The 57,671-nt window shown below is 55.1% G+C and carries 51 protein-coding genes (1 of these 51 running past the window's edge); 11 read left to right on the forward strand and 40 right to left on the reverse strand.

What is annotated here, in order from left to right:
• Positions 1 to 180: 180 nt before the first annotated feature.
• The 6 genes from G8770_RS21835 to G8770_RS21860 form a co-directional block, all read right to left on the reverse strand.
• On the reverse strand, positions 181 to 978 hold the full coding sequence (locus G8770_RS21835; protein ID WP_167191970.1) for a DODA-type extradiol aromatic ring-opening family dioxygenase: 798 nt from the start codon (positions 976 to 978) through the stop codon (positions 181 to 183).
• Positions 979 to 1,119: 141 nt separating this feature from the next.
• A complete protein-coding gene (phoR, locus tag G8770_RS21840) occupies positions 1,120 to 2,421 on the reverse strand; it encodes a phosphate regulon sensor histidine kinase PhoR (RefSeq protein ID WP_167191972.1) in 1,302 nt (433 codons plus the stop codon).
• A gap of 41 nt (positions 2,422 to 2,462) precedes the next feature.
• Entirely contained in the window at positions 2,463 to 2,672 is a 210-nt protein-coding gene (locus G8770_RS21845; protein WP_208022449.1) for a hypothetical protein, read from the reverse strand.
• Between the two features lie 362 nt (positions 2,673 to 3,034).
• Positions 3,035 to 3,742 carry a phosphate regulon transcriptional regulator PhoB gene (gene phoB / locus G8770_RS21850; protein ID WP_167191974.1) on the reverse strand — a complete coding sequence of 236 codons (708 nt, stop codon included), beginning with the start codon at positions 3,740 to 3,742 and terminating at the stop codon, positions 3,035 to 3,037.
• A 235-nt stretch (positions 3,743 to 3,977) separates the two neighbouring features.
• Positions 3,978 to 4,871, reverse strand: a complete 894-nt coding sequence (gene ubiA / locus G8770_RS21855; protein WP_243760632.1) for a 4-hydroxybenzoate octaprenyltransferase — start codon at positions 4,869 to 4,871, stop codon at positions 3,978 to 3,980.
• 210 nt (positions 4,872 to 5,081) lie between these two features.
• Positions 5,082 to 5,612: a chorismate--pyruvate lyase family protein gene (locus G8770_RS21860; protein WP_208022450.1), complete on the reverse strand. Its 531-nt coding sequence runs from the start codon at positions 5,610 to 5,612 to the stop codon at positions 5,082 to 5,084.
• Between the two features lie 169 nt (positions 5,613 to 5,781).
• Here G8770_RS21860 and G8770_RS21865 point away from each other — a divergent pair, with 169 nt between their 5' ends.
• Both G8770_RS21865 and G8770_RS21870 read left to right on the forward strand, forming a co-directional pair.
• Positions 5,782 to 6,054 (forward strand): HU family DNA-binding protein, encoded by a 273-nt coding sequence (locus G8770_RS21865; protein WP_167191976.1) that lies wholly within the window; start codon positions 5,782 to 5,784, stop codon positions 6,052 to 6,054.
• A gap of 180 nt (positions 6,055 to 6,234) precedes the next feature.
• Entirely contained in the window at positions 6,235 to 7,518 is a 1,284-nt protein-coding gene (locus G8770_RS21870) for a dicarboxylate/amino acid:cation symporter (RefSeq protein ID WP_167191978.1), read from the forward strand.
• Positions 7,519 to 7,540: 22 nt separating this feature from the next.
• On the opposite strand, the gene recG is transcribed toward G8770_RS21870, so the two are convergent.
• Positions 7,541 to 9,652, reverse strand: coding sequence for an ATP-dependent DNA helicase RecG (gene recG / locus G8770_RS21875; RefSeq protein ID WP_341771189.1), 2,112 nt, complete (start codon positions 9,650 to 9,652; stop codon positions 7,541 to 7,543).
• A 46-nt stretch (positions 9,653 to 9,698) separates the two neighbouring features.
• Positions 9,699 to 10,628, reverse strand: coding sequence for a hydrogen peroxide-inducible genes activator (locus tag G8770_RS21880; protein ID WP_167191980.1), 930 nt, complete (start codon positions 10,626 to 10,628; stop codon positions 9,699 to 9,701).
• Positions 10,629 to 10,897: 269 nt separating this feature from the next.
• Here G8770_RS21880 and G8770_RS21885 point away from each other — a divergent pair, with 269 nt between their 5' ends.
• Positions 10,898 to 11,824 carry an SDR family oxidoreductase gene (locus G8770_RS21885; protein WP_167191982.1) on the forward strand — a complete coding sequence of 309 codons (927 nt, stop codon included), beginning with the start codon at positions 10,898 to 10,900 and terminating at the stop codon, positions 11,822 to 11,824.
• 197 nt (positions 11,825 to 12,021) lie between these two features.
• Here G8770_RS21885 and G8770_RS21890 read toward each other — a convergent pair whose 3' ends face one another.
• A complete protein-coding gene (locus G8770_RS21890; RefSeq protein WP_167191984.1) occupies positions 12,022 to 13,089 on the reverse strand; it encodes a DUF937 domain-containing protein in 1,068 nt (355 codons plus the stop codon).
• Positions 13,090 to 13,306: 217 nt separating this feature from the next.
• On the opposite strand from G8770_RS21890, the gene G8770_RS21895 reads away from it, so the two are divergent.
• Positions 13,307 to 14,518, forward strand: a complete 1,212-nt coding sequence (locus G8770_RS21895) for a GNAT family N-acetyltransferase (protein ID WP_167191986.1) — start codon at positions 13,307 to 13,309, stop codon at positions 14,516 to 14,518.
• A gap of 109 nt (positions 14,519 to 14,627) precedes the next feature.
• Here G8770_RS21895 and G8770_RS21900 read toward each other — a convergent pair whose 3' ends face one another.
• The 3 genes from G8770_RS21900 to G8770_RS21910 all read right to left on the reverse strand — a co-directional run bounded on the left by G8770_RS21900 (position 14,628) and on the right by G8770_RS21910 (position 16,617).
• Positions 14,628 to 15,224 (reverse strand): DUF938 domain-containing protein, encoded by a 597-nt coding sequence (locus tag G8770_RS21900; RefSeq protein WP_167191988.1) that lies wholly within the window; start codon positions 15,222 to 15,224, stop codon positions 14,628 to 14,630.
• Positions 15,225 to 15,290: 66 nt separating this feature from the next.
• Positions 15,291 to 16,067: a peroxide stress protein YaaA gene (yaaA, locus tag G8770_RS21905; RefSeq protein ID WP_167191990.1), complete on the reverse strand. Its 777-nt coding sequence runs from the start codon at positions 16,065 to 16,067 to the stop codon at positions 15,291 to 15,293.
• A gap of 70 nt (positions 16,068 to 16,137) precedes the next feature.
• Positions 16,138 to 16,617, reverse strand: coding sequence for a DUF4265 domain-containing protein (locus G8770_RS21910; RefSeq protein ID WP_167191992.1), 480 nt, complete (start codon positions 16,615 to 16,617; stop codon positions 16,138 to 16,140).
• Between the two features lie 42 nt (positions 16,618 to 16,659).
• On the opposite strand from G8770_RS21910, the gene G8770_RS21915 reads away from it, so the two are divergent.
• Positions 16,660 to 17,976 carry a M48 family metalloprotease gene (locus G8770_RS21915; protein WP_341771190.1) on the forward strand — a complete coding sequence of 439 codons (1,317 nt, stop codon included), beginning with the start codon at positions 16,660 to 16,662 and terminating at the stop codon, positions 17,974 to 17,976.
• 156 nt (positions 17,977 to 18,132) lie between these two features.
• Here G8770_RS21915 and phoU read toward each other — a convergent pair whose 3' ends face one another.
• The 5 genes from phoU to G8770_RS21940 form a co-directional block, all read right to left on the reverse strand.
• Complete coding sequence (gene phoU, locus G8770_RS21920) at positions 18,133 to 18,849, reverse strand: phosphate signaling complex protein PhoU (RefSeq protein ID WP_208022451.1); 717 nt, start codon at positions 18,847 to 18,849, stop codon at positions 18,133 to 18,135.
• Positions 18,850 to 18,899: 50 nt separating this feature from the next.
• Positions 18,900 to 19,745: a phosphate ABC transporter ATP-binding protein PstB gene (pstB, locus tag G8770_RS21925; RefSeq protein WP_167191994.1), complete on the reverse strand. Its 846-nt coding sequence runs from the start codon at positions 19,743 to 19,745 to the stop codon at positions 18,900 to 18,902.
• Between the two features lie 67 nt (positions 19,746 to 19,812).
• Positions 19,813 to 21,105 (reverse strand): phosphate ABC transporter permease PstA, encoded by a 1,293-nt coding sequence (pstA, locus tag G8770_RS21930; RefSeq protein WP_167191996.1) that lies wholly within the window; start codon positions 21,103 to 21,105, stop codon positions 19,813 to 19,815.
• 85 nt (positions 21,106 to 21,190) lie between these two features.
• Complete coding sequence (gene pstC, locus G8770_RS21935) at positions 21,191 to 22,600, reverse strand: phosphate ABC transporter permease subunit PstC (protein ID WP_167191998.1); 1,410 nt, start codon at positions 22,598 to 22,600, stop codon at positions 21,191 to 21,193.
• A gap of 477 nt (positions 22,601 to 23,077) precedes the next feature.
• Positions 23,078 to 24,118, reverse strand: coding sequence for a substrate-binding domain-containing protein (locus tag G8770_RS21940; RefSeq protein ID WP_167192000.1), 1,041 nt, complete (start codon positions 24,116 to 24,118; stop codon positions 23,078 to 23,080).
• Between the two features lie 256 nt (positions 24,119 to 24,374).
• Here G8770_RS21940 and G8770_RS21945 point away from each other — a divergent pair, with 256 nt between their 5' ends.
• Genes G8770_RS21945 through G8770_RS21955 form a run of 3 tightly spaced genes read left to right on the forward strand, consistent with a single transcriptional unit; the run spans position 24,375 to position 26,774 of the window.
• The gene (locus tag G8770_RS21945; RefSeq protein ID WP_167192002.1) at positions 24,375 to 24,971 is read left to right on the forward strand and encodes a TRAP transporter small permease subunit; all 597 of its coding nucleotides are present in this window, start codon (positions 24,375 to 24,377) and stop codon (positions 24,969 to 24,971) included.
• Positions 24,961 to 26,334 carry a TRAP transporter large permease gene (locus G8770_RS21950; protein ID WP_167192004.1) on the forward strand — a complete coding sequence of 458 codons (1,374 nt, stop codon included), beginning with the start codon at positions 24,961 to 24,963 and terminating at the stop codon, positions 26,332 to 26,334. Before G8770_RS21945 ends, G8770_RS21950 begins: the two co-directional genes overlap by 11 nt.
• A gap of 23 nt (positions 26,335 to 26,357) precedes the next feature.
• Positions 26,358 to 26,774: an acyl-CoA thioesterase gene (locus G8770_RS21955; protein WP_167192006.1), complete on the forward strand. Its 417-nt coding sequence runs from the start codon at positions 26,358 to 26,360 to the stop codon at positions 26,772 to 26,774.
• A 271-nt stretch (positions 26,775 to 27,045) separates the two neighbouring features.
• Here G8770_RS21955 and G8770_RS21960 read toward each other — a convergent pair whose 3' ends face one another.
• The 3 genes from G8770_RS21960 to uvrD form a co-directional block, all read right to left on the reverse strand.
• Complete coding sequence (locus tag G8770_RS21960; protein WP_167192008.1) at positions 27,046 to 27,549, reverse strand: SixA phosphatase family protein; 504 nt, start codon at positions 27,547 to 27,549, stop codon at positions 27,046 to 27,048.
• A gap of 120 nt (positions 27,550 to 27,669) precedes the next feature.
• Positions 27,670 to 28,827: a TRAP transporter substrate-binding protein gene (locus G8770_RS21965; RefSeq protein WP_167192010.1), complete on the reverse strand. Its 1,158-nt coding sequence runs from the start codon at positions 28,825 to 28,827 to the stop codon at positions 27,670 to 27,672.
• A gap of 98 nt (positions 28,828 to 28,925) precedes the next feature.
• Positions 28,926 to 31,097 carry a DNA helicase II gene (gene uvrD / locus G8770_RS21970; protein ID WP_167192012.1) on the reverse strand — a complete coding sequence of 724 codons (2,172 nt, stop codon included), beginning with the start codon at positions 31,095 to 31,097 and terminating at the stop codon, positions 28,926 to 28,928.
• Positions 31,098 to 31,304: 207 nt separating this feature from the next.
• Here uvrD and hexR point away from each other — a divergent pair, with 207 nt between their 5' ends.
• On the forward strand, positions 31,305 to 32,168 hold the full coding sequence (hexR, locus tag G8770_RS21975) for a transcriptional regulator HexR (RefSeq protein WP_167192014.1): 864 nt from the start codon (positions 31,305 to 31,307) through the stop codon (positions 32,166 to 32,168).
• A gap of 568 nt (positions 32,169 to 32,736) precedes the next feature.
• Positions 32,737 to 33,177 (forward strand): DUF4870 domain-containing protein, encoded by a 441-nt coding sequence (locus G8770_RS21980; protein WP_167192016.1) that lies wholly within the window; start codon positions 32,737 to 32,739, stop codon positions 33,175 to 33,177.
• A 29-nt stretch (positions 33,178 to 33,206) separates the two neighbouring features.
• Here the strand turns inward: G8770_RS21980 and G8770_RS21985 are convergent, their stop codons facing one another.
• Positions 33,207 to 34,052 carry a DNA ligase gene (locus tag G8770_RS21985; protein WP_167192018.1) on the reverse strand — a complete coding sequence of 282 codons (846 nt, stop codon included), beginning with the start codon at positions 34,050 to 34,052 and terminating at the stop codon, positions 33,207 to 33,209.
• Between the two features lie 526 nt (positions 34,053 to 34,578).
• Between G8770_RS21985 and G8770_RS21990 the strand changes: the two genes are divergently transcribed.
• The gene (locus G8770_RS21990; protein ID WP_167192020.1) at positions 34,579 to 35,268 is read left to right on the forward strand and encodes a DUF3313 family protein; all 690 of its coding nucleotides are present in this window, start codon (positions 34,579 to 34,581) and stop codon (positions 35,266 to 35,268) included.
• 154 nt (positions 35,269 to 35,422) lie between these two features.
• On the opposite strand, the gene G8770_RS21995 is transcribed toward G8770_RS21990, so the two are convergent.
• The 19 genes from G8770_RS21995 to yidC all read right to left on the reverse strand — a co-directional run.
• Positions 35,423 to 36,658 (reverse strand): OmpP1/FadL family transporter, encoded by a 1,236-nt coding sequence (locus tag G8770_RS21995; RefSeq protein WP_167192022.1) that lies wholly within the window; start codon positions 36,656 to 36,658, stop codon positions 35,423 to 35,425.
• Between the two features lie 154 nt (positions 36,659 to 36,812).
• Positions 36,813 to 37,772 carry a tyrosine-protein phosphatase gene (locus G8770_RS22000; protein ID WP_167192024.1) on the reverse strand — a complete coding sequence of 320 codons (960 nt, stop codon included), beginning with the start codon at positions 37,770 to 37,772 and terminating at the stop codon, positions 36,813 to 36,815.
• A gap of 331 nt (positions 37,773 to 38,103) precedes the next feature.
• Positions 38,104 to 39,930, reverse strand: a complete 1,827-nt coding sequence (gene glmS, locus G8770_RS22005; protein ID WP_167192026.1) for a glutamine--fructose-6-phosphate transaminase (isomerizing) — start codon at positions 39,928 to 39,930, stop codon at positions 38,104 to 38,106.
• Between the two features lie 85 nt (positions 39,931 to 40,015).
• Entirely contained in the window at positions 40,016 to 41,377 is a 1,362-nt protein-coding gene (glmU, locus tag G8770_RS22010) for a bifunctional UDP-N-acetylglucosamine diphosphorylase/glucosamine-1-phosphate N-acetyltransferase GlmU (RefSeq protein ID WP_167192028.1), read from the reverse strand.
• Between the two features lie 341 nt (positions 41,378 to 41,718).
• Entirely contained in the window at positions 41,719 to 42,141 is a 423-nt protein-coding gene (locus G8770_RS22015) for a F0F1 ATP synthase subunit epsilon (RefSeq protein ID WP_167192030.1), read from the reverse strand.
• A gap of 87 nt (positions 42,142 to 42,228) precedes the next feature.
• Positions 42,229 to 43,605: a F0F1 ATP synthase subunit beta gene (gene atpD / locus G8770_RS22020; RefSeq protein WP_167192032.1), complete on the reverse strand. Its 1,377-nt coding sequence runs from the start codon at positions 43,603 to 43,605 to the stop codon at positions 42,229 to 42,231.
• A gap of 53 nt (positions 43,606 to 43,658) precedes the next feature.
• Positions 43,659 to 44,519, reverse strand: coding sequence for a F0F1 ATP synthase subunit gamma (gene atpG / locus G8770_RS22025; protein ID WP_167192034.1), 861 nt, complete (start codon positions 44,517 to 44,519; stop codon positions 43,659 to 43,661).
• A gap of 101 nt (positions 44,520 to 44,620) precedes the next feature.
• On the reverse strand, positions 44,621 to 46,165 hold the full coding sequence (atpA, locus tag G8770_RS22030; protein ID WP_167192036.1) for a F0F1 ATP synthase subunit alpha: 1,545 nt from the start codon (positions 46,163 to 46,165) through the stop codon (positions 44,621 to 44,623).
• A gap of 36 nt (positions 46,166 to 46,201) precedes the next feature.
• On the reverse strand, positions 46,202 to 46,738 hold the full coding sequence (locus G8770_RS22035) for a F0F1 ATP synthase subunit delta (protein ID WP_167192038.1): 537 nt from the start codon (positions 46,736 to 46,738) through the stop codon (positions 46,202 to 46,204).
• Positions 46,739 to 46,750: 12 nt separating this feature from the next.
• Positions 46,751 to 47,221 carry a F0F1 ATP synthase subunit B gene (locus tag G8770_RS22040; RefSeq protein WP_167192040.1) on the reverse strand — a complete coding sequence of 157 codons (471 nt, stop codon included), beginning with the start codon at positions 47,219 to 47,221 and terminating at the stop codon, positions 46,751 to 46,753.
• A gap of 49 nt (positions 47,222 to 47,270) precedes the next feature.
• The gene (gene atpE, locus G8770_RS22045; RefSeq protein ID WP_167192042.1) at positions 47,271 to 47,519 is read right to left on the reverse strand and encodes a F0F1 ATP synthase subunit C; all 249 of its coding nucleotides are present in this window, start codon (positions 47,517 to 47,519) and stop codon (positions 47,271 to 47,273) included.
• A 116-nt stretch (positions 47,520 to 47,635) separates the two neighbouring features.
• A complete protein-coding gene (gene atpB, locus G8770_RS22050; RefSeq protein WP_208022452.1) occupies positions 47,636 to 48,538 on the reverse strand; it encodes a F0F1 ATP synthase subunit A in 903 nt (300 codons plus the stop codon).
• A 164-nt stretch (positions 48,539 to 48,702) separates the two neighbouring features.
• Entirely contained in the window at positions 48,703 to 49,077 is a 375-nt protein-coding gene (locus G8770_RS22055) for an ATP synthase subunit I (RefSeq protein WP_167192044.1), read from the reverse strand.
• A gap of 267 nt (positions 49,078 to 49,344) precedes the next feature.
• Complete coding sequence (locus G8770_RS22060; protein ID WP_167192046.1) at positions 49,345 to 50,277, reverse strand: ParB/RepB/Spo0J family partition protein; 933 nt, start codon at positions 50,275 to 50,277, stop codon at positions 49,345 to 49,347.
• Between the two features lie 171 nt (positions 50,278 to 50,448).
• Complete coding sequence (locus G8770_RS22065) at positions 50,449 to 51,240, reverse strand: ParA family protein (RefSeq protein ID WP_167192048.1); 792 nt, start codon at positions 51,238 to 51,240, stop codon at positions 50,449 to 50,451.
• Between the two features lie 139 nt (positions 51,241 to 51,379).
• Complete coding sequence (rsmG, locus tag G8770_RS22070) at positions 51,380 to 52,027, reverse strand: 16S rRNA (guanine(527)-N(7))-methyltransferase RsmG (RefSeq protein WP_167192050.1); 648 nt, start codon at positions 52,025 to 52,027, stop codon at positions 51,380 to 51,382.
• Entirely contained in the window at positions 52,024 to 53,913 is a 1,890-nt protein-coding gene (gene mnmG / locus G8770_RS22075) for a tRNA uridine-5-carboxymethylaminomethyl(34) synthesis enzyme MnmG (protein WP_167192052.1), read from the reverse strand. Before mnmG ends, rsmG begins: the two co-directional genes overlap by 4 nt.
• A 986-nt stretch (positions 53,914 to 54,899) precedes the next feature.
• Positions 54,900 to 56,303, reverse strand: a complete 1,404-nt coding sequence (gene mnmE, locus G8770_RS22080) for a tRNA uridine-5-carboxymethylaminomethyl(34) synthesis GTPase MnmE (protein ID WP_167192054.1) — start codon at positions 56,301 to 56,303, stop codon at positions 54,900 to 54,902.
• Between the two features lie 226 nt (positions 56,304 to 56,529).
• Positions 56,530 to 57,671 carry the 3' portion of a membrane protein insertase YidC gene (gene yidC / locus G8770_RS22085; RefSeq protein ID WP_167192056.1) on the reverse strand. 577 nt of this gene lie beyond the right edge of the window, so the window shows 1,142 of its 1,719 coding nt (coding positions 578-1,719); its start codon lies beyond the right edge, outside the window — the gene reads right to left on this strand; it ends in the stop codon at positions 56,530 to 56,532.

Below are 57,671 nucleotides of genomic sequence, written 5' to 3' on the forward strand. Positions count from 1 at the left end.
GTTGTGCCCTGAAAAAGGAAATCGTTCAAATAGTAAACTGAATCAGGGCTTGAAGCTCAAACTGGCCGCTGGCGCGGCCTTGATTGCGACGAAGCTGGGTATTGGTGAAACATCCGGGCTAGACGCTATGCCCAGACATTCTGTGCATAGCGATCCGGTACACAGACAACACACCTTTAATCACCACAAATACATGCTCGATTTTTTATTGAGAATCTCCAGCTCAAATGACTCGGTACACGACGAGCCTGCCACCCCATAACAAACGTGCAAGGGCAACAAGTGCTCTTCTCGGGGGTGACAAAAGCGGGCGCCCGGTGCTTGCGCCCAGTGGATCAGCCTTTCGGTTCTTTCGTCTTCAGAAAGCTCCGGACTGCAACAGGTTTCCAGTAGCCAGTCTTCAAACGACTCATTCAGGGTTTTCATTTCAGAGCTTTGCGCACCAAAAAACGCTTTCATGTTATGAAACGAAAAGCCCGAGCCGATGATCAGAATATTATCATCCCTCAAGCCTTGTAACGCCTGCCCAATTTTAACATGCGTCGCAGGATCAAGGTTATTCTGCAGAGAGATTTGAATACAGGGAATGTCAGCAGCGGGGTACATAATCTTCAGCGGTACAAACAAGCCGTGATCATACCCGCGCTCTGCATCCAGCCGCGAGGCAATACCGGCGTTGTCCAGCAACGCGTGAATTTGGCTGGCCAGTTTCGGCTCGCCAGGGCAAGGGTATTGAATGGAATAGGACTCTTCCGGAAAACCGTAGTAATCGTAAATTAGCGATGGGGTGGGTGCGGCCGTGATGGTCGGAATTTTTTCTTCCCAGTGAGCACTGACCACAACAATGGCGGAAGGTTTTTCGATTTTTGCCACTACGGTCTGTAAACACGCCACCATTTCCTGATGACCTTCATCGCCCAGCAGAGGCCTGGGGCCGCCTCCGTGCGACAAAAACAATATACGGGGCCTGGCTTTCATTCAGGATACCTCTACTGCAGAAATAGCATTTGCCTGGTGTTCTGGTAAAACAGGCTTACGAGTCTGGCAGGTGGAGCCAGGGCTGTTGATACTCTACACGTTAACGATGCTTCTTACCTTAACAACGACACGTCAAGATCATCAGGCCGATAGCGCACTCGCTGCCACACTTTGAATGGGGAAATTACAGGTAAAGGTACTGCCCAATCCCAGCTTACTTTGGATTTCAAGATTGCCGCCGTGACGAATCAGCACATGTTTAACAATCGCCAACCCGAGACCCGTGCCACCGGTATCCGACTTGCGACTGCTATCGACGCGATAGAATCGCTCGGTTAAGCGTGGCAAGTGAACTTCTTCGATACCTTCCCCCTGATCGGTTACCGACACCTGCAGGCCCAGGGTATTTTGGGTTACGTTAATGGTGACGTCTTTTTTCGCTGGCGAGTATTTCACCGCGTTAAAGACCAGATTCGAAAAGGCACTTTGCAATTCCAGCTCGCTGCCAAGCAACGCTGAACCTTCAGGGCAATGCAGCACAATATTGTGTTGTTTGTCTGCCGAGAAAGCCCTGGCATCATTGCAGACTCTTTCCAGTAACGGCTTCAGATCCACCGGTTTATCCACCAGTTGCCGATCAGCGGTTTCGAGCTTCGACAACGCCAACAAATCGTTGATCAGGCTGGTCATGCGCAGCCCCTGTTGTTCCATCTGTTGCAAAGCCCGCTGCCAGGAATCAGGCAAATCCGGACTCATACTGAGGGTTTCCACGTAGCCGCGAATCACGGTCAGCGGTGTCCGCAACTCGTGGGACACATTAGCCACAAAATCTTTTCGCATCTGTTCCAGGTTATGAAGCCGGGTAACGTCGCGCACCAGCAACAGACTTTCCCCTTTACCAAAATGGGTGATTTCGTATTGCAGGCGGACGTATTCGCTTTGCGGGGAGGGCAGATCCAGTGGCTCCTGGAAATCCCCTTCTTCCAAATACTTAATAAAGCGGGGATGACGCACGTAGTTGACCAGCGGATTGCCCTGATCTTCCTGTCGGAGCTTCAACAACTGGCCGGCGGCGGTGTTAAACCAATCAATATTGCCTTTGTTATCCAGCAGAATGATACCGTCGCGCAGGGCCGCCGTGGTTTCCTGACCGCGTTTCACCACAGCCTGCAAGCGCAGTTTTTCGCGCTTCTGGCGTTTTTGCAAACGGGTGATGTTGTCAAAAATATCCCCCCAGATACCACCGGCGTCAGGGGGTTGCAGGCGGCGGGAATTTTTCAGCCAGGCATCCAGACGGTACATTTGCCACATCATCCAGGCCATATACAAGGCCCCTCCGACGATCAACGTCACCGCAAGGTAACCGTTCATCAAGCCCAACAGCACGCACACTACCGTGCACGCAATGACTCGCTCGACCTCTGCGGAAAAACCTCTATTCAAAATAGCGTCCTGTTAGGCTGCGACGACAGACACAAACCCGATTAACGGCTGCGCAGATCCGTCACCGCTTCGTCGACGGCTTTGTCGACGGCTTTGTCGACTGATTTCGCAACGTCACGGGTGGCATGACCGATGTCACGGGTAACATCGCGGGTGGTATGGCCGATCTCGGTGCCCACTTTTTTGGCCGTGGTACAGCCGCTGGCGGCGATACCCACAACCATGAACAAACTGATGATGACTGTTTTCATAACCCCTCCTGAAAGGGGCATTTTAAATTCACAGCCCGCATTGTCTAGCAACATTTGATTAATTTTGTGCGCTGTCACGCGGCTTGGTACTTAGTCTCTGCCACAAACGGGTACTTAGTCTCTGCCACAAACGGGTACTTAGTCTCTGCCACAAACACGGCAACATTTCCCTATAACAGCCTGTGAGCGCGATCAAGAACCAGCCCAAAACGGTAAATGCCCAGGCAATACAGCGAAAATCAGCGCACCACTGCTCGAGTCAACGCGTCACATCAACAGAAATCACAGGGAATCCGACAGGGGTCAGCGGCACCTGAAAGCTCATGGGCAGCTGACATCAACAACACCGATGACACCGGCGTTCAGGTTTCTTTAGCGGCTACTTTGGTGGAAAAGCGATAGCCTGCACCACGTACCGTTTGCACATAACGATCGTGCTCATCGAGCTGCAGAGCTTTGCGCAAACGGCGGATGTGGACATCAACCGTGCGCTCTTCCACATAGACGTTACCGCCCCAAACGTGGTCAAGCAGCTGACTGCGGGTGTAAACACGCTCCTGGTGAGTCAGGAAAAACTCCAGCAAACGGTATTCGGTGGGGCCCATTTGCACGGGCTCATCGTGAATACTGACCCGGTGACTGACCGGATCGAGCACCAAGCCGTCGACCGAAATCGGCCCACTGTCGGCCAGTGTGTCGGTGCGGCGCAATACCGCCTTCAGTCGAGCGACCAGTTCACGCGGGGAGAAGGGTTTGGTGATGTAGTCATCGGCGCCCACTTCCAGTCCCTGAATTTTATTATCCTCTTCGCCTTTGGCGGTGAGCATGATAATGGGTACCTGGGAAGTCACTTCATCGCGCTTCAAGCGTCTGGCCAGCTCAATACCGCTGGTGCCCGGCAGCATCCAGTCAAGCAGCACCAGATCGGGTTTGCGATCCACGATCAGACTGTGAGCCTGTTGGGCGTCTTCCGCTTCCATGCAGTGATAGTCAGCCATTTCCAAAGCCACCCGGAGCATATCGCGAATCGGGGCTTCATCATCAACAATCAATATAGTTTTCTGGGGCATCATCTCTGCCTATGCTGTGATCCATATGACAGCATTAAATAACGTTTTCATGAATGTTTTGTGACAACTCATGGTTTGTTACAACTATAGTTCATTGACTCACCTTTCTACAGTTTACCCCCATTGGCCGTAGTTCATCGCCATTGGCTGTAGTTAACCGCCACTGGCCGTAGTTTATCCCCATTAGATGAAGTTCATCCCCACTGGCCATATGAATTCATCCCCACGGGATCGCTCAGCGCAAGGCATAATCGGCAACAATGCCCACAAAAATCACACAGCCAACCCAATTGTTATTGAGAAACGCCTTAAAGCAGGCATCGCGGTCCCGATTGCGAATCAGGTATTGCTGATACATAAACAGTGCCGCTGCCCCCATCAGACTCAGGTAATACAGCTGTCCCAGCTCGAAACGCTGGCCCACCAGAATCAAGGTCACAATGGTGATCACCTGCAAGCTGGCGGTAATGACACGGTCCTGATCACCAAACAGGATGGCCGTGGATTTTACGCCGATGCGCAGGTCATCATCGCGATCCACCATGGCGTAAAAGGTATCGTAAACCACGGTCCAGATCACCACGGCGGTGTACACCAGCCATGCCTCCGGGCGCACCGCACCGGTTTGTGCCGCAAACGCCATGGGAATACCCCAGGAAAAAGCGGCGCCCAACACCACCTGCGGCAAGTGCGTGTAACGCTTCATGAAAGGGTAACAACTCGCCAGCGCCAAACCGCCCACCGACAGCATGATGGTGAGCTTGTTGGTAAACAGCACCAGAATAAAAGACGCCGTACACAGCAGGGCAAACAGCGTCTTGGCTTCCCGGACCTGGAGCTTGCCGGTGGCCAGCGGTCGCTGGGCAGTGCGCTTAACGTGCCCGTCTACCTTGCGGTCGGCGAAATCGTTGATCACGCAACCCGCAGCCCGCATGAACACCACCCCCAACACAAAAATCACCAACAACCCCAGGTGGGGGACACCTTCGGCGGCCAACCACAGGCCCCAGAGGGTAGGCCACAGCAGCAACAGGCTGCCGATCGGACGGTTGAGCCGCATCAGCTGCAGGTACTGCGGGAGGTTTTCTTTTACCAGCCAGGGGGAATGCATTGCTTGGGCTTTTTTCATCGATTCAAATACCAAATTAATCTGACGTTATCTTCATTTGTTGTGGATCAACGGTCGGCAGTGTAACGGCTGGCGAATGCCAACCCCAGTGCCGCGTGCAAGAGTTTCCAGCAAGTCGGCATTCTGGCCCCTGACGCTGAGCACCTAATTGCGATCAACTAGCGACTAAATTGAACTGCGAACAACCGGCTACTGACCAATAACTGCGCGCTATTCCAGGGTCTGTAAAAAGGCGGGCAGAAAGACCTCTCCCACCAGCAAAGGCTTGCCGTGGACGTAAAACACCGACCGCCGTCCCCACAAAGCCTGATCATTGACCAGCGCCGCGGGCAAGCGGTCGTCTGCCACCGCATAACAAGTGACCTCCAGCGGATCTCGCTGCAGACCCGGCTGCTTGAACAACCAACCGCCCAGCGGACGGTTGTCCAGTTTGCGCAAACAGCGCAAGGATCCGGTGAGCGAGGCCTGCGGCAGAATACTGCGCGCCCACACCCAGGGCTGGCCATGGCCTTGCAGGATCACCTCACGGATCAATACCCGTGCCCGTGGGTGAATCCCCAGCGCCGCCGCCTCTGAAGGCTCAGCCCGGCCCCAGTGCTGGGTCAGCACCTGCACTGAAAATGTCCCCTGGCTGTGGCGCTGCAGACGGGTGGTCAGGGAGCCCGGGTCCTGCAGCCAACTCAGCAACGGCGTATGGCGCTTGAGGGTCAACGCGGTCGGCGGCAGCCAGGAACGGGTCATGTGGCGATTTTTTGAAGGTGAGCAATTTTTGATCAAAACAGGGGGATTAACTCAGCTAATTGTCCGGAAAACCAGCTCTCAGGGGCAAGAAGTACTTTACCGTCGCCGAGCCAGTTGGTTTAATGCTGAACGATAATAACAAAAACTGCGTTTCTATAAGGAATTTCCAATGCATAAGAGCGATCTGGTCGAATCTGTAGCAAACATTGCCGACCTCCCAAAAGACAAAGCCAACGATGTGGTTTCGGCCATCTTCGAAGAGATTACCAACGCCCTGAGCCGCGATGACAGTGTCAGCCTGGTCGGTTTCGGTTCGTTTACCCAGCGCCACCGCGCCGCCCGCACGGGTCGCAGTCCGAAGACCGGTGAGACCATTCAGATCCCGGCCAGTACCTCGGTGGGCTTCAAGCCCGGCAAAGCGCTGAAGGATGCCGTCAACTGATTGCAGTTGCCCGCGGTGTCGAAGTACCCTGAAACGGAAGTACCCTGAAACGAAAGCTCCGGCTTTCGTTTTTTCGTTATAAGGAGAGCAAACGCCCCGTGAGCTGTTGGCCTCATGGCTTATGAGCCCTTAACACTGAAACACCCGCAATCCGCCAGAACACCAAAAGGACTTCACCCTATGAGTTTGACCTCACGAATTTTAATAGCCATGGCCGCCGGTCTTGGAGTTGGCATATTAATCAACCTGGTGAACGCCACTGGCTGGCTCTGGCCCGCCATGGATTACGGGCTGAATGAAATCGTCGTGGTGGGTGTGTTTGATGCGGTTGGCCGCATCTTTGTGGCCTCTTTGAAGTTGCTGGTCGTGCCGTTGGTCTTTGTCTCTCTGGTGTGTGGTGCCAGCGGCCTGGGCGAGAGCTCCCGCATGGGTGCCATGGCCGCCAAAACCCTGCTGTTGTACCTGATTACCACCGCCATAGCCATCAGCCTGGCGCTGTTACTTGGCACTATCATTCGCCCCGGTGATGGCATCGGCATGGGAGAAGCCAGCACCTTTGCCTCTCAAAGCGCGCCGTCACTGAAAGATGTGATCGTCAACATCTTCCCCAGCAACCCCGTCAAGGCCATGGCCGATGGCAACATGTTGCAGGTCATCGTGTTTTCCATCCTCATGGGCATTGCCATTTCCCGCAGCGGCAACCACGGCCAGCAAATACGTGCCTGGTTTGAGAATATGAACGAGATCATCATGAAGATGGTGGGCATTCTGATGGAACTGGCGCCCTACGGCGTCTTTTGCCTGCTGGCCAAACTGTTTGCGGAACTGGGTGCCGGCGCCATTCTGGAGCTGGGCCTGTACTTCTCCACGGTGCTGCTGGCCCTGTTGCTGCATGGCTTTGGGGTTTACGGCCTGCTGCTCAAGCTACTGACCCGCGTCAACCCGCTGACCTTCTTCAAACACCTGCGCCCGGTGATGATGTTTGCCTTTTCCACCGCCTCCAGCAGCGCCACACTGCCCGTGACCCTGCGCACCGCAGAGGAAAAGCTGGGGGTCGACAACCGCGTGGCCTCCTTCACGATTCCCCTGGGAGCCACCATCAACATGGACGGCACCGCCATCATGCAAGGGGTGGCCACCGCCTTCATCGCCCAGGCCTATCAGATTGATATTGGCCTGACGGGCTACCTCACCGTCATTCTCACCGCCACCCTGGCCTCTATCGGCACCGCCGGCGTCCCCGGAGTCGGTTTGATTACCCTGGCCATGGTGTTGCAGCAGGTCGGACTGCCGGTCGAGGGGATTGCGCTGATCATCGGCGTGGACCGCTTGCTGGACATGATTCGCACCGCGGTGAACGTCACCGGTGACTCCATGGTGACCATGACGGTGGCCAAGAGCGAGGGCGCCTGGGATCAACAGGTGTTTGAAACCGAAGCCAAAGCCGAGACGCAAAAAGCCTGAACACCGGGCCTGTGGTCCGGCTTCAGACGCTGGCGTAATTCTCGCTACTGCCCAGCCAGCGGCCGATGAGGGCATCCACCACCTCGGGGTGGACACTGAGAATGTGCGTCGCCACCTCTTTGATGCGCGGCAACAGAAAACCGTCCCGTTGCAGATCCGCCAGCCGGAAGTTCACCTCACCGGTCTGGCGGGTACCCAGCACTTCACCGGGACCGCGCAACTCAAGGTCTTTCTCGGCGATGACAAAACCGTCGTTGGTTTCCCGCATGGCTTTCAGGCGTTCGCGGCTGTACTGCGACAGGGGCGAGCCATAGAGCAGCACACAGTGGCTCGCGGCCGTACCGCGCCCCACCCGGCCACGCAACTGATGTAACTGCGCCAGGCCCAGACGTTCGGGGTTTTCAATGATCATCAAGCTGGCATTGGGCACATCCACCCCCACTTCAATCACCGTGGTCGCCACCAGCAACTGCAGATCGCCGGCTTTGAAGCGTTGCATCTGCTCTTCTTTCTCTGCCGGCTTCAGGCGCCCGTGCACCAGCCCCACCCGAATGTCCGGCAGGGATTCCCCCAGCGATTGCGCAATGGCTTCTGCCGCCTGCGCCTCCAGCATTTCCGATTCTTCAATGAGGGTGCAGACCCAATAGGCCTGGCGACCTTCCAGGCAGGCCGCGCGCACCCGCTCCACCACCTGGGAACGGCGTTCATTGCTGATAGCCACGGTGGCCACAGGCGTGCGGCCCGGTGGCAGCTCGTCGATGATGGAACAGTCCAGATCGGCGTAGACACTCATGGCCAGGGTGCGGGGAATGGGGGTTGCGGTCATGATCAGCTGATGTGAGCGACCGCCATGGTCCTCATCACCGGGGCCCCGGGCTTTTTCCCGCAAGGCGAGGCGCTGATGCACACCGAAGCGATGCTGCTCATCAATGATGGTGAGCCCCAGATCGGCAAACTCCACCCCGTCCTGGAACAGCGCGTGGGTGCCCACGATGACCTGGGTTTCGCCACTGGCCATGGCCGCCAACTGCTGGCGGCGCTCTGCGACCTTTTGTCGACCACTGAGCCAGCCGACCTTGATGCCCAGGGGCTCCAGCCACTGGCTGAAACTCTGGCGATGCTGCTCGGCCAGAATCTCCGTCGGAGCCATAATCGCGGCCTGTAAGCCGTTACCCACCGCCTGCAGAGCCGCCAGCGCCGCCACCACGGTCTTGCCGGAACCTACGTCCCCCTGCACCAGCCGCAGCATGGGGTAGGGCTGGGACAAGTCCGCGGCAATCTCGTCGGCCACCCGCTGTTGCGCGCCGGTCAGGGTAAAACCCAGCTGCTGGCGAAACGCCTCTAGCAATTTGGTCGGGGTCGGCAGAGGGCGGGCACCGTCGGCCTGTATTCTCTGCCGCACCCGCAGCATGCTCAGGTGGTGTGCCAATAACTCCTCAAACGCCAGCCGCTGTTGATAGGCGTGGGTGCCACTGAGCAGCTCATCAATCGGGGCTTCTTTGGGCGGGTGATGCAGAAAGGCCAGCGCCTCGCTGAGCGGGTAGGGCTCGCGCTTCCAGGCATCGTCCGGTATCAACTCTTCCAGACTGTGGCTGCTCATAAGCGCCAGCGCCTGCTCGGTCAGACTGCGCAAACGCTGCTGGGTAATGCCCTCGGTGGCCGGGTACACCGGGGTCAGGGTCGACTCCAGCGGCAACGGGGTTTTTGCGTCGATAAAATCGTATTCCGGGTGATAGAGCTCTAATCCGGAAGCGCCGCGGCGGGCCTCGCCAAAACAGCGCAGGCGCGCTCCCGGCACCAGCCTTTTTTTCTGGGCGGCGGAGAAATGAAAAAACCGCAGCGTGATCAACCCGGTGCCATCCTGTAACCGGCACACCAGGCTGCGGCGGCGACCAAAAACCACATCACAGGCTTTCACTTCGCCTTCAATCACCACACTGGCCAGCGGCTGCACGGCGCCAATGGGGGACACCCGGGTGCGATCCATATAACGCAGTGGCAAATGAAACAGCAGGTCCTGAATGGAGTGAATGTGAATTTTCGCCAGCTTGTCAGCCAGCTGGGCACCCACCCCCTTGAGCGCGGTAACCTCCACCTTAGCCAGTGAGGGTGCGTTATTCACAGATGCATTCACGGTTAGCCAGTCCTTACTTACTCAGGTTCTGGTGACGACTTCCAGATCAAACAGCTGGCTTCGCGGAAGCCGGTTGAACTGCACATTGATTGATCGCCTGACGCAGGCGGTCGATGGCTTTATGCCGTGGAAAGCTCGCCCGCCAGGCCAGGGCCACGGTGCGCTGTGGCACCGGATCGGCAAAGGGACGGGTCACCAGCACATCGGTTGAATAATTTGAACCGGCGGCCGACAGTGGCAAGATTGTAATCCCCAGGCCCGACGCCACCATATGGCGCAAAGTATCCAGCGAACTGCCTTCCGAAGCAAAGCGGGTGGCGGCGTGATTTTCCAGGCTGGGCTGCAGGTTGGGGCAGGCCTCCAACACCTGATCCCTGAAACAATGCCCCTCACCCAACAGCAGCACCGGGTGTCCATCGAAGTCCGACGGCACAATTTCCTGTTTCGCGGCCAGGGGGTGATCGTGACTCATCAACACCACGAACGGCTCGTCGTAGAGGGTCTGTGTCACCACATCCGGTTCCGTGAACGGCAGGGCCACAATAATGGCATCCAAATCTCCTTTCCGCAGCCGATGGCGCAAGGTCGCGGTGTAGCCTTCTTCCACGTAAAGAGGCATATCCGGGGCGATCTTCTGCAACTGGGGGATAAAATGCGGGAACAGGAAAGGGCCAATGGTAAAAATCGCTCCCACATTCAGCGGGCTGCTGAGCTGGTCTTTGCCAGCGCTGGCCATCTCTTTAATGAGCGCGGTTTCTTCCAGCACCCGCTGCGCCTGGGCAATGATCTTGTCCCCCAGCGGGGTCGACTGTACCCGGCTCTTGGAGCGTTCAAAAAGCGCCACCCCCAGCTCGTCCTCGAGCTTTTTCACCGCGATGCTCAACGTGGGCTGTGACACAAAACAGCGTTCGGCGGCGCGGCCAAAATGCTGCTCCTGGGCGAGGGTTACAATGTAGCGAAGTTCTGTCAGCGTCATGGTACTGGCCTGTCTGCCCCGGTTGCTCGGTTCAAGCCGCGTCTGGCTTTACACTCATCGCGATACACGTGACACTTTTGTTGATCCACGTGGTGTTCACAACCAAGAATAATTTTGTTGAAGAATGGCTATATTTTGGCACAGAGTTTATATAGACGAGAACTATTAATCTATTTAACCTTGATAAATTTCTAAATTGATTTTGGTCGATCCACACGCCCTGAATACTGCCCCTCGATCACCATAACCCGACCTGGAGTGAGCTTGAGATGACAACCCCACACAGCGTGACCCTGCTTGGTTGCGGCGACATCGGTGAGCGACTGGCCGCTCAACTGCCCGCGAATTATACGGTGGTGGGCTTGCGACGCTCCCCCTGCCAAAGCTCTCGCATCGACTACCGCCAGGCCGACAGTAGCGATCTGGACAGCCTGCAACAGGCTCTGCCCGAACACTCTGAGATAATAGTCATCACCCTGACGCCAAGCGCATACAGTGATGAAGGCTACCGCCAGGCCTACGTCTGTGCTGTGGACAACCTGATCCGCGCGCTGGACAACAAAACCCCGCCACGACTGATTCTGTTTGTTTCCAGCACCAGCGTCTACGGACAATCCAGCGGCGAATGGGTGGACGAACATTCCGCCACTCACCCCCAGGGCTACGCGGGCGCTCGCCTGCTGGAAGCCGAGCAGCGCTTGCAGGACAGCCCCTATAACACCTGTGTGGTGCGCTTTTCGGGTATTTACGGTCCGGGCCGCCACCGACTCATCCAGCAGGTCCGCGATGGCAAGGGGGCACCGGCAGTCACGGGCGAAACCCCCTGCGACGCTACCGCCGGCGAAGGCGATGCGAGCGGCCGGCCGCTGTTCAGCAACCGCATCCATGTGGACGACTGCGCCGGGGTACTGGCCCATCTGATTCAACTGCCTGGCACCGCCCCATTGTACCTGGCCAGTGACTGCGAGCCCTCGGCGCTGGGGGAGGTCAAACAATGGCTGGCCACGCAGATGGGGTATGGGCCGTCTCATTTGCAGCCCGGACCGGAAGCCAGCAGCCGCGCCAGCAAACGTTGTCGCAACCAGCGCTTGCTCGACAGTGGCTATCGGTTTCGTTACCCCACCTACCAAGAGGGTTACCGACAGGTGCTGGAGCTGTTGGCTGACAAGACGTCTGATTCACACCGCTCTGCTTGAGCGGCGCGAGTTGAGGAAGCTTGAATTAAGAAAGTTTGGATTAACGACAGCTTGAATTAAGAAAACCGGGATTAAAAAAATCTGGGTGAACAATCGTTTGATTCAAAAGACTTTACTTCAGGCTCCCCCAAAAAACCCACGGGCCGGCAGGCCGGTGGGTTCAAAGGCAGAGGCTCTGGGGCGGCAACGGGCTCCGATCAACCGCTGGCCAGCACCGAAAGGCGGTAGAGGATATCGTCGATCAGCGGTCTGACCACCGGCGCGACAGTGGTATCGCCCAGCACGACATCGGCGCTGCTGCGAAGGGCGGGCAGGGAGGTGTTGACCATTCTCGCCAATGCTCTCTGGCCTTCGGGGGACAGGGCCCCCACCGAACTCTCGATCATCGTCAACCGATCCTGCACACTTTGCAGCGTGGGCAGACTGGCTCGGGCGGATTCCGGATCCGAAATCGACGCCAGCGCCGACCCCAGATCGCCAAAGACGCCCTGCAGAGAGTCGGCCAGATTGACCCCGGCGACGGTCAGGTCAGCTGATGATCCCACCACCGATCCGGGGATTTCCCGACCGTTCTTCTCCCCCACCATACCGGGCAGGTAGAGAAACAAACCCGCCAAAACTGCAGCCGCGATCAACCAGGGCAGCCAGGATTTGCGTTGCGGCTCATTCTTCAGCGCCTTATCGGTGCGCGGGATGTCGGCATCCGCAAAGCTCAACTTGTCTGAAATAGAATCGAGCATGCCGGTACCCTGCAAGGACTTGGCGAAATCATTTGGAATGGCTCTCGCCACTTCATCCTTCTGTGACAGCAAGAGCTTCAACAGTCCCCCGACGTCCAGATCCCGGCTGTGCACTTCCTTGCCCAGCGTCGCCATCACCAGCGAGCCAACCACCCCCAACAAGCTGCCCGACGACCCTTTGGGCAAACCGGCATACTCCATCAGTTTGGTGGCCAATACCCCGAGGGTTCCGCCCCCCAGAATCGACGACAACAGCCCGTGTCCCGAGTCGGCCAGACCTTGAGGATCCTTGCCGATATTGCCGGCGAGCTGATCAAACAACCCCGGCGGTTGCTGGTGTAACGCCTTGGATAAAGCGTCCAGGGCCGCTGGGTTTTTGCCGGCGCTCATCAGTGCCGACAACACACCGGGCACAGCGCCCCCCATCGCTTTTTCGACAGAGCCCTGAGAAGCGCCCAACATGGAACTGATCTGAGCCAATGAAGATGGCGTAATGAATTGCGATATGGTCTGGATAATACTCATTTCTTACCCTCCGCTTGTTCTAACTTCTCCTGGACCTTGGCTGGACGCCGGTCAGGGTGGGGTAACTATAGTTCAAGCAATGAAAAGCCAAGGGGGCTTAAGCGACGAAGTGAGGACAAACTTACTGCAAGTTGTGAGCTGGTTTGAAAAGAGGCTTTTGACCCGCCAGCCAGTCAGTGTATCTTGTGACATATGGACAAACTGAAGCGTCATCACTATGCCCGAACTCACACTGATTCACTCCATCCATGAGATAGACGCCAACGCCTGGGATGCACTTTGGCTGAGCCAAAACCAGCACCGCTACCCCTTCATACGCCACGGGTTTTTAGCGGCACTGGAAGACTCGGGCTGCACCGACACCGAATCGGGATGGACCCCGCGACACCTGCTGATTCATCAGCAAGGCACACTGATCGGCGCCATGCCGCTTTACCTCAAGCATCACTCCTACGGTGAATACGTGTTTGACTGGGCCTGGGCAGACGCTTATCGCCGCAACGGGTTGGAGTATTACCCCAAATTACTCTGTGCCATCCCCTTTACACCCGCCACCGGCCCTCGTCTGGCATTGGACCAGGCGGCGCTGACAGCCTTCAACCTCACTCCCGGCGACCTCTACCAACAGGTCACGGAGTTCCTCTCCCTGAGTTGCCAGCAGCAACAGTGGAGCGGCTGGCATTGTCTCTTTCACCCCGGCGACGAAAACCCTTTGTGGCAACAGGCCAGTGCCCCGGGCAGCGGACCGCTGCAGCGCACCGGCTGTCAGTTTCACTGGTTCAACCGCGGTCAGGAAGGGGGGCAATATCAGGACTTTGACGATTTTCTGTCGATGTTTAATTCGCGCAAACGCAAATCCGTGCGCAAGGAGCGGCGCCAGGTCAAAGACCGTGGTGTCACCCTGACCCGTTTGGTGGGCGATCAAATCAGCGCCGAGGACTGGGATAAATTTTATTACTTCTACCACACCACCTACCTCAAGCGCAGCGGCAACACCGGTTACCTCAACCGGGAATTTTTTGACGCCATCGCCCGCGACATGGGGGATCAGATACTGATGGTGAAAGCCGAGCTGCAACAGGCCGATGGCCAACACAACATCGCCAGCGCGCTCTGCTTCTTTGACGACACCCACCTCTACGGTCGCTACTGGGGCTGCCGCGAAGACATACCCGGCCTGCACTTTGAGGCCTGTTACTACCAGGGCATTGAGTTTGCCATCGAGCGCGGCCTGCAGGTCTTCGACCCCGGCGCACAGGGCGAACATAAAATTCAGCGCGGCTTTGAGCCAACGCTGACCTACTCGCAACACTGGCTGACAGACCCGCGCTTTCACGCCGCCGTCGACGACTTTTTGCAACGGGAAACGCCGGGGGTGGAAGCCTACCGGGACGATTGTGACACGTATTTGCCGTTTAAGAGGGGCTGAGGGCGAGTATCATTTTTCCTGCCTACTCGCTACTGTCTACTCGACCCTGCCCTTTCCTAGCCACTGGAAACTAGTAACTAACTTCTAGTCACTGCTTCCTAACTTCTAGTCACTGCTTCGTGAACACCAGACAGCGGTTGTTGGCGGGCATTTCACAGTCTTCCGTAAAGCTCAAACCCTGCGCGGCGGCGGCGTCGCAGACGGCTTCAAAATCGCGGATGGCGCGGTGCGGGGCCTGTTCGATCAACCACTCATTGAAGCGCGCGTTGCTGGCGCTGGTAAACTGTCCGCCGTAATTAAACGGTCCGTAGATCACCAGTTTGCCGCCCGATTTTAAGACTTTTGCCACCCCGGCGAGCATCGACAGAACTTCTTCCCAGGCCATAATGTGGGCAGTATTGGCGGTGAACACACCGTCATATTCGCCGAAATCCCAGCTGTTGCTGGCCACGTTGAGGGGGATGGGTGGCAGCAGATTTTCGCCCGGGTACTCCGACATCCACTGGGTGATGCCGGCGTGGTTTTCCTGCAGATCGCTGGTCTGCCATTGCACAAAGGGCAGGTTGCGGGCAAAAAAGACCGCGTGCTGACCGGTACCACTGCCAATTTCCAACACCTTGCCAGGCTCGGTAAACTGCGCCGACAACACGCTTAAAATCGGCGCCTTGTTGTTCTCGCAGGCCTGTGAAAACGGTTTCTGACTCATGATCCGGTGCCCTTTAAAGTCTGTGGTGACGCGGACCTGACCGGCCCGACGTTTCGATGACGGCGATTACGCTTCTTGCTGGCGGGTAAAGACCCACTCATGGGCCGACGACATGCCTTCATTATAGGCATAGCCTTCACTGTCAAAGCCTTTTAACGCTTCCACGTCGGTGATGCGGTTGTGAATGGCGTAAGCACACATCAACCCCCGGGCTTTTTTCGCGTAAAAGCTGATGATTTTGTATTTGTCGCCTTTCCAGTCTTTAAACACCGGCGTGATGATCTCGGCATTGAGCGCTTTCGGTTTCACCGACTTGAAGTATTCGTTGGACGCCAGGTTCACCAGCACCTCGGCTTTGAGGGTTTTCAACTGCTGGTTGAGCGCATCGGTAATGGTCTCGCCCCAGAACTCGTACAAATTGCTGCCGCGCTGATTGGCAAACTTGGTGCCCATCTCCAGGCGGTAGGGTTGCATCAGATCGAGCGGGCGCAGCAGGCCGTATAAGCCCGACAGGATACGCAGGTGTTGCTGGGCAAACTTAAAGTCATCGGCCTTAAAGCTGTCGGCACCCAGACCGCTGTACACATCGCCGTTAAACGCCAGCACCGCTTGCTTGGCATTGTCGGCCGTGAAAGGTTGGGACCACTGCTGAAAACGGTCGAAATTCAACACGCCCAGTTTATCGCTGATGTGCATTAACTGAGAGACATCCTGCGGTGCCAGTTGTTTCAACTCATCAATCAGCAGTTGTGACTCCGCCAGAAAATCCGGTTGTGTGCTTTGTTTGGTCTTGGCGGGGGTTTCGTAGTCCAGATTTTTCGCTGGCGATATTACGAGTAACATGTCGGTCTCACTTTGCGGGTATTCGGTGTGAAGCTTCCTGTGTGAAGCGCGTGATTTCAACGAATGTGGCTTATTCAGGCTTGAGGATGTCCTGCCACCAGTTCAACGGCGTGACCCCGTCTTTGGGGTCGTAGACATTGCCGTACACCCAGGCCACATCGTCACTGATCACGCTGTTGAGAATATTTTCAATCTGTTGGAAGCCACAGCTGACGTGAATGCTGTACACCAGCATACGCGGCGTTTCGATGTCCAGTTCGCCGCCCAGCTTTTCCAGCGTTGGGGTGAGTTCATCCACCAGTTCACTGCTGTCATCTCGACAAAAAACGCGAATGGACAGATTGCCACTGCGTTTGAGCAGGGTAAATTCCTGCGTACCCGATTCCAGTTTGATCACATCACCACTGGCGATGCCCTTGACGAAGGCCGGTGATTTAACCAGTTGGCAGCTGTTGTCTTCGTGAATAATCACTTGCAGTCGTTCTGCCACGGGTTGGCCGTCTGCACCGATTCCGGCAAACAACTCTATCACTTGCAACGCATTCGTCATGGTCGTATTCATTCCCAGTTAATATAATGTCGGTCATTATACGTGAATGTAACCAATATGGAGATTGCTATGGGCTATCGCGCTTATATTGCCAGCACATTACTGGCATTGCTGATGGTATCGGGGTGTACCACCAATCCGGTCACGGGGGCCTCACAGTTCTCCCTCATCTCGCCCGAACAGGAAGTGAGCATAGGCGCGAAGCAATTCGGGCCCACCCAGCAAACCCAGGGCGGCCAGTATATGGTGGACCCCGATTTAACCGTCTACGTCAATCAGGTCGGGCAGAAGCTGGCCGCCAAGAGTGACCGCCCCAATTTGCCCTACGACTTTGTGGTCCTCAACAACGACGTTCCCAACGCCTGGGCGCTGCCAGGTGGCAAAATCGCCATCAATCGTGGCTTGCTGGTGCAGCTGGAGGATGAGGCGCAACTGGCCGCCGTGCTGGCCCACGAGATTGTGCACGCCGCCGCCCGCCACAGTGCCCAGCAAATGACCCAGGGCATGCTGCTGGGCGTCGGTGGCCAGATCATTGGTATGGCCGGCAGCCAAACCGCTTACGGCGAATTGATTGGCATGGGCACACAGATGGGTTCTGCTTTGATCCAGGCGCGCTACGGTCGCGATCAGGAGCTGGAGTCGGATTACTACGGCATGACATACATGGCCCGCGCTGGCTACGAGCCGGAAGCGGCGGTGGAACTGCAACAAACCTTCGTCAAATTATCCGAAGGTCATCAGGGCAGCTGGATGGATGGATTGCTGGCCAGCCACCCGCCGTCTATCGAGCGTGTTCAGGCCAACAAGGCCCACGCGGCCAAACTGACCCCGGGGGTGCGCAACAAGCAAGCCTACCAAAATGCCATTCGCCAGGCCAAAAAAGATCAGGCGGCATACGACCAACACCAGAAGGCCCTCAAGGCCGCCAGTGACAAAAACCTGGATCAGGCCATTGCCCTGACGAAAAAATCCATCAGCGCGCAACCCAAAGAACCGTTGTTCTACACCACCCTGGGGCAGCTGCAGCTGGAACAAAAAGACTACAAGAGCGCGTTAAACAGCTTCACCCAGGCCCATAAACTCTATCCGGAATACTTTTTGCCATTGCTGGGCAGTGGGTTATCCGCCAAAGCTCTCAAGGCCTATACCCGCGCCGAACAGGATTTAATCTCCAGTGCCAAGCTGCTGCCCACGCAAAGTGCGGTGTTTTATCTGGGAGAGGTGAAGTTAGCGCAGGGGCAGAAAGATCAGGCCATCGCGTATTTTCAACAGGCGGCGCAGGGCAGAGGCGCACTGGCGGAAAAATCGAAGGCGTATTTGCAGGAGCTGGCGCCAGCGGCTCAGCCCCCGGCGCAGTAGCCGCGAGTCAGCCCAGGCTGCCCTCTCTGGCTTGCGCCATTCAACCTTGGGCGAGTAGCGAGTAGCGAGTAGCGAGTAGCGAGTAGCGAGTAGCGAAAACAGTATGATCAGAAGTAATACCCCACCACCCTCAGAGGGCAGTGGTGGGGCTGTGACTTACTGCTCTTTGACCTGGCGCTCCATTTCCTGAAGGCTCTGGTGGCGCACATCGAGGCCCTTCACCAGGTAGATCACGTGCTCGGCGATGTTGGCCGCGTGATCACCGATGCGCTCCAGCGCGCGCAGTGCCCAGATGATGTTCAGCACCCGCGAGATAGAGCGGGGGTCTTCCATCATGTAGGTCGCCAGTTCGCGCATCGCGGACTTGTATTCCTGATCCACCTTCTTGTCTTCCTGGGCCACACTGATGGCCAGGTCCACGTCAAAACGGGCAAACGCATCCAGCGCGGAAATCACCATCTGGTGCACAATGGTGCCGATGTGGCGCAATTCCACATAACCGCGAGGGGCTTCACCGTGTTCATTCAGGTGAATGGCCATCTTTGCCACCTTGTGTGCCTCATCGCCCATGCGCTCAAGGTCGCGGGTGATTCTTGCCACGGACAAGACCATGCGCAAATCCGAGGCGGCTGGCTGACGGCGCGCCAGCACCAGAGTGCAGTTTTCGTCGAGTTTCAGTTCCCGCGCGTCAACCTCTTCCTCGGTCACCAGCACCCGCTCGGCGAGGTCCGAATCGGGGGTGGTAATGGCTTTCACGGCATTGATGGTTTGCTGTTCAACCAGCCCGCCCATTTCCAGTAACTGAGTTTTTAGCTCTTCCAGGTCAGCATTGAACTGCCGGGAAATGTGTTGATCCAGATTTAACTTATCCATGCATTACTCCAGGGCTCAAGCCTATTCTTTAGTCACCAAATCGACCGCGATTAACCAAAACGACCGGTAATGTAAGCCTCGGTTAGCTTGTGATCAGGGTTGGTAAATACTTTTTCAGTTTCGTTCACTTCAACCAGTTTGCCCAAATGGAAATAGGCAGTGCGGTGCGAAACCCGTGCCGCCTGCTGCATTGAGTGGGTCACAATGGCAATGGTGAAATTTTCGCTCAACTCGGCGATCAGTTCTTCAATCTTGGCGGTGGCGATCGGATCCAGGGCGGAGCAGGGTTCATCCATCAGGATCACTTCCGGGCTCACGGCAATGGTGCGGGCAATGCACAACCGCTGCTGCTGACCACCGGACAAACCGGTGCCCGGCGAGTGCAGGCGATCTCTCACTTCTTTCCACAGACCGGCTTTTTGCAAACTGGTTTCCACAATTTCATCAAGATCGGTGCGGCGATTGACCAGTCCGTGAATGCGCGGACCGTAAGCAACATTATCATAGATGGACTTGGGAAACGGGTTGGGCTTCTGGAACACCATGCCCACACGAGCGCGCAATGGCACCACGTCCAGTTTAGGGTCGTAGATGTCCTGACCTTCCAGTTTCAATGAGCCCTGGACACTGCAGATATCAATGGTGTCATTCATGCGGTTCAAACAGCGCAGAAAGGTCGACTTACCACAACCGGAAGGGCCAATCATCGCCAGTACTTCGTTCTGGCCGATGTCCAGACTGACGTCAAAGATTGCTTGCTTGTCAGCGTAAAAAACATTCACATCACGCATCGACATTTTGGCGGTGTCGGTAAACGGGATACCCACGGTTTCCAGCCCAGACAAATCATGGGCTTCCGGGTTTTCTTTGGATAGTTCAGTGTTCACTTTATTCATAGGATCTACTTTAGCTGTCTGGTCGACGATGGCTTCCACGTTATTACCCTCCACCTGAATTCTTCGATTACCAACGACGTTCCAGTCGCTTGCGCAACCAGACAGCCAAGGCATTCATTACCACAAGAAACCCAAGCAATACCATAATAGCCGCTGAGGTTCGTTCTACAAAAGCGCGTTCCGGACTGTCAGCCCAGAGGAAAATCTGTACCGGCAATACGGTCGATGGGTCCGTGATGCCACTGGGGACATCCACAATAAAGGCCACCATCCCGATCATCAGCAATGGCGCGGTCTCCCCCAACGCCTGCGCCATACCAATAATGGCACCGGTCAACATACCGGGCATGGCCAGAGGCAAGACGTGGTGCAGGATAACCTGCATTTTTGAGGCGCCAATGCCCATCGCCGCTTCGCGGATGGAAGGCGGTACAGCCTTAATCGCGGCACGACTGGAAATAATGATCGTCGGCAGGGTCATCAGTGTTAACACAAACCCGCCCACCAGTGGTATCGAGCGCGGCATTTCAAAGAAATTGATGAAAATCGCCAGCCCCAGCAGACCAAAAATAATCGAGGGCACCGCCGCCAGGTTGTTGATGTTGACTTCAATAAAGTCGGTAAACTTGTTTTTCTTGGCGTACTCTTCCAGGTACACCGCCGCCGCAACCCCAATGGGAAACGACAGTGCCAGAGTCACCAACAGGGTAAACAGGGAGCCCATCATGGCACCGCGGATACCGGCCTGCTCCGGCTCACGGGAGTCGCCCGCGGTAAAGAACGTGGTATTGAAACGCTCTTCCACATTGCCACTTTCAATCAGTGATTCAATCCAGGAAATTTGTTGTTCCGTAAAGCGCCCGGTGTAAGCGCCCTCGCGGGAACTGCGGCTTTTGACGTAGGTATCAATGTCATCATCCGCCAGCACCCACACATCCAGGCTGGTGTTGAGGATGTCCGGGTTGTTTTCCACCAGAGCGCGCAATTCATAGCCGGCACCATTGCTGACTATGCCATACAGAGCGCGCTTGCCACGGCGATCGGTCACCTCCGGAAAACGCTCACGCAAGGCCTGTTTCAACACGCCCTGATAATTACCACCGGCAATCTGATGCGGGTCGTTCACATCAGTGATGCCCAGCGCATCGGCTGACATTACCACCGGTAACTTGACGTAAGTTTGAAAAAAAGCCGAATGGCCTTTGCCAATGATGTCGGTGAATAAAAACAACAGGCACAGCAAGCCAAAGCTGATGGAGGCGATGCCGTAAAACCGGAACATCTTTTCCTTGCGGTAGCGCTTTGCCAGATTTTTATTCACCACATCCATGGTATTTGGTGTCTTGGGGGATGGTGTCATGTTGCAATCCTGTGAATATTTTCTGTCGTCTCGGGTTGTCTCACGCCAATATGCATCGGCAGGTTAGGGTTAAACCTGCGAACGGTTATTCATACTGCTCGCGATACTTGCGCACGACGTGCAAAGCAAAATAGTTAAGCGCCAGGGTGACGGTAAACAGCATCAGTCCCAAAGCGAAAGCCGACAAGGTTTTGGGGCTGTCAAACTCCTGATCACCCACCAGCAAGGTCACAATCTGTACCGTCACGGTGGTCACAGACTCCAGCGGATTAGCCGTCAGGTTGGCTGCCAAACCCGCCGCCATGACCACAATCATGGTCTCACCAATGGCCCGCGAGGCCGCCAGCAACACGCCACCAACAATGCCCGGCAGAGCCGCAGGAATGACCACCTGCTTGATGGTTTCCGATTTGGTGGCGCCCAACCCCAGCGATCCATCGCGCAAAGACTGAGGCACCGCGCTGATGACATCGTCCGACAAGGAGGACACAAACGGGATGATCATCACCCCCATCACCAGGCCCGCCGCCAGAGCACTTTCGGAGGAGATCGACATTTGCAATCCAAGAAATTCGAACGTCCAGGCACCGCCATCGCGCAGCAGGGGAGCAATGGTCAATGCCGCAAAAAAGCCGTACACCACCGTCGGGATACCCGCCAGCATTTCAATCAGCGGTTTAACGTAGGTGCGCACACGGGGACTGGCGTACTCCGACAAATAAATGGCCGACATCAGACCCACCGGCACCGCCAGCACCAGGGCTATGAACGAAATCAACAGGGTTCCGACAAACAGCGGAATCGCACCAAAGGCACCGGAGCTGCCCACCTGATCGGCACGGATGGCCATTTGTGGGCTCCACTGCAGGCCAAACAAGAAGTCTGTGATGGGCACGGTTTTGAAAAATTTAATCGACTCGAAGATCACCGAGAACACAATACCGATGGTGGTCAGAATCGCCAGGCAGGAGCAGGCCAGCAAAAAGAACTTAAACGCCCCCTCCACTTGCAAACGGGCTTTCTGCTCGGGGCGAATACGCCACCAGGAGAAGGCGGCCAACAGTATTCCCACACTGATGGCCAGTACCGTCATCGCCATCTGGCTGGTCTGATTGATGTTTTTCAACGACTGGGCGGCTTGCGTCATATAGGGCTGGGTATCAGAACCCACCATATTGCCCGCCGCAATGTTTTTCACGGTATTGAGAATCAAGCCCAGCTCAGAGGGAGGCAGGGTGGTCACTTCCGCAGGAAACGACTTAATCAACAACTGATCGATGATACTGCCATCCATTATCAGCCACACCCCCACCAAAATCAGGCTGGGAATACCGCACCACAACGCCGTCAGTGTGCCATAGTAAAACGGCAGGGAATTCAGATTACGAAATCCGCCTTTGGAGGCATCCGCCAGCACCAACGAGCGCCCCCGGCCCAGAATATAGGCCACCGCAATCAGGATAATGATGGTAACCAGCAAGGTGGATGTATTCATAAATCTCTCATACAACAGTTCGGTAATTGATTCTTAAAAGCTTAAGCAAAACCAGTGATTGAACGACAAAGCCAACCAAAATAACACTGTATTCACTTAACTTAACGATCCCAACAATCTCTCTGTAAGCAGATGGTTTTTCAGAGCTGCCAGAAGATCGTTACAGTGATCGACGGGCCCATCAGAAAAAACTTCTGTTTTAACGCGCTGGTTTATTCACTGTTCCCGCTGTTACTGGTGCCGTTTTTTTGAAAGCCTGAAACACACAGAGAGCCCGATGATGTGCGATCGATGCTTTTACCAACCGGTAAAGATCATCAACCGCTTCATGGGCTCCCTGTTGAAGCCAGTACCTGTGCATTGAATCAGGCATCGGCTTCTATACTTTTTTCTCACTGCCAGGTTGTGTGCGGCAGCCATTAAAAACTGCCTTGGCGCTGACCTGATCGAATGTTATCGACCGGGCCAGGCGGCCGTTTACATCGCCAGGTTTTTCAGCGTTTTGATATCAGCGGCAACGTTAGTGCGCTCGGAATCGCCCAGAGGAATCATGCCTTTTTCACTCAGGTAACCCTCGCTGCCAAAGGCTTTCTCACTGGTGAACTCATTCAGGAATTCTTTCATGCCTGGAATGGTGCCAATGTGGTCTTTTTTCACGTAGAAGTAGAGTGGGCGAGAAACCGCATAAGATCCATCCGCGATATCTTCAAAGGTCGGCTCTTTGCCATCGACGATGGAACCCTGGATTTTATCCGCGTTCTGATCCAGGAAGCTGAAACCGAAGATGCCCAGGGCATTCTTGTTGGCGTTCAATTTTTGAACAATCAGATTGTCGTTTTCACCGGCTTCGATGTAAGGACCGTCTTCACGAACACTGCGACAAACCGTTTTGTAGGCATTTTTGTCGGTGGCCTTCATGGCTTTAATCCACGGGAAGGTTTTACAGCCACCTTCTAACACCAGCTCCTGGAAGGCATCACGTGTACCGGAAGTCGGAGGTGGCCCCAACACTTCAATGCTTTTGGCAGGCAAAGCCGGGTTCACGTCTTTCCAGGTTTTGTAAGGGTTGTTCACCAGGCTTTCAGAGCCGTCAGGGTTAGGCACTTGCTTGGCCAGCGCCAGGAACAGGTCGCGGCGAGTCAGTTCCATCTGCTTGGCATTGATGGAGTTGCCGATGACGATGCCATCGTAGCCGATCAGGACTTCAACAATATCCTTAACGCCGTTCTGCTGACACATTTCAAATTCTGAAGATTTGATCCGACGCGAAGCGTTGGTGATGTCGGGATAGGCCACACCCACCCCCTGACAGAACAGCTTCATGCCACCACCAGAACCGGTTGACTCGATTTTAGGGGTTTTGTAGTTGGTGCTTTTACCAAAGTGCTCGGCAACCACGGTGGCGAACGGGTAAACCGTGGACGAACCGACGATGCTGATGTAATCACGAGCAGCGGTGGCAAATTGGGCACTCATGGCCGTAGCCGCTACAGTGGCGATCATTAATGTCTTTTTCACAGTATTCTCCTGGGTCTGATAATGGGCTTGGGTCTTCAGCAAACAGCCCTAATGTATACAACGGAGATGATGCTAGTTTTTGATGGTGACAATTCTATGAATGTATTGTGACAGTATTGTTACATAAACTGAAAACCCCCAAAGAATGGGGATTTTCAGGCTTTTCAGGGGTAAAGTTTCTGGCAGTGATAAGCTTTAATGTATACTCCTGACCAACCGCTTATAACTAAATCATAAGATTGCCGGAATGCACGTCATGTCACCCCACCACCGGGACCGTTTAGAGACCGTTACCGCTTACATTGATCGCTTCGCCCTGCTCACCGGCAAAGTGGTGTCATGGCTCACCATCGTTATGATGATTCTCACCTGCATAATTGTCGTGCTGCGCTACGGCTTTTCCATAGGCTCTATTGCCATGCAGGAAACACTGGCCTACCTGCACGCCAGCGTGTTTTTGCTGGCCATCGCCTTTACCCTTCAGCGTGACGGGCATGTGCGTGTGGATATCTTTTACCGGCAATTTAATGCCCGGCAAAAAGCCTGGGTCAACGCCCTCGGCAGCCTGATTTTTTTACTGCCCATCTGCCTCTTTACCCTCATATACAGCTGGGACTTTGTGATCAATGCCTGGGCCGTTAAAGAGGGCTCGGCCAGTACCGGCGGGCTGCCGGCGGTGTTCCTGCTGAAAACCCTGATTCCGCTGGCCGCCACGCTGCTGGCTCTGCAAGGGGCCGGTGAGGTGTTGCGCAGCGTAATAGTACTGACTGCCCCCGAGGATGCAATGACTCCCCATCCGCTGAGCGGGTCTGAGCCCGCAATTGAGAACGGGAGCGCAACCGATGCTCATTGAAATTCTGCCGCTGTTGATGTTTATGCTGGTCTGTGTCTGTCTGATGATGGGCTACAACGTCGCGTTTACCCTGGCCGGGACCGCGCTGACCTGCGCCGGACTGGGTATTATTGCCGGCCACTTTGATGCCAGCTTGTTGAAAGCCTTCCCCGACCGCATCTTCGGCACCATGAACAACTACACCCTGATTGCCGTGCCCTTATTTGTGTTAATGGGCGTGATGCTGGAACGCTCGCAGCTGGCGGAACAATTACTGACCAACATGTCGCGGTTGTGCGGACGCCTGCCTGCCGGTATGGGCATTTCCGTGGTAATCGTCGGCATGTTACTGGCTGCCTGCACCGGCATCGTCGGCGCCACCGTTGTCACCATGGGCCTGATGTCCCTGCCCGCCATGCTCAAACGAGGCTACAGCCCGGAAGTGGCCACTGGCACCATCTGTGCCACCGGTACGCTGGGGCAAATCATTCCCCCGTCCATTGCTCTGGTACTGCTGGGCGACATCCTCTCCAGCGCCTACCAGCAGGCGCAGTTAAAACAGGGCATCTTCAACCCCCAACCGGTGTCGGTGGGTGACCTGTTTATCGGTGCCATTGTGCCGGGAATTCTGCTGGTGGCGCTCTACATTATCTACCTGCTGATCAAGTCCTGGCGCCACCCTCACCAGGCGCCCAGCGGACAGGCCGAAGACGACACCCAGGTCTCAACCGGGGAACTGCTGGGCAGCCTGTTACCGCCGGTGCTGCTGGTCGTGCTGGTGCTGGGTTCCATCGTCAGCGGGGCAGCCACGCCCACCGAAGCCGCCGGCGTCGGCGCACTGGGAGCCACACTGCTGGCCCTGCAGAAACGCCAGTTGAGTCTGGCCAAGTTGTCGGCGATTGCCCGCTCCACCACCGAAATTACCGCGATGGTGTTTACCATTTTGATCGGGGCCTCCCTGTTCTCCCTGGTATTCCGGGGCTTTGGCGGTGAGGAAATGATCACTCACTTTTTCAACAACCTGCCCGGCGGGTTGATCTCTGCCACGTTGATTGTGATGCTGGTGATCTTTCTGCTCGGCTTTATTCTCGACTTTATTGAAATCACATTTGTGGTGGTACCCATTGTCGGTCCGGTCCTGCTGGCCATGGGATTAGACCCCGTCTGGCTGGGCATTATGATTGCCCTGAACCTGCAAACATCTTTTCTCACGCCACCTTTTGGCTTTGCCCTGTTTTATCTACGGGGAGTTGCGCCAGAAAGCGTAGCCACATCGGCCATCTATCGTGGCGTTGTGCCTTTTATTGTGCTCCAATTGGCCCTGATGCTGTGTCTTGCCATCTGGCCACAACTGGTAACCTGGCTACCGGGGCAAATGCATTAATTACTCTTTGAGGTTTAAGATCAATGAATGACGATTATAACGACAATGACATGGACGAAGAGCCAATCCCCACCGGTGAATTGACTCTGCAAACTCTGGCCATGCCCGCCGACACCAACCCTAACGGTGACATTTTCGGGGGCTGGTTGATGTCTCAAATGGATTTGGCGGGCTCCATCAAGGCCTCTGCCATCGCCCGGGGACGAGTGACCACCGTTGCGGCAGGCAGTATGGCCTTTCTGCGCCCGGTGCCCGTGGGCTCCACCATCAGCTGCTACGCCGAGATTCTGGAAATCGGCCGCTCTTCCATACGCATTATGGTCGATGTCTGGCTCTACGCCGCGGAAACCGGCGAGCGCTACAAGGTCACCGAAGGCACCTTTGTCTACGTCGCTATTGATGACAATGGCCGCACCCGTTCCATTCAGCTCAGTCGCTGAAACCCGAGGCGGGTATGACCCCAAAAGGGAGCCACCAGGCTCCCTTTTTTATGACTGTTTTTTATGACTGTTTTTTATGACTGTTTTTTATGACGGTTGTTACGATTGTAGTTATGACTGTAGTTATGACTGTTGTGATGGCTGTTGTGATGGCTGTTTTTTTGAACGGGTATAACCGGCAGGCCCCGAAACCCTGTGCGATTAACGCGGCGATAGAGCCATCGGGGCTTCACGCCATGCCCTGCAGGCACAGAGGTTTTCACACAGAGGCTTATTTGAACTGCTTGGGGTAGAGAAAGGCCTTCAATGTCGCCGATCCTGAGGACAAATCCTGCCATCGTGCGCAATCAAGCCACAACTGCACGTACCCACAGGTGGGAATGTTGTCGAGTTCGCTGTCACTGATGAAGTTGCAGAAATCGGTCAGCGCCGGGTTGTGGCCGATGATGGTCACCTCCGTCACGCTGTTCTCCAGCCGATCATCCAGGCCTCGACACCAAGCCAACAGTCGCTGCCCGTCAAAGGTATAGAGGGTCCGATCCACCCTCAACACCGTATCAGCGGCCACAGCCTGGCTGAGGTGTTGCGCCGTGGAGGTCGCCCTTGACGCCGGGCTGCAATACACCGTCTCCAGTTCACAGCCCGCCTTTACTATTTCAGGCGCCATGACCTCGCACGCACGCACTCCGCGCTGACTCAGCGGGCGATCAATGTCGGCCAGGTTCGGCTCTTGCCAACTGGATTTGGCGTGCCGGATCAGGTGAAGCTTTTTCATCCTCGTCCCCTCGGCCGCGGTTGCAACCCCCTGTGCGCGGCCCCTGTGGTGCTGCGCCGGACGACAGCAGCTTGGTCTGCAAAGCCGTTGAGATTATCCGCCAGACCCGCATGTCATCCACTAGTCGCGCATTTCATAATAGGCCTGTTCGGATACCTTGTGGTACTGGGCCACACCGTCCTGAAACGCTTTGTAGGAGTCATAGACGCGCTTAAAGTCGGGGTTTTTGGCCGACTCTTCCCGATAAATTTGCTCGGATATTTTCTCCAGCCTGGCGAGAATGGCTTTGGGAATAGGGCGCACGTCGACCTGATGCCGGTGAATCAACTCTTGCAGCGCCGTATTATTGCGACCGGTAAACTCATCCAGCATGTCCTGGTTGGCCATGCGTGCCGCCGTTTCGACAATGCTTTGCAAGTCTTTGGGCAGCTTGTTGTACGCGTCCTTGTTGACGATCAGCTCGAGGGTCGAGCCGGTTTCGTGCCAGCCGGGGTAATAGTAATACTTGGCCACCTGATAAAACCCGAACGCCAGGTCGTTGTAGGGCCCCACCCACTCGGTGGCATCGATCACACCGGTCTGCAGCGCGGTGTAGAGCTCACCGCCGGGAATGTTCACCGCTGACCCCCCTGCGCGGCTCCACACTTCACCGCCGAGCCCCGGAATGCGCATCTTCAGGCCCTTGATGTCGTCAAAGCTGTTCAACTCCCGGTTAAACCAGCCGGCCATCTGGATCCCGGTGTTGCCCGCCGCAAACGGGATCAGGTTGAACGGGGCATAAATTTCCCGCCACAACTTCATTCCGCCGCCGTAAAACAGCCAGCCATTCATTTCCTGTGCGTTCATGCCAAAGGGAATGGCGGTGAACATTTGGGTGGCGGTGTTTTTCCCTTTCCAGTAATAGGCGGCCCCATGGCCCGCTTCGACACTGCCCGACGACACCGCATCAAACACCCCCAGGGCCGGCACCAGTTCGCCCGCACCATACACTGAAACGGTTAAGCGGCCGTTGCTCATCTCCTTCGCCAGGCGCGCGAAATTGGTGGCCGCCGAGCCCAGACCGGGAAAGTTTTTCGGCCAGGTGGTCACCAGCTTCCAATGGTAAGTGGTTTGATCGGTGCGCACGCCCGCGTCCAGAGTCGAGTGGTGTATGGCACCGTTGCCGTCGGCTGAGCCCTGAATTTTAGACGCCACCAGTGCCCAAAACAGCACCACCACCAGGGCCACCAGGCCAAGAATGATCAGCGGTTGAGAAACGCGTTGTGTATTTTTTGTCATAGTGTTTTCTGTCTTATTGTTATTGCGGTCCTGCAGCTAGTTTCTAGTTTCTCAGCAAGCCTGCCGCGCGCACCCCAGCGTCCAGCAGGCCCCGATGATTAACTCAGGGCCTCGAGCTTGGCGAACTTCAGCACCAGCCACTTCGACCCTTCTTCCTGAAAATTCACCTGCACTCTGGCGCCAGCGCCGTCGCCCTCAAAATGCAGGATGACCCCTTCACCAAAGATCGCGTGCTTGACCCGTTGCCCCAGGTAAAACCCGGTCTCTTCGCCGTCGTCACTCAGGCGCGCGGCGACTTTGGGTCGCTGAAAACTGATCGGCCGGCTGATGGTGTTTTTCACCCGAACTTCAGCAATCAATGGAGAGGGGATTTCTTTGACGAATCGCGAAATCGAATTGTAGTTTTCCTGACCGTGCATGCGCCGGGTTTCGGCGTAGGTGATCACCAGCTGCTCCATCGCCCGGGTAATGCCCACATAACAGAGCCGCCGCTCTTCTTCGAGGCGAGTGGGATCTTCCGCCGACATGCGGTGGGGAAACAGGTTCTCTTCGGCTCCCGCCAGGAACACCAGCGGAAACTCCAGGCCTTTGGCCGAGTGCAGCGTCATCAGTTGCACCGCATCGTCGTGCTCGTCCGCCTGGGCATCACCGGCGTCCAGCGCGGCGGTATCCAGAAACGCATTGAGTTCCGGCGCTTCGGGGTCGTCGTTGACAAACGCGCGACAGGCGTTCACCAGTTCTTCGAGGTTTTCAATGCGCGCCAGGCCTTTCTCGCCTTTTTCCAGCTTGTGGAATTCGTACAGGCCGGAGTGGTGGATCACATGTTCGACGGTTTCACCCAGAGCTTTATTGAGGTTGATCTCGTGCAGCTCATTGACCAGCAGCACAAAGCTGTGCACCGCATTCAAAGCCCGTGCACTCAACCCTTTGTTGGCCACCAATTGCTCGGCGGCCTGCCACAGGGAGCAGCCCTGTTCGCGGGCGAACAGCCGGATATGGTCGACGGTTTTGCCGCCGATACCGCGCGTCGGGGTATTGATCACCCGCTCGAACGCGGCGTCGTCCTGACGACTGGCCATGAGGCGCAAGTACGCCAGCGCGTTGCGGATTTCCAGGCGCTCGTAAAAGCGCTGGCCACCGTAAATTCGGTAGGGCACCGCTTCGCGCAACAAGGCTTCTTCCAGCACCCGCGACTGGGCGTTGGAGCGATAGAGGATGGCGCTGTCACTGCGGCGATTGCCGTCGCGCACCCAGCTTTCAATCCGTTCCACAATGTAGCGGGCTTCATCCTGCTCATTAAACGCCGCGTACAAATTAATCAGCTCACCCTTGTCACCATCGGTGCGCAGGGTTTTGCCCAACCGCCCCTGGTTGTTTTCGATCACCGCGTTGGCGGCATCGAGAATGGTCGCCGTGGAACGATAGTTCTGTTCCAGCCGCACCACTTCGGTGTTGGCAAAATCGTCTTCGTAGCGCTGGATGTTTTCGATCTTGGCGCCGCGCCAGCCATAAATGGACTGATCGTCATCGCCCACCGCCGTCACCTTGCACTGCTTGCCCGCCAGCACCCGCAACCAGGCATACTGGATGGTGTTGGTGTCCTGGAATTCGTCCACCAGAATGTAGGGAAAACGCTCCTGATAATGCGCCAGAATGGCCGGGGAGTTGAGCCACAATTCGTGGGAGCGCAACAACAGCTCACCAAAGTCGACCATGCCGCCGCGACGGCAGGCTTCTTCATACTCCCGGTAGATGCGAATCATGGTGGTGATGTAGGGGTCGCCGGTGACCTGAATATGATCGGGCCGCAGGCCCTCATCTTTTTGGGCATTGATAAACCACTGCGACTGACGCGGCGGCCACTGCTTATCGTCGAGGCCCAGTTGCTGGGAGATGCGTTTGATCAGCCGCAACTGATCGTCACTGTCGAGAATCTGGAAGTTCTGCGGCAAACCCGCTTCCTTCCAGTGCGCCTTGAGCAGGCGGTGGGCAATACCGTGGAAGGTACCCACCCACATGCCTCGTGGGCTGAGACCGAGCAGTTCTTCAATGCGACCGCGCATCTCGCGGGCGGCCTTGTTGGTGAAGGTGACCGAGAGGATGGAATAGGGGGAGACCTGTTCCACCTGGATCAACCAGGCAATACGGTGCACCAACACCCGGGTCTTGCCGCTGCCGGCGCCCGCGAGGATCAGTTGGTTGGTGGGAGCCGCAGTCACCGCCTGGCGCTGGGCATCGTTCAAATTTTCAAGTATTGGGGATACGTCCATACCGGCATTCTACCAAGAAAGGCCTTCAAAAAGCCTTTAAATAACCACTAATTCTGCTTAAAAAAGTCATTGGAATTAGCCACTTAACACCCAACTTCAGCATTCTTGTAACAAAACTACAAAAAAAGAGTGCGTTTACTACATAATTTTTTATACTATTGGCTGCCGGACTCAATACCGATTCACCAGCCTGGAAAACCAATCACAGTGAAGCCTGCCGAACTCACCTTACGCATCAGTGCCGCCCTGGATGTCATGCGCAAATCAGAACGCAAGGTGGCGGATCTGGTGCTGCGTAAACCCGCCGACATCATCCACATGCGCATCGTCGATCTGGCCAAAGAAGCGGAAGTGAGCGAGCCCACTGTGGTGCGCTTTTGCCGCGCCATCGGCTGTGACGGTTTTCAGGATTTCAAACTCAACCTGGCCCAGCAGCTGGCTTCCAGTCCCAGTTTCGGTCAAATCGCCGTCACCGATCAGGATTCGATTGCCGACTTTACCCACAAGGTATTCGATTCCACCATCGATACCTTGTTGCAGGTGCGTGACAATTTGGACCCCAGCCTGCTGGAAGGTGCAGTATCGGCCATTTGTAACGCCAATCGGGTAGAGTTTTACGGCTTTGGGGCCTCCGGCGCCGTTGCCGCAGATGCCCAGCACAAATTTTTCCGCCTGCAGCTGGCCACGGCCGCGCACTCCGATCCGCACATTCAAAACATGTCCGCCATGTCGATGCAACCGGGTGACGTGGTTGTGGCCATCTCCCAAAGCGGCCGCACCAAAGCGCTGCTGCATTCCATGGACATGGTCAAACAGGCCGGGGGCATTGTCATCGCCATCGCCCCGAGTAACACCCCGGTGATCCATAACGCCACCATCTCCATTGAAGTGGATGTGGAAGAGGACATTGAGATCTACACCCCGTTATCGTCACGGATCGCCCACCTGGTGGTCATTGATGTGCTCGCCATTGGCGTCGCCCAGCGCAAGGGGTCTGAACTCCAAGACCATCTCTTCAAGCTCAAACAGGGCTTGCGCTCACTGCGTATTCAGCCCGAGGACAAGCGCTAACAGCGGTTAAGTCAACCTCGACTCCGCCTGGCCAGCCTCTCAATCACCCTGGGCCTGCGCGAACTATACTGAACCCACAGCTCGGCAAAGTTACACCAATACTGGCTTTTTATCCAGTATTGGGGCTCTGTCGTACGCCCGGTGCTGTCGAATGCCCTGAGCGTTTTTGAGGTTCTGGTGCCCGCAAGGGAAGGTGTATGCGCCATCCCGTTAAGCCAGCCACCCCCGAAACTCAACTTAACAACAACGGCCCGCTGCCAACCCAGGCTTGTGGATAACCGGGCAGATATATGGATAACCGGGCAGATGTGAGCAGGCCCGGCAGCCACTGAATCCGGCAGCGCCTTGTAGGAAAGCTGAAATTAGGCCAACATCGTGAGAAGCAGATCCCTCCAACGTGCAGCACGCGCGCTCTGGGTCTGTCCGACCGGATGAGCAGGCATTAATCAGTTACAACGAGGACACATCAATCAGGTACAACGAGGACACATCGCCGAGTACATGAGAAGGATTTTGCCGTAGGCATTCCGCGACCATACCGACAGCCATCAAACGTAAGGATATTGCCATGACTGACACACCGTCCGTACAGCCACCCAACGACAACGATTCACCCAATGAGTCACCCCGCGAATCGGCGGTCAAAAAAACGGGCGCCACAGACCCGGATACCCCAACCCCCCCGGTAGAAATTTCCCAGGACTCCAAAAACATGGCGGTGTTGAACTGGGTCGGTACCTTATTTCTGGGGTTTATCCCCGGCTTGGTGTTGTATCTGGTGCAAAAAGGCGATGCCTATGTCCAGGATCAATCCAAAGAGGCGCTCAACTGGTCCATCACCTTATTGTGTGGCTACGGCATCGCCTTGGTTCTGAGCATTATCGCCATTGGCTTATTGCTGTTCCCGATACTGGGCGTGGTGCATATCGTTTTTTGCATCCTCGGGGTGATAGCGACTCAAAAAGGGGAAAAGTTTCGCGTCCCCTATGCGCTTCGTTTGATCAAATAAACCGCCGCGGCCAGTGCCAGGGGCGGCCTTCAATCGTCCCGAACCCGCAAAAAACGGGCAAAACGCGGGATTCCCCGCTGGGTGAAGCCGTTGTATTGGTAGGTAATCACGCTGCCAGTCGGCGGCGGCTGGCGGCGCTGCTGATCACTGAAACCGGAACCGATGCGAAAGCGCTGGCCAGTGGGCATCTCCACCACCACGGCACCCAACATTCCGGTGTACTTGCCCTTGCCGGGCAGGTGCTCAATCACCACCGCCTCTGCGTCCTGACTGGGTTTGAGTTTGATCAGATCCTCACTTCGTCCGGCACGGTATTCGGCCGCGCCCCGGTGTAGCATCAGCCCCTCGGCGCCTTGTGCCACATACTCCGCCAGCAGGTCCAGTAACTGAGCCTCATCCGCCACGCGGAATTGAGGCACTGCCCGCAGCCACGGCACTCCGGCGTCCGACACGGTTTGCTGCAGACGCGGCAGGCGCAGGTCAAAGGCGCCGGACGCGGTCGGCAGGTCAAATACCTGATACGTGACTTGCCGCCAGCCGTCATGGGGCTGTTGCTGACGGACAACCGATACCAGCGCCTGAAAGCGTTGCCGTCCCAGCCACAGCTCGCCGTCCAGTGGAGTGGGGGGGAAATCCTCCGTGAACCAGGCGGGTGCCACGTACACATTGCCCTGGCGGGACAGCAGCTGCTGGCCGTTCCAATAGGCGCGAACCCCGTCGTACTTTTCACTGACCCAGTATTCGGAAACCTGCACTCCGGAAGCATAACTGGTCGCCAGCAACAGATCGGGAGCGGCCGCCAGGACAGCCGCCCCTCCCTGAATCACTGCAATCAATAACGCCGTGCACACTGCACCAGCCTGTCGTAATCCCATGGCATCCTCCCTGATGTCCGCTTCGTTAGTTTCGGCCCCTCAGGGTTTCCGATCCCTGAAACCCCGTTGCGTCAGCCATCTTCATTTTTACTTAAAACACGTAAGGTGCTTAAAGAACTTAAAGTGCTTACAGATCTTAAAAGGGGGTTAACGCTTTTCACCGCTAGAGCCCCCTGGCAGAAAGCCGGTGCCAAGCCAGTCAGTCAATCAATCAATCAATCAATCTGCTAAGTGTGTGTTTGCGATTGTGACAAAAATCAACACCGCCTTCAGTGTGTCGCAGCCATTAATATCAACAACTTTATCCACAGGCGTGGCAAACTCCGTCAAAGGTATGAGGCGCCGATTGATTAATACAGCAACGTGTACTAAAACTTTTAGAGTTATTCCTGCAATTCATAATTGTACCGTCCAACCAACGATTTCCCCGAAGCTTTCATCGCCCCGGGGATCCAGCTGCGTTGATTCGCGTCGTATCATCAACGGGTACGACTTGTGTAATGGCCTTGTGTAATGGAGAGATACCATGCGTCTTGGAAAAAGGCTGTGTGCCGCCTCGATCAGTTCCGCCCTGGCGGTATTAGCCGGTTGTACCACGCCACCACCACCGACCTATGACGGCTTAACCCTGGTGCCGGACACCAAGTTTTCGACGGTTTACGTGAAACCGAATGCTGACATTACCCCCTACACCACCGTGGTGATTGATGACTGTGAAGTGTCTTTCCGCAAAAACTGGCTGCGAGATCAGAACAGCAGCCGGATGGATTTAACCAACCGGGTCACCCAGACGGACGTGGAGCGCATCAAAACCAAGCTCGGCGAAGCCTGTAAAGCGCATTTCAAACAAGCGATGGTCGACAACCCCCACTACACGGTGTCCGATTCCCCCATCACCGGCGCCGCCACGTTGCTGTTAACACCCGCCATTATTAATCTGGACATTAATGCACCCGACGTCATGCGTGCAGGCATGAACCGGACCTATACCACCTCAACGGGTGAAATGACGCTGCTGCTCGAAGCTGCTGACGCCACCACCAATGAACTCATGGCCCGGGTGATTGATCGTGCCAGAGACATCAACAACAACACCCTGCAGTGGACCAACAGTGTCACCAACAAAGCGGAAGCCGACCGGGTATTGCGACGCTGGGCAAAAAAACTGAGCGATGGTCTGGATGAAGCGCGAAAATCCCAATCCTCCGCCCTGTAGCGATAAAGCCCACCGACGGGTAAATTCGACAGCCGAGATTCTGCGAGTTCACCGTCTGGGCAGTACAGACACATAAAAAATCCGGATGAGACAAGTCATCCGGCTTTTTTATTGACGCTTTGCGGGTTCGATTTCGCTACAAAACAGCTCTGTGTCAGTACATCCAGCTGAAACTGAAACCCAGCTGGTAAAGAGCGGCGGTATCGTATTCTCCGCGCCAAGTGGCCGCGTTAATTTTATTGCTGCCCAAATCGGTGTAATTGGCATAGGCCGCCAACTTCCAACTGGTGTCCGGTTGATACTCCAGGCCCGCCGCTGCTTTGACCTGACGGTCGAGGGGTAGATCCGCGGTGCGATAGTCCGCATCAATCGGGTTGGTGTCGTAAGAGACGCCACTGGTCATCTTCAAGTGATCGCTGAGCTGATACTGGAAACCCAACGCGGTGTGCGTGGTATCGCGGGATTTTTTTTGCAGTCCGCCGCTGACAATCTGGGTGGACACAAACACCTGGTCCAGCGCACTCCAGTCATCCCAGCCCAGGGTAAACTCCAGAGACAGCCGTTCATTCAGTTGATGGTGGACTCCCAAACGCACTTTCTGCGCCATCACCAATTCGGTATTCGTTTCTATCGACAGCGGGGTGCCCTTCAATTCCAGATCACCGGAATAATCAGGGTCCAGCTCACTTTGATAGTTGATGCCCAGACGCGTAGTGTCCGACAGTTCGTAGAGCACACCCAGGGTGTAACCACCATCCACATCGGTGCCGTCGAGCGCAACCCGCCCGGCTTTACCGCTGGCCGGCAGCGGTGGTGTCCGCAACTCAACATTCAGCGACGCCGCGTAAATTTGAAAGGATCCACCGACCGACAACCGGTCGCTAATCCGATAAGCAATCGTGGGCGCCAGCGCCGCGATCATCAGACTGCTTTCGGTGGCCTGGTAGCGTCCCACCCAACCGTCATCGTATTCAAGGCCATTGCCCGCCAAACCGCTGAAGTAAATCCCCATGTCCCAACGCTCACTGTCCACGTCCGACACATAGAACACTCCCCCCGACGGTGAAAACACTCCGGCATCACCGCCGTTACCACCGCCCGGGCCTGACGCCGAGCCACGCTCCTGGGAGAACTTCAGTGACGGTTGCAGAGCCGCTGCAGTGACGGACAGCTGGCTGCCTTTGAGGCGGGTCATACTGGCAGGGTTGTGGAGCATGGTCGAGGCATCGTCCACCCCGGCGGCGGCGCCGGCAGAGGCGCGACCGCCGGAGAAATCACCGTATTCATTCAGCCACAAACCACCGGCGAAAGCCTGACTGACCGGTAAACACCCGGCCAGGGTGAAGATCGCGCAAGCGCTGGTAAATCCTGCTCTTCGACACAACAGCATAACCACCTCTTCTATCGCCGAATAAACAACCTGTTCACTCAGTTATAGAAAGGATTGGGGGTTACGCAACCGCAGGGAGGGAAATAGACACCTGAAGCCACAAGTTGGCTTCAGGTTGGTCCGCACCAGAAAGGGCAGGGGACGTCGGTACGGCTTACTCGGCGGCAGGCTGTAAAAAGTTTTTACGCAACTGCTGCAGCTCCTGATCGTCGACGTCCAGCTCCTGCTGAATATAAGCCAGCACCGAGCCCGACTGCTGTTCCATGCTGTCAATGGCGGCCTTGATGTAAGACTCTCTCCCCCCCTTCACCGGCTTCAACACTTCCGGCGGGATACGCTTGAACATGGCCATCATGGCCTGCTGCTTGGCGTCCCCGTCTTCGGCCTTGGGCGAGATGAAGCTCGTCGGGTGCTGCTGGTAATAGAGATCGCTGAGCATAAAGTCATTGATCACGGTTTCACGGTCCACACCGAGGGCGGTCAAAATCAACACTGCGGCAATGCCGGTGCGATCCTTACCCGCGGTGCAATTGAACACCAGCGCACCATCGTTTTGAATCAGTCGATCAAACATGGCGCGGTAATGGGGTTGCTGACTTAGCAGAATATCCGGATACATCAGCGCCATGGCGGCCTCCACTTTCTCGGCATTCAGCTCCGGCTGGCGAAAGACCTCGGCAAAGGTCCCCCCGGCACCCATGTCCATGTCGTAATCCCAGCTCAGCACCCGGGCATTATCCACTGACCACTCAGTCGGCTCGCTGTGTCGCTCATCGGCGCTGCGGAAATCCACAATGGTGGCCACATCAAAGGTGTCGAGTAGCTGATAATTCTGTTCGGTCAGTGCGGTCATGGCACCGCTGCAAAACAGCTTGCCCCAGCGTACCTGCTGGCCATTCTGCGTCGAATAACCGCCCAGGTCGCGGAAGTTTCGTCCGCCTTCCAGCGGCAGCCAACGGGCCGCCGACGTCGCCACGGCTATGGCCACCGGCTGCTGTGGAGCACTGGCCTGCCACTGCAGTTGATAGGTGTGGTTTTGCTCATCGTAACTCACGCTGAGCGGCTCAATGTTGTTGACCGCAGGGGTAGAGGTTTCACAGGCGCTCAGCCGCACTGCAGGACCAGTACGAAGCTTACAAGAATGAAGGGGCTGCCATGGCTTAAGCCGACTCATTGTACGAAGCGGAAGATTGGCCGGTGTTTGTCGACCATGGCAGGCGCATCCTGCCCCTGATCAGAGCCCCTAAAAACCGTCGGAGACAGCTGTTACAACTGCAGGCCCTTGAGCCACTTGACGGAAACAACCGAGATTCTGTGATGAAGGAGTGCTGTGACTGCCAGTCGATCGACAGCCCTAGCGCCAGGGCCTTAAGCGATGAAATAAACCTCCTCACGAGCGCCGGATCATGCGCGAGTGAGGATCGATCATGGCCCCGGTCATTGACTTATTCTACGGTCACGGATTTGGCCAGGTTGCGCGGCTGATCGACATCGGTGCCTTTAAGCACGGCGACGTGGTAGGACAGCAACTGCAAGGGCAGGGTGTAAATGATCGGCGCAATGTTCAAGGGCACGTGTGGCAAGCTCAGCACGGTGGTACCGTGATCGTTGCTAAAGCCGGATTTGGCATCGGCAAAAACAAACAGCTTGCCGCCCCGGGCCTGAACTTCCTCCAGGTTGGATTTCAGTTTTTCCAGCAGCTCATCATTCGGCGCCACCGCCACCACCGGCATGTCGCTGTCCACCAGAGCCAGCGGACCGTGCTTTAATTCACCGGCGGGGTAAGCTTCGGCGTGAATGTAAGAAATTTCTTTCAGCTTCAGGGCACCTTCCAGAGCCACCGGGAATTGCACTCCCCGGCCGAGGAACAACGCGTGATTTTTTTCCGAAAACGCTTCACTCATCTGCTGAATGGGCCCGTCCAGGTCCAGCACCTGTTTGCACAGCTCGGGCAATTGCAACAGACCGGCCACCAGCTCCGATTCCTTTTCGGCCGACAGACAACCGCGGCGTCCGAGGGCAATCACCAGTAACTGCAAAGCCACCAACTGGGTGGTAAAGGCTTTGGTGGAGGCCACCCCGATCTCGGGTCCCGCCAGGGTCATCAACCGCAAATCCGATTCCCGCACCAGCGAGCTGTTGGCCACATTGCACACCGTAAGGCTGGCCAGATAGCCCGATTCTTTACTGCTGCGCAACGCTGCCAGCGTGTCGGCGGTTTCACCGGATTGAGAAATGGTGACAAACAATGTGTTGGGGCGCACTACGGTTTTGCGGTAGCGGTATTCACTGGCCACTTCCACGGCGCAGGGCAATCCGGCCCAGTCTTCAAACCAATACTTGGCGATCATCCCGGCGTGATAACTGGTACCACAAGCCAGGATTTGAATCGCCTCCACCTGATCAAAAATGGCTTTGGCCTCGGTACCAAACGCCTCTTCCAGCACACCGGTTTTGCTGACGCGGCCCTGCAAGGTATTTTGCAACACCGTGGCCTGCTCATAGATTTCCTTGAGCATGTAGTGACGGTATTCACCTTTATCCGCCGACTCTTCAGCGTCGGTCAATTGCACCACGTCGCGCTCAACGCTGTGGCCGTTGATATCGAATATATCGATGCGGTCGGCGGTAATCTCAGCCAGATCACCTTCATCCAGAAACACAAAGCGGTCGGTTACCTGACGCAGAGCCAACTGGTCAGAAGCAATAAAGTTTTCATCAATGCCCACACCCAACACCAGTGGACTGCCACTGCGGGCGCACACAATCAGATCCGGTTCTTTGGTGGACACCACACCCAAAGCATAGGCGCCATCGAAATGCGTAATGGCCTGACGCAGTGTCTCTTTCAGACTGCCGCTCTGCTCATAGAGGCTGTGGATTAAATGTGCCACCACTTCGGTATCGGTTTGCGACAAAAATTCATAACCTTTGCCCTGCAATTGCGCGCGCAATTGGGCGTGATTTTCAATGATGCCATTGTGCACCACCGCTATATGATCCGACGTGTGCGGATGAGCATTGACTTCAGAAGGTTTGCCGTGGGTTGCCCAGCGAGTGTGGGCAATGCCCACCCCCCCGTGCACCGGGTTGGCGATGCATTTTTCTTCCAGCTCGGACACCTTGCCCAGGGCTTTGCGCAATACCAGCTGGTCCTCGGACACCACGGCAATACCGGCAGAGTCATAGCCGCGGTATTCCAGTCGTTTAAGCCCTTCCACAAGAATTTTTGTGACATTACGCTGGGCAACAGCACCGACAATTCCACACATAATTTTGGTCCATTTACTTCTGGTCAGTTTGACTGACGGAGTCATTCACATAAAATTTAAACGTTCTTGTTCAGCCGCTTGTGCATCACTGTTTTTTAGTGGGTCGCTTCCAGCCCTGAATATTGCGCTGCTTGCCTCTGGCCACGCCCAATTCGTGCTCACCCACGTTGCTGGAGATGGTCGAACCGGCACCGACCGTGGCGCCTGCGCCAATATCCACCGGCGCCACCAAACTGGTGTTAGAGCCGATAAACGCCCCGTCACCAATCCGGGTCTTGGACTTATTCACACCGTCATAGTTACAAGTGATGGTACCCGCACCCACGTTGACCGCATCGCCGATTTCAGTGTCACCAATATAGGATAGATGATTTACCTTCGAGCCTTTGCCAATCACGGCTTTTTTGGTTTCGACAAAATTCCCCAGCTTGGCACCCGCCGCCAGCACTGTCCCCGGACGAACACGGGCATAGGGACCAATATCGCAGGCTTCACCCACCACGGCATCTTCCAGCATGGTGTTGGGCTTGATAACCGTGCCGTCGGCCACCGTGGTGTTGATCAAACAGCAATTGGAGCCCACGGTGACATTGTTTCCCAAGGTCACCTGGCCCTCAAATACACAGTTCACATCAATGGTGACATCGTGCCCAACGGCCAACTCGCCCCGACAATCAAAGCGAGCGGGGTCCAGCAGGGTCACGCCCTCATCCATCAGGCGCTCAGCCTGGCGCTGTTGATAGAAACGTTCCAGCTGTGCCTGTTGCTGGCGGTTATTCACACCCAGTACTTCGTTCTCACTGGCCGGGTGCTCTGTGACAATGAACTTGCCTTCCCCCTGCGCCATGGCAATGATATCGGTCAGGTAATACTCGCCCTGAGCATTATCGTTCGACAGGGCGGGTAACCAGCGCATCAAATCATCCGCACGCGCCGCAATGACACCGGTATTGCCTTCGGTAATTTCGAGCTGCTCTTTACTGGCATCTTTTTGCTCAACGATGGAGGTCACCCGGCCTTGCTCATCGCGGACAATACGCCCATATCCGGTCGGATCCGATAGCTCGACGGTCAACAGACCCAGGGTCTCATCGGTCACGGAATCAATCAACCTGGCCAGTGTAGAACTTTGAATCAGCGGTACATCGCCATAGAGAATCAAAGCCACCGCGCCAGGGCGCAGGTTTGGCAGGGCCTGCTGGACCGCATGGCCGGTTCCCAACTGCTCATCCTGTTGCACAAAACAAACATCGGCCGCTTCAAAGCGGGTGGCCACCAGTTCACTGCCGTGTCCGATCACCACATTCATCTGCGAGCTGCCCAGTGCGCGGGCACAATCGAGCACGTGCCCCAGCATCGGTTTACCCGCAACCGGGTGTAACACTTTCGGTAAAGCGGACTTCATGCGGGTACCTTTACCCGCAGCAAGAATCACAATATCTAACATCGATGAGGATACCCCTATGATTTAACGACTTTTCCGGGTTCTGATTTGTCTCGGGTTCTGACTGTATTTTTGGGATTTAACTGTGTTTTTGGGATTTAACTGCGTTTATTGGCATCAACAGCTGATCTCCGGTGGTCTCAGTAAATGCGGTCGAGCGAAACTCGCACGAGTCAGTATGGGCCTGCTGGCTCAAGCTCCGATGGAGGCTCTGGTTAAAGCTCTGGTTGAAGCTCTGTTTAACTACCGCCTCCAGCGCCAAAAAATGCCCATAAAAAAAGGGTAGCTTAATGCTACCCTTTTTGCTTACTGCTTGCTGTACCAGCAACCACGTTTTAGACCGGTTAACCGGACTTTTTACGCAATGCCTGAATGGTACGCAGGCGCGCAGCGGCTTCAGCCAGCTGAGTGGCAGCACGGGTGTAATCAAAGTCACCACTTTGATTGGCCAGTGCCTGCTCAGCCTCACGCTTGGCTTCAAGAGCGGCTGCTTCGTCCATATCACCAGCACGCAGAGCTGTATCCGCCAGAATGCTTACCTGATACGGCTGAGCCTCCAGATAACCACCGGATACGAAATATACCTCTTCTTCGCCGTTCTGTTTGATAACACGAACAGGGCCTGGCTTCAAACCGGTTAACAGCGGCGCATGGCCATAGGAGATACCGACATCCCCCTCGGACCCTGCTGCGATAACCATTTCCACCAAACCGGAAAAGATCTCTTCTTCTGCGCTAACGATGTCACAATGAACAGTCATAGCCATATTTTACGCCTCTTTCTAGGTTGTGGGTAACTTAAAGTTACCCACAACCTGACTTAGCCAGCCGTTAATTAAGCTAACTGAAAAGCCTTACAGCTTTTTAGCTTTCTCAACAGCTTCATCGATACCGCCAACCATGTAGAAAGCTTGCTCTGGCAGATCGTCGTAGTCGCCTTTCAAAATACCGCTGAAACCAGCCAGGGTATCTTTCAAAGAAACGTATTTACCAGGTGAACCGGTAAAGACTTCAGCTACGTGGAAAGGTTGAGACAAGAAACGCTCAATTTTACGAGCGCGAGATACAGTTTGCTTGTCTTCTTCTGACAGCTCGTCCATACCCAGAATCGCAATAATGTCTTTCAGCTCTTTGTAACGCTGCAAAACAGTTTGCACACCACGGGCGATAGAGTAGTGCTCTTCACCAATAATGAGTGGGTCCAGCTGACGAGAAGTGGAGTCCAGCGGGTCAATCGCAGGGTAGATACCCTTGGAAGCGATGTCCCGGCTCAGTACAACGGTGGAATCCAAGTGAGCAAAGGTGGTTGCAGGTGACGGGTCAGTCAAGTCATCCGCAGGTACGTATACGGCCTGAACCGAGGTAATAGAACCGGTCTTGGTCGAAGTAATACGCTCTTGCAGTACACCCATCTCTTCAGCCAAAGTGGGCTGATAACCTACCGCTGAAGGCATACGACCCAGCAGTGCAGATACTTCGGTACCCGCCAAGGTGTAACGGTAGATGTTGTCAACGAACAACAGTACGTCTTTACCTTCGTCACGGAACTTCTCAGCCATAGTCAGGCCAGTCAGTGCCACACGCAGACGGTTTCCGGGGGGCTCATTCATCTGACCGTAAACCATGGCAACTTTGTCCAGTACATTGGACTCTTCCATCTCGTAGTAGAAGTCGTTACCTTCACGAGTACGCTCACCAACACCCGCAAATACAGACAGACCACTGTGGGCCTTGGCGATGTTGTTGATCAGCTCCATCATGTTTACGGTTTTACCAACACCGGCACCACCGAACAGTCCGACCTTACCACCTTTGGCGAAAGGACAAACCAGGTCGATAACTTTAATGCCGGTTTCCAGCAGGTCTTCAGACGCTGCCAGTTCGTCGTAGGCTGGGGCTTTACGGTGGATAGCTGCACGAGTTTTCTCACCGATAGGACCAGCCTCATCGATGGGGTTACCCAATACATCCATAATACGACCCAAAGTTTCTGCACCGACAGGTACTGAAATAGGGGCGTTGGTGTTCTCGACGGTCAAGCCACGGCTTACACCTTCGGAAGAACCCATTGCGATTGCGCGCACCATGCCGTCACCTAACTGCTGCTGAACTTCAAGGGTCAAACCCTTCTCAGTTACAGTCAAGGCGTCATATACCTTAGGTACGGAGTCACGAGGGAATTCCACGTCGATAACGGCACCAATAATTTGTACGATACGTCCGCTACTCATTTCCGGATCCTCAATTACAAAAGTTTGAATTCAAATTCTGTCACAGTGCTCGATTAAACTGCCGAAGCGCCACTAACGATCTCTGACAGTTCCTGCGTAATCGCAGCCTGTCTGGCTTTGTTATAAACCAGTTGCAGATCATCAATGAGGTCACCCGCATTATCGGTGGCGTTTTTCATCGCCAACATACGAGCAGCCATTTCACATGCGCTATTTTCGACTACAGCTTGATACACTTGTGACTCAATGTAACGAATTAACAAACCTTCCAGCAAAGTTTCTGCTTCGGGCTCGTACAAGTAATCCCAGCTGTGTTGCAGTTTTTCATCTGGATCAGCTACCAGTGGCAACAACTGATCAACAAACGGTGCCTGAGTCATGGTGTTCACAAACTCATTTCCCGCCAGGAACAGTTTATCAATGCCTCCGTCAGCATAGCTGTCGAGCATAATTTTCACGCTACCGATCAAATCGGCAACGCTCGGTTGTTCACCAAGATCGCGAACAGCAGCAACAACATTACCGCCAAAACTATTAAAGAAGGCGGCTGCCTTTGCGCCGATCAAACACAGGTCAATTTCAACCCCTTGATCGTTCCACTGTTTCATGGATTTGATGGTGTTTTTGAACATGTTAACGTTCAGGCCACCACACAAGCCACGATCGGTAGAAACCAGAATAAAACCGACGCGTTTAACTTCGCGTTGGTCCATGAACATATGGTGATATTCTGGGTTGGCGCTGGCAATGTGACCTACCACCGAGCGAATACGCTGGGCGTAAGGTTTACCAAGCTGCATGCGGTCTTGCGCTCTACGCATCTTACTCGCCGCTACCATTTCCATGGCGCTGGTGATTTTCTGCGTATTTTTAATACTCGTTATCTGAGTACGAATTTCTTTTCCGCTTGCCATTACCAGTCCCCGAAAAAATTCATATTAGTGTCAGTGTTCATTAAGCGCTCCAGCTGCATACCGGTCGTACCATCCTCATCCAAAGCGCCTAACAATGCTGCTTACCAAGTCTGGGTAGACTTGAACTTCTCCAGGGCTGCTTTGAATCCGGACTCAATTTCATCATTGTAGTTACCGGACTCATTTACTTTCTTCATCAGATCAGCGTGTTCACTGTTCATGTAAGAAAGCAACGCGGATTCGAAACTGCCAATCTTGGCAACTTCGACATCTTGCAAATAACCTTCGTTAGCTGCGTACAGAATGATACCCATCTCGGCAATGCTCTGAGGGGCATACTGCTTCTGCTTCATCAGTTCGGTTACACGCTCACCGTGATCCAACTGGGCTTTAGTCGCAGCATCCAGATCAGAAGCGAACTGAGAGAACGCCGCCAATTCACGATACTGGGCCAGAGCGGTACGAATACCACCGGACAGTTTCTTGATCACTTTGGTCTGAGCAGAACCACCTACACGAGATACCGAAATACCGGCGTTCATCGCAGGACGGATGCCGGCGTTGAACATGTCAGTTTCCAGGAAGATCTGACCATCGGTAATCGAAATTACGTTAGTAGGTACGAACGCAGATACGTCACCCGCCTGGGTTTCAATGATCGGCAGGGCGGTCAAGGAACCGGTTTTGCCTTTCACTTCACCGTTGGTGAACTTTTCAACGTAATCAGCGTTAACGCGAGAGGCGCGCTCCAGCAGACGTGAGTGCAAATAGAATACATCACCAGGGTAAGCTTCACGACCTGGCGGACGACGCAGCAACAGGGAGATCTGACGATACGCCCAGGCTTGCTTGGTCAAGTCATCGTGAATGATCAGGGCATCCTGACCACGGTCACGGAAGTATTCACCCATGGTAGTACCAGCAAACGGCGCCAGGAACTGCATCGCTGCAGGATCGGAGGCAGTTGCGGCAACTACAATGGTGTGATCCATGGCACCGTGCTCTTCCAGTTTACGAACAACAGCCGCAATAGAAGAAGCTTTCTGGCCAACAGCGACGTAGATACACTTAATGCCGGAATCTTTTTGGTTGATGATGGCATCAACAGCAATCGCTGTCTTACCCGTCTGACGGTCACCAATGATCAGCTCACGCTGACCGCGACCTACCGGTACCATGGCATCAACAGACTTCAGACCAAATTGAACGGGTTCGTCAACAGACTTACGCTCAATTACGCCTGGAGCAATTTTTTCGATGGCGTCAGTTTGGCTGTGACCAATTGGACCTTTACCGTCGATAGGGTTGCCCAGTGCGTCAACAACGCGACCCAGCAGCTCATTACCTACAGGTACTTCCAAAATGCGACCGGTACATTTACAGGTTTGGCCTTCTGCCACACCTTCGTAATCGCCCAGTACTACCGCACCAACACTGTCGCGCTCAAGGTTCAGTGCCATACCATAGACACCGCCTTCAAACTCGATCATTTCACCGTACATCACGTCTTCCAGACCGTGGATACGAATAATACCGTCAGTTACAGAAACGACGGTGCCCTCATTCTGGGCTTTGGCAGATACATCAATACCATCGATGCGCTGCTTGATAATGTCACTGATTTCAGAAGGATTCAGTTGCTGCATGCTCTGTTCCTCAATTCCCTCTCGGCTTTGGCCGGATTAGGAGTTCATTGCTTCGGCGAGCTTGGCCAAACGACCACGCACCGAACCGTCAATTACTGTGTCGCCTGCACGGACCAAAGCGCCACCCAAAAGAGACTTATCCACAACCGTGGACAAATTCACTTCACGGTCCAGCTTGGCACTCAATGCCTTCGCCAATTTATCTTGCAATTCGCCGGATAACTCAAACGCTGTGGATACTTCCACATCGACAGACTGCTCGCGCTGGGCTTTATGCTGCTCAAACAACTGCTGGATTTCAGGCAGTAAGGTCAAGCGCTTATTTTCCGCCAGCACGCTGATCAAGTTAACGGCACCTTCATTCAGCTCATCACCGCAAACGTCAGCAAATGCTTTCGCTTTCTGTTCACTGGTGAGGGCTGGAGATACCAACGCCTTGATCATTCCGTCCTGCTGCGCAACGGCAGCAGCGAGAGTTAACATGTCAGACCATTTTTGCAATTGTCCTGCCGCATCGGCAGATTCAAATGCGGCTTTTGCGTATGGTCTGGCTAAAGTTGTAAGTTCGGCCATGATTTACCTCACTTACAGTTCGGCGGCTAACTGGTTTACCAGTTCGCTGCTAGCATTCTCGTCGATAGACGCGCCCAGTACTTTTTCTGCACCGGCCAGCACCAAAGTCGCTACCTTGCCACGAAGGTCTTCTTTCGCGCGGTTAACGTCCTGCTCGATCTGTGCTTCAGCTGCCTGCTTCAAACGGTTGCCTTCGGCAACTGCCTGAACTTTAGCTTCTTCAACAATCTGGTTGGCACGCTTATTAGCCTGCTCAATAATTGCTGCTGCTTCTTCTTTGGCTTCACGAAGTTGTTGAGTGGCTTTTTTCTGAGCCAGCTCAAGATCTTTGTCAGCACGATCAGCAGCTTCCAGACCATCGGCGATTTTCTTTTCACGCTCTTCCATCATGGAAATCAGCGCTGGCCATACGAACTTCATGCAAAACAGCACGAAGAGCGCAAACGAAATCGTTTGGCCAATCAAAGTCAAATTAATGTTCACACCGACACCTCTTTGTTCTTTAAGGAAAGGTTATAAAGACAGAGGTCGATTAGCCCGCCAGGCCAGGTGCAACAACAAAGATCAGGTACATGCCGATACCAACACCGATCATAGGTACCGCATCCAGCAGACCCGCCATCAGGAACATTTTACCTTGCAGGGCAGGGCCTTGTTCTGGCTGACGAGCAGAGCCTTCCAGCAGCTTACCACCCAAAGAACCGAAACCGATTGCTGTACCCAGTGCGCCCAAACCGATCAGCAGTGCGCTAGCTACGTATACCAAACCAAGTGCTTCCATTGTTTTCTCCAATTTTCGAAGGTTTAAAGTTAAAGTTAAAAAGTAAATCGTTAAAAATCTGAACTAAAAATCTTGTCGCCGGGCGCCATCAACCGCGCCCGCCATTAATCGCCTGATTAATGCTGCTCATCCACATCGTGGGCCATGGCCATGTACACAGTACTTAACACCATGAACACAAAGGCCTGCAGAGTGATAACCAGAATGTGGAAGACTGCCCACATCCACTGCAAACCAGCACCAAAGGTACCCAACACCAGACCGCCAGAGTAAAGCAGGGCAATCAGGATGAAGATCATTTCGCCGGCGTACAGGTTTCCGAACAGTCGCAAGCCCAGAGAGATTGGCTTGGCGATCAGACCAACCAGTTCCAGGAACAGGTTGAACGGAATCATTACCGGGTGATTGAAGGGGTGTAATGCCAACTCTTTAACGAAGCCGCCAATCCCTTTGTTTTTGATGCTGAACCCAATCATCAACAGGAAGACACCGAGGGCCATCCCCAGAGTTGCATTGGGATCCGTAGTGGGTACGACTTTGAAGAACAAGTGGCCGTCACCCTGACCAATGGTGTGATCCGCCAGCATCGGCAACCAGTCGATGGGCACCAGATCCATCAGGTTCATCATGAACACCCACACAAAAATGGTCAGAGCCATGGGCGCAACCAGCTTGTTGGAGTGGTGGAATGTGTCTTTAACAACACCATCGACAAATTCGACAACCATTTCCACAAAGCTCTGGAAGCCTTTGGGAACACCGGTGGTCGCTTTCTTGGCGGCGCGTGAAAACAAAAACGAAAACAGTAAACCCAGAGCAATGGACCAACCCAGAGTATCCAGGTGGACTGCCCAGAATCCCATGTCGGACGCTTCCTGAGTGGAGTGTGCCAAAGTCCAGCCGGCCTGCTCCATGATGCTGCCATCGGCACGAACGTAACCTTCCGGCAATTTGCCGTAAGCCATGTTCTGCAGGTGGTGTTGAATATAACCCGTTTGAGTGAGTTCTTCGCTTGCCATAATTTTCTCAAGCACCTTTAAGTTTTTAAAAAGTTTTAAAACCGTTCTTCAGTCCCGGACCGAAAACCGCTTTTAAAACTTTTTAGCGTTGTTGATGATTGCAACTCTTTGCTGTGGTTGTGTCAGCAGCCACAACGCTTGCCAGCACGACCTAACCACCTCAACTACTGACCCCGTACCGCAACCGCAACTGCCCACCACTGGATAATCAGCATGGCAAAATACCCACCAAACACCGCCAGTGGATTCAAGGCGAAGCCGCTTTTAAACACACAAGCGAAACCCACCATGGTCAATATAAACTTGCCAGCCTCGCCGCGAGCGAAAGAGCGTGCGATGTCAGGGGAGACTCTGGCCCCCATGTGGCGGAAAGCATAAACGGTAAAATAGAGGTGAGGAATGATCGCAACCACTCCCCCAGCCAACACAGACCAGGCAATAGTGACGTCGACAACCCCCAGTCCTGCAGACACCACCAGCAAAACCACTAACTGGATGCCGGGGACTCGATAGACTGGAGGTCTTTTGATAGTGGCCAAGGCGACTTCTCTGGTAACGCTTTTGGCCAACACTCCGCTAGCTCTCCGTTTAGCCCGATTCGAAGGCACTGTCAGCCATCAAATTGAGCGACGCGAATTATAGGGTTTAGGGCCGCGTCTATCAACCTAATTCAAGAACACAAAGTCGTTAAATTCCCTGAAATTCTTGTCCGCTGGTCATATTTGTCAGGAGTTCGTCGGGATGTTGATATCAATCAACTACATGTAGGGTTGCGATTAGATGGCGACCACAACATCTATCAATTGTTAAGCTTTGTAACCCAGATGATTTAAAATGCCATCCAACTCATCAAGGCTGCTGTAACTGAGTGTTAACTTGCCTTTGCCTTTCGCCCCGTGAGAAATGGACACCGGCACGCCAACCTTCTCCGCCAGCGCTTCCTCCAGCTTCTGGACATCCGCGCTCGGGCCGGAGCTTTCCACTGCGGTCACCTCGGAGCTGGCCTGCTGAACTTTTCTCACCAGCGCTTCCGTCTGGCGTACAGACAGGCCTCTGGACACCACCTGCCTGGCCACGTCTCTCTGATCTGCCGCGTCCAGAGACAACATCGCCCGGGCGTGCCCCATCTCCAGGTCGCCGTGCTCGAGCATGATTTTCACATCCTCAGAGAGGGCGATCAGGCGCAACAGGTTGGTGATGGTGGTGCGGGACTTACCCACGGCGTGGGCCACTTCCTGATGGGTCAGTTCAAATTCATCCTGCAAGCGCTTGAGCGCGACCGCCTCTTCCATGGGGTTGAGGTCTTCACGCTGAATGTTCTCAATCAGCGCCATGGCAATGGCGGCTTCGTCCGGCACATCGCGAATCACACAGGGAATTTTGTCCAGACCGGCCAGCTGGGTGGCCCGCCAGCGGCGCTCACCGGCAATAATTTCGTACTTTTCCGTGCCATCGTCGGCTTTGCCCACCGGGCGCACGACAATCGGCTGCATGACCCCCTGGGCCCTGATGGATTGCGCCAGCTCTTCCAGAGCTTCAGGCTGCATATCGCGGCGCGGCTGGTACTTACCCCGGCGAATAAACTCGACCGGCAACTGAGCCAGCTTGCCGTCCAGATTTTCTTCTACCGTGGCAGACGTCTCTGCGACTGCGGCGATCGCTTCACTGGCTTCCGCCCCTTTGGCGCCACTCAAAAGAGCGTCCAAACCGCGCCCCAAGCCTTTTCTTTTTGCTGCCATGGCAAGTGTGATCCTGTCCGTTAAACCCAAAAAAACGAATAAATAAATTATTTAAAAATCAGAAAGTTAGCAATAAACACCGCCAATGCGGTGGTGCCTTGCCGCAGCCGTCCAAGGTTGAGAACCGCGTCCAGCAGGAGGACCCGCGTCCGGCGTTGAAACCGCTGCCGCCTAAACCTGAGCCGCATCCGCGCGCGCCGTTTCGTTGCGCCGCAGGATTTCACCGGCCAGTGCCAGATAGGCGATAGCGCCCTTGGACTGGCGATCGTACACCAGCGCCGGCTGACCAAAACTGGGCGCCTCGGCCAGGCGCACGTTGCGCGGCACGCAGGTGCGATAGAGCGCATCGCCGAAATACTCATTCAGCTGAGCAGATACATCATTAGTGAGGCTGTTGCGTGGGTCGTACATGGTGCGCAGGATGCCCTCAATGGACAGGCGCGGGTTCAGCGAAGACTGGATCTGGTTGATGGTATTCACCAGCGCTGACAGCCCCTCCAGAGCGTAGTATTCACACTGCATGGGGATAATCACCCCGTCACAGGCGGTCAAGGCATTCACCGTGAGCATGTTGAGCGAGGGCGGGCAATCGATGACAAAATAATCAAAGCGGTCTATCAGCGGCTCAAGGGCCTCGCGCAGGCGGCGCTCTTTGTTGTCCATGGACAGCATTTCCACCTCGGCGGCGGTCAAATCGCCGTTGGCCGGCAGCACCGAGTAAAGTCCTGACGGTGAAGTCACCAGCGCGTCTTCCGCCTTGCAGGCCCCCACCAGCACTTCGTAAATCGAAATCTCCAGGTCGTTTTTATCAATGCCACTGCCCATGGTGGCATTCCCCTGAGGATCGAGGTCAATCAGCAACACGCGTTTTTTGGTAGCCACCAGCGAAGCGGCCAGATTGACGCAGGTCGTGGTCTTGCCGACTCCACCTTTTTGGTTGGCAATGGCGTATTTTTTAATCAACTTTTGTGTCCTGCGTATGTGTCTTGCGTACGGTCTTGAATTCAAAATCGGGGGGTCCGACAGCTGTGCCGGACTCCACCTCATCACAAGGATTTACAGGTTTCCAGCAACAGTCACTAGTGCCGGGCGGGCTTCCGGGTTAGGGAGTCAACACCAGCAGGTGACGTTCACCTTCTTCGCGTGGAACCTGAAGGGGGTAAGAATCAGAAACCTTATAGTTTTTTTCCAGATCACTCAACTCATCTGTGGGGTAGATGCCCTTCATGGCGTAAAAAACACCACCGTCGGCCAACAGGTGCTGACAGCCATCGGTCATATCCTTGAGACTGGCAAAGGCGCGACTGATCACGGCATCAAAGGGCTCATCGGGCTGGAAGGCTTCCACGCGACGGTTTTCAACCTGAACGTTGTCCAGTTTCAGCTGTGTTTTTACCTGAAACAGAAAACGTGCTTTTTTGCCGTTGCTGTCGAGCAGGGTAAAACGTTTTTGCGGAAACAGGATCGCCAATGGAATACCCGGCAGGCCACCGCCGGTACCCACATCGATGAGATAATCGGCCTCGATGTACGGCGCAACGCTCAGACTGTCGAGCAGGTGGCGATCCAGCTGCGCTTCAATATCGCGGATCGCAGACAGGTTGTAGGTTTTGTTCCATTTGTGAAACAGCTCGAGGTAATCCAGCATTTGCCCGGCCTGGGCCTCGCTCACCGCCACGCCCATCGTCTCGGCGCCGTCGAGCAACCGCTGCACCAGTGGTGCCCGGTTCGTCACTGCCACTGATTTCATACCACCGCCTGTTTTTTCAGCAAGCCGTGCTTTTTCAGATAGATCAGCAACAGCGACACAGCCGCCGGAGTGACCCCCTGGATACGCGAGGCTCTGGCCAGAGTTTCCGGACGGTTTTCGGTGAGTTTCTGCTTCACCTCGTTGGATAATCCTTCGACCACGCTGTAGTCAAAGTCCGCCGGGATCGCTGTATTCTCATGCTGGCGCAGACGATTGATGTCGTCTTGCTGGCGATCGATGTAACCGGCGTACTTCACATGGATCTCGACCTGTTCACGCACTTGCGGGTTGCCGGCTGGCTCCCCCTTGAGATGCCCGACGTCGGCGTAAGTGAGCTCGGGGCGCTTGAGCAGATCGTGCAGACTGTACTCCCGCGACAACGGCGACTTGAGACGGTCGGCCAAAGCATCGGCCTCGGCGCTGCCCGCCTGGATCCAGGTGTCTTTGAGGCGCTGTTGTTCGAGGGCAATGGCTTCGCGTTTTTCACAAAAAGCCTGCCAGCGCACATCGTCCACCAGCCCCAACTCTCGACCCTGTTCGGTGAGGCGCAGATCGGCGTTGTCCTCGCGCAGCATCAACCGATACTCCGCACGGCTGGTGAACATGCGGTAGGGCTCGCGGGTTCCCATGGTGATCAGGTCGTCCACCAGCACCCCGATGTAGGCTTCGTCCCGACGCGGAGACCAGGACGCTTTGCCCTGGGCCAGCAGCGCAGCGTTGGCGCCCGCCAGCAACCCCTGGGCTCCGGCCTCTTCGTAGCCGGTGGTGCCGTTTATCTGACCGGCAAAGAACAGACCGTGAATAAACTTGTTTTCCAGGTTGTACTTCAGGTCCCGCGGGTCAAAGAAATCGTACTCAATGGCGTAGCCCGGACGGGTGATGTGGGCATTTTCAAAACCGACAATGGAGCGCACCAATTCAAACTGCACGTCAAACGGCAGACTGGTGGAAATCCCGTTGGGGTAGAGCTCGTGGGTGGTCAGGCCCTCGGGCTCAATGAACACCTGGTGCGAATCCTTGTCCGCAAAGCGGTGTACCTTGTCTTCGACCGACGGGCAGTAACGCGGCCCGACCCCGTCAATCACCCCGGTGTACATGGGGGAGCGATCCAGCCCTTTGTGAATAATTTCGTGGGTGCGGGCGTTGGTGTGGGTGATCCAGCAACAGACCTGCTCGGGATGATCTTCCACTTTGCCCATGTAGGACATCACTGGCAAGGGCGTATCACCGAATTGTTTTTCCAGCGTGTCAAAATTCACACTGCGGGCATCAATGCGCGGCGGGGTACCGGTTTTCAATCGGTCCACGGTCAGCGGCAGTTCGCGCAAACGATTGGCCAGGGCGATGGAGGGCGGATCGCCGGCGCGACCACCGGAGTGATTCTGCAAACCAATGTGAATTTTACCGCCCAGGAACGTGCCCACCGTCAGCACCACCGTGGGGGCATAGAACTTGAGTCCCATCTGGGTGACGACACCTCGTACGGTATCGCCTTCCACAATCAGGTCGTCAGCGGCCTGTTGGAATATATCCAGATTGGGCTGGTTTTCCAGTATTTCACGGATGGCCGCTTTGTAGAGCGCGCGGTCAGCTTGCGCCCGAGTGGCTCGCACAGCCGGACCTTTGCGAGCGTTCAGGGTGCGAAACTGAATCCCGCCCTTGTCGGTGGCCAGTGCCATAGCGCCACCGAGGGCATCAATTTCTTTCACCAGATGACTCTTGCCAATCCCGCCAATGGCCGGGTTGCAGCTCATCTGCCCGAGAGTGTCGATATTGTGCGTTAACAACAGGGTACGCGAACCCATTCTTGCGGCAGCAAGGCACGCTTCGGTACCAGCGTGACCACCACCAATCACAATCACATCGTAGCGTTGCGAATAATCCATAAAGCACTCTCAGAAAAAACTGCATAAAGCCAATCGGGGTTCTTAACCCATTGCGGTTATCGGCAAATTCAAATAACGACCGCAGGGTTAAAAATCACAATCAGGAAACCGCCACAGCGGCTGTGAATTCAAAGGGCGGTCATTATAGGTTGGGTTTGTCCGTTGTTCAAAATTTCAGCGAATTATTTTGAAATTAAGTCTTATACATATAAAGAGAATAAAAATATATATAGATAGAATATATATAAAGGTATGTAGTGATTGTTATATATAGTAACCCGTTTTTCTGTGGGTAAGTATAAAAACTTTAATAAAAACATAATGTTAGGACAAGTGTAAGATCGGTACTCAAACGGTATTAGCTGACCGTAAGCTGCTGAGAAGCTGGAGACAGAAAGGCCACTTATGCACAGGGGACGGCGATATGCCGGTTATCCCCAATTTCATGCCCGCCTTTTACTCACGCAATCCCCGTGCTTTTCCACAGACGAGACGGAACAGTGATAGAAATCACTTATTTTTCATTAAGTTAGGGGATAAACCTGTGAGTAAATGTGGATAACGTATGTAAGTGATGTGTATTTGTACAGTTTGGTTGCTTTCTGTAAGGCGGTTTTTTAACCTCGGGGTGAGGGGCGCAAACCACTTAAAAAGTGTAGACCAATACCGATGACGTGATTTAGAGCGTGTAGTAACTAGAAAAAGCAGCTTTTAGAAGCAAAAGAGATTTAGTAGATAGAAGCAAAAGAGATTTAGTAGAAACATAAGAGAGTAGGCAAAGCAGCGGCCCCGGCCAAAGCAGGGAAAGGTTTTTTCAACGCGAGCGCGCAGGCAGGAGTCCGGTAAAGCACCTACCCGTCAAACAGGGCGCTGGGTCAAACCGTTTGGGGCGCGTCAAGAGGGCGGTTCGACAGTCAGCCTTTCGAGGCTCATACAGGGACTTGAGTGACGGCTATACGAGCGGCCCCATCGAGCCCCCAGCATCATCATTTGCCGATGCAAAAACTGGAAAAAATCCGTCCCAGCAGTTCATCGGGGGTAAAGTCACCGGTGATCTCGCCCAGCGCGTTCTGGGCTTGCCGCAGGTCCTCGGCCAACAGTTCACCGGCGCCCAGTGACAGCAGTTGGTCCTGCCCCGTCACCAGCAGCTGTTCGGCACGGGCAAGGGCGTCCAGGTGGCGACGGCGGGCGGTAAAGCCCCCCTCGGTAGTGCCGGTAAAGCCCATGCAGGCTTTGAGGTGATTGCGCAGCCGTTCCACCCCCTCGCCGGACTTGGCTGACAGAGAGATCACCGGGTGGTTGAGGTTGTCGGGGAGGGCACCGCTTGCGTTGTCTGACAGCAGAGTCGGCTTTAAATCCGATTTATTCAGGATCAGCGTCAGGTGTGAGGTGTCTTTCAGTTCGCCCACAAACTCCGGCCAGATGGTTTCGGCGTTATTGTCATCGGTGGTGGTGGCGTCCACCACCATGAGGATGCGATCGGCGCGGTGGATCTCCTGCCAGGCGCGCTCGATGCCAATCTGCTCCACCTCGTCGGGGCTTTCGCGCAGCCCGGCGGTGTCGATGATGTGCAGGGGCATGCCGTCGATGTGAATGTGCTCGCGCAGCACGTCGCGGGTGGTGCCTTCAATGTGGGTGACAATGGCACTGTCGCGACCGGACAGGGCATTCAGCAAGCTGGATTTGCCAGCGTTGGGGCGCCCCGCAATCACCACCTGCATGCCCTCACGCATGATGGCGCCCTGTTTGGCCTCGTTTTTGACCCGCTGCAACTGCTCCAGAATACGCTGCAGGTCCCCGGCAACCTTGCCGTCGCCGAGAAAATCGATTTCTTCCTCGGGGAAGTCGATAGCCGCTTCGACGTAGATGCGCAATTGAATCAAGGCTTCAACCAGGGCGTGAATCTCTTTGGAAAAGGCCCCCTGCAGGGAGTGCACGGCATTGCGTGCGGCCTGCTCGGACGAGGCTTCAATCAGATCGGCAATGGCTTCCGCCTGCGCCAGGTCCATCTTGTCGTTAAGGAAGGCGCGCTCGGAGAATTCCCCCGGATTGGCGATACGGGCCCCCAGTTCCGTGACCCGGCGCAGCAGGCAATCGAGAATAATGGGCCCGCCGTGGCCCTGCAGTTCCAGCACGTCTTCACCGGTAAAGGAGTTGGGGCCGGGAAAATAAAGGGCCAGGCCCTCGTCGATGGCGTCCCCTGCACTGTCCAGGAACGGGCCGTAGTGCGCAGTGCGCGGTGACAATTGCCGGCCGGTGATGGTTTCGGCCAGAGTTTTGGCTTTCGCACCCGATACCCGCACAATCCCCACCCCGCCTTTGCCAGGAGGGGTGGCAATGGCGGCAATGGTGTCGGTGTGAAACGTACTGGCGGTGCTGGATGATGACATGGAATCGTTACTCTGATGGACTGGGTTGTGGTCGTTTTGGACTGTGGTGGACAGAATTCGGGTGCTCTTGATTCGGCTCAACAGGGGTCACCTGCCGCTCATTATATGAACTTGTGGCCCGGGACACGAGGGCACCGTAAAGCGCGGCGATAAAAACCGACAGACAGAAAAAAGGCCAGCTCCCTAAGGGGCTGGCCTTTTCCGTGATTCTCGGTAGCGCTAGTGCTTAAGCGGTTTTTACATCGCCGGCTTCAATGCGCTTGGTGATCACATACTGTTGCGCAATGGACAGGGTGTTGTTGACTACCCAGTACACCACCAGACCGGCCGGGAACCACAGGAACATAAAGGTGAACACAAACGGCATCATCTGCATGATGCGCGCCTGGGTCGGATCCGGCGGCGTGGGGTTCAGTTTCTGCTGAATGAACATGGTGATCCCCATCACGATCGGCAGAATGAACAGCGGATCTTTCACGGACAAATCCTGAATCCACCACAGGAACGGGGTGTGACGCAGCTCGACACTTTCCATCAAGACCCAGTAGAGCGAAATGAACACCGGCATCTGCACCAGGATGGGCAAACAGCCGCTCAGCGGATTGATTTTCTCTTTTTTGTAGAGCTTCATCATCTCCTGGGACATTCTTTGGCGGTCATCGCCATAGAGCTCTTTCATGCGCGCCATTTCAGGAGCAAATTTGCGCATCTTGGCCATGGAGCGGTAACTGGTGGCCGATAGCTTGAAGAATGCTGCCTTGATAATTATTGTCAGAGCAATAATTGACCAGCCCCAGCTGCCCAGGATGCTGTGAATAAAGTCGAGAAAATGGAACAGTGGCTTGGCGATCCACCAGAGCCAGCCATAATCCACCGTCAGGTCCAGATACGGGGCGATTTTTTCCAGCCGATCAATGTTTTTCGGGCCGGCATAGAACGAGGCTGAGAGCACACCTTCACTGCCTGCGGCAACCGTTTGCTGAGGGCTGGTGAACCCCATCAGGTAGATGTCGCCTTTGCCTTTGCGCAGGTTGAAATGGTTTTCCTGGGTCTGGTCTGGCACCCAGGCACTCAAAAAGTAGTGCTGAACCATGGCCACCCAGCCACCGGTTTGGGTGACCTTGAAGCCACCCACACTGGTCAGGTCTTCATCTGCCAGGTCGTCGAAATCCAGCTTTTTGTAATTGGTGTCGGGGGTGGTGAGGGCCGCGCCAAGGTAGGGCTTCATGCCAAAGCCATCGACCACCACCGGGTTGTGGCTGTCGCGCTTGATTTGTGCAAACAGGCCGGCTTTCCAGTCCTTGTCGCTTTGGTTGTTGATGCGGTATTCCAGTTTCACCAAATGATCGCCACGGGTAAAAATGAAGC

Origin of the sequence: Pseudomaricurvus hydrocarbonicus (genome assembly GCF_011602365.1) — a bacterium.
In the GTDB taxonomy this organism is placed as follows: domain Bacteria; phylum Pseudomonadota; class Gammaproteobacteria; order Pseudomonadales; family Cellvibrionaceae; genus Pseudomaricurvus; species Pseudomaricurvus hydrocarbonicus.

Bases quoted from the DNA above. Each gene is read 5' to 3' on its own strand.
- G8770_RS21835 (WP_167191970.1), bottom strand. From the start codon at position 978: ATGAAAGCCAGGCCCCGTATATTGTTTTTGTCGCACGGAGGCGGCCCC.
- pstC (WP_167191998.1), bottom strand. From the start codon at position 22,600: ATGAATACATCCACCTTGCTGGTTACCATCATTATCCTGATTGCGGTG.
- yaaA (WP_167191990.1), bottom strand. From the start codon at position 16,067: ATGTTACTCGTAATATCGCCAGCGAAAAATCTGGACTACGAAACCCCC.
- atpB (WP_208022452.1), bottom strand. From the start codon at position 48,538: ATGGCAAGCGAAGAACTCACTCAAACGGGTTATATTCAACACCACCTG.
- G8770_RS21980 (WP_167192016.1), top strand. From the start codon at position 32,737: ATGACTGACACACCGTCCGTACAGCCACCCAACGACAACGATTCACCC.
- phoU (WP_208022451.1), bottom strand. From the start codon at position 18,849: ATGGATAAGTTAAATCTGGATCAACACATTTCCCGGCAGTTCAATGCT.
- atpD (WP_167192032.1), bottom strand. From the start codon at position 43,605: ATGAGTAGCGGACGTATCGTACAAATTATTGGTGCCGTTATCGACGTG.
- G8770_RS21895 (WP_167191986.1), top strand. From the start codon at position 13,307: ATGCCCGAACTCACACTGATTCACTCCATCCATGAGATAGACGCCAAC.
- G8770_RS21965 (WP_167192010.1), bottom strand. From the start codon at position 28,827: ATGACAAAAAATACACAACGCGTTTCTCAACCGCTGATCATTCTTGGC.
- mnmG (WP_167192052.1), bottom strand. From the start codon at position 53,913: ATGGATTATTCGCAACGCTACGATGTGATTGTGATTGGTGGTGGTCAC.
- G8770_RS22015 (WP_167192030.1), bottom strand. From the start codon at position 42,141: ATGGCTATGACTGTTCATTGTGACATCGTTAGCGCAGAAGAAGAGATC.
- G8770_RS21865 (WP_167191976.1), top strand. From the start codon at position 5,782: ATGCATAAGAGCGATCTGGTCGAATCTGTAGCAAACATTGCCGACCTC.
- G8770_RS21990 (WP_167192020.1), top strand. From the start codon at position 34,579: ATGCGTCTTGGAAAAAGGCTGTGTGCCGCCTCGATCAGTTCCGCCCTG.
- G8770_RS21890 (WP_167191984.1), bottom strand. From the start codon at position 13,089: ATGAGTATTATCCAGACCATATCGCAATTCATTACGCCATCTTCATTG.
- phoB (WP_167191974.1), bottom strand. From the start codon at position 3,742: ATGCCCCAGAAAACTATATTGATTGTTGATGATGAAGCCCCGATTCGC.
- G8770_RS21885 (WP_167191982.1), top strand. From the start codon at position 10,898: ATGACAACCCCACACAGCGTGACCCTGCTTGGTTGCGGCGACATCGGT.
- uvrD (WP_167192012.1), bottom strand. From the start codon at position 31,097: ATGGACGTATCCCCAATACTTGAAAATTTGAACGATGCCCAGCGCCAG.
- mnmE (WP_167192054.1), bottom strand. From the start codon at position 56,303: ATGTCATCATCCAGCACCGCCAGTACGTTTCACACCGACACCATTGCC.
- G8770_RS21845 (WP_208022449.1), bottom strand. From the start codon at position 2,672: ATGAAAACAGTCATCATCAGTTTGTTCATGGTTGTGGGTATCGCCGCC.
- atpG (WP_167192034.1), bottom strand. From the start codon at position 44,519: ATGGCAAGCGGAAAAGAAATTCGTACTCAGATAACGAGTATTAAAAAT.
- pstA (WP_167191996.1), bottom strand. From the start codon at position 21,105: ATGACACCATCCCCCAAGACACCAAATACCATGGATGTGGTGAATAAA.
- G8770_RS21945 (WP_167192002.1), top strand. From the start codon at position 24,375: ATGTCACCCCACCACCGGGACCGTTTAGAGACCGTTACCGCTTACATT.
- G8770_RS21995 (WP_167192022.1), bottom strand. From the start codon at position 36,658: ATGCTGTTGTGTCGAAGAGCAGGATTTACCAGCGCTTGCGCGATCTTC.
- ubiA (WP_243760632.1), bottom strand. From the start codon at position 4,871: ATGAAAAAAGCCCAAGCAATGCATTCCCCCTGGCTGGTAAAAGAAAAC.
- G8770_RS21910 (WP_167191992.1), bottom strand. From the start codon at position 16,617: ATGACGAATGCGTTGCAAGTGATAGAGTTGTTTGCCGGAATCGGTGCA.
- G8770_RS21860 (WP_208022450.1), bottom strand. From the start codon at position 5,612: ATGACCCGTTCCTGGCTGCCGCCGACCGCGTTGACCCTCAAGCGCCAT.
- G8770_RS21950 (WP_167192004.1), top strand. From the start codon at position 24,961: ATGCTCATTGAAATTCTGCCGCTGTTGATGTTTATGCTGGTCTGTGTC.
- pstB (WP_167191994.1), bottom strand. From the start codon at position 19,745: ATGAATAAAGTGAACACTGAACTATCCAAAGAAAACCCGGAAGCCCAT.
- rsmG (WP_167192050.1), bottom strand. From the start codon at position 52,027: ATGAAATCAGTGGCAGTGACGAACCGGGCACCACTGGTGCAGCGGTTG.
- G8770_RS21900 (WP_167191988.1), bottom strand. From the start codon at position 15,224: ATGAGTCAGAAACCGTTTTCACAGGCCTGCGAGAACAACAAGGCGCCG.
- atpE (WP_167192042.1), bottom strand. From the start codon at position 47,519: ATGGAAGCACTTGGTTTGGTATACGTAGCTAGCGCACTGCTGATCGGT.
- G8770_RS21960 (WP_167192008.1), bottom strand. From the start codon at position 27,549: ATGAAAAAGCTTCACCTGATCCGGCACGCCAAATCCAGTTGGCAAGAG.
- G8770_RS21880 (WP_167191980.1), bottom strand. From the start codon at position 10,628: ATGACGCTGACAGAACTTCGCTACATTGTAACCCTCGCCCAGGAGCAG.
- glmU (WP_167192028.1), bottom strand. From the start codon at position 41,377: ATGTTAGATATTGTGATTCTTGCTGCGGGTAAAGGTACCCGCATGAAG.
- atpA (WP_167192036.1), bottom strand. From the start codon at position 46,165: ATGCAGCAACTGAATCCTTCTGAAATCAGTGACATTATCAAGCAGCGC.
- glmS (WP_167192026.1), bottom strand. From the start codon at position 39,930: ATGTGTGGAATTGTCGGTGCTGTTGCCCAGCGTAATGTCACAAAAATT.
- G8770_RS21985 (WP_167192018.1), bottom strand. From the start codon at position 34,052: ATGGGATTACGACAGGCTGGTGCAGTGTGCACGGCGTTATTGATTGCA.
- G8770_RS21955 (WP_167192006.1), top strand. From the start codon at position 26,358: ATGAATGACGATTATAACGACAATGACATGGACGAAGAGCCAATCCCC.
- G8770_RS22035 (WP_167192038.1), bottom strand. From the start codon at position 46,738: ATGGCCGAACTTACAACTTTAGCCAGACCATACGCAAAAGCCGCATTT.
- G8770_RS21870 (WP_167191978.1), top strand. From the start codon at position 6,235: ATGAGTTTGACCTCACGAATTTTAATAGCCATGGCCGCCGGTCTTGGA.
- G8770_RS22060 (WP_167192046.1), bottom strand. From the start codon at position 50,277: ATGGCAGCAAAAAGAAAAGGCTTGGGGCGCGGTTTGGACGCTCTTTTG.